At 70.8% G+C, this 56,057-nt stretch carries 54 protein-coding genes (2 of these 54 cut by a window edge); 8 read left to right on the top strand and 46 right to left on the bottom strand.

Features of this window, described 5'->3' with window-relative positions:
• A protein-coding gene (locus QRN40_RS10855; protein ID WP_285115640.1) for a metallophosphoesterase family protein crosses the window boundary here: on the bottom strand, positions 1–969 show its 5' portion. 219 nt of this gene lie to the left of the window's left edge; 969 of the gene's 1,188 nt are visible here — the first part of the coding sequence; it begins with the start codon at positions 967–969; its stop codon lies off the left edge, out of view.
• 214 nt (positions 970–1,183) lie between these two features.
• Between QRN40_RS10855 and QRN40_RS10850 the strand changes: the two genes are divergently transcribed.
• Together QRN40_RS10850 and QRN40_RS10845 are read left to right on the top strand one after the other, a co-directional pair.
• Positions 1,184–1,819, top strand: a complete 636-nt coding sequence (locus tag QRN40_RS10850; RefSeq protein ID WP_285115639.1) for a hypothetical protein — start codon at positions 1,184–1,186, stop codon at positions 1,817–1,819.
• A gap of 185 nt (positions 1,820–2,004) precedes the next feature.
• On the top strand, positions 2,005–3,120 hold the full coding sequence (locus QRN40_RS10845) for a hypothetical protein (protein WP_285115638.1): 1,116 nt from the start codon (positions 2,005–2,007) through the stop codon (positions 3,118–3,120).
• A 224-nt stretch (positions 3,121–3,344) separates the two neighbouring features.
• Here the strand turns inward: QRN40_RS10845 and QRN40_RS10840 are convergent, their stop codons facing one another.
• Positions 3,345–3,641, bottom strand: coding sequence for a DUF2277 domain-containing protein (locus QRN40_RS10840; RefSeq protein WP_285115636.1), 297 nt, complete (start codon positions 3,639–3,641; stop codon positions 3,345–3,347).
• Positions 3,642–3,739: 98 nt separating this feature from the next.
• Between QRN40_RS10840 and QRN40_RS10835 the strand changes: the two genes are divergently transcribed.
• Entirely contained in the window at positions 3,740–5,497 is a 1,758-nt protein-coding gene (locus QRN40_RS10835) for a glycoside hydrolase family 3 protein (RefSeq protein ID WP_285115634.1), read from the top strand.
• A gap of 28 nt (positions 5,498–5,525) precedes the next feature.
• On the opposite strand, the gene QRN40_RS10830 is transcribed toward QRN40_RS10835, so the two are convergent.
• The 6 genes from QRN40_RS10830 to QRN40_RS10805 are packed head-to-tail and all read right to left on the bottom strand — an operon-like array spanning position 5,526 to position 11,708.
• Entirely contained in the window at positions 5,526–6,704 is a 1,179-nt protein-coding gene (locus tag QRN40_RS10830; RefSeq protein ID WP_285117480.1) for an alpha/beta hydrolase family protein, read from the bottom strand.
• A gap of 28 nt (positions 6,705–6,732) precedes the next feature.
• The gene (locus QRN40_RS10825; protein ID WP_285115633.1) at positions 6,733–7,518 is read right to left on the bottom strand and encodes an SDR family NAD(P)-dependent oxidoreductase; all 786 of its coding nucleotides are present in this window, start codon (positions 7,516–7,518) and stop codon (positions 6,733–6,735) included.
• Positions 7,515–8,507 carry a fumarylacetoacetate hydrolase family protein gene (locus QRN40_RS10820; RefSeq protein WP_285115632.1) on the bottom strand — a complete coding sequence of 331 codons (993 nt, stop codon included), beginning with the start codon at positions 8,505–8,507 and terminating at the stop codon, positions 7,515–7,517. The genes QRN40_RS10825 and QRN40_RS10820 overlap by 4 nt, the downstream gene beginning before the upstream one ends.
• Positions 8,504–9,637, bottom strand: a complete 1,134-nt coding sequence (locus tag QRN40_RS10815) for an FAD-dependent monooxygenase (protein ID WP_285115630.1) — start codon at positions 9,635–9,637, stop codon at positions 8,504–8,506. Before QRN40_RS10815 ends, QRN40_RS10820 begins: the two co-directional genes overlap by 4 nt.
• 50 nt (positions 9,638–9,687) lie before the next feature.
• Entirely contained in the window at positions 9,688–10,686 is a 999-nt protein-coding gene (locus QRN40_RS10810) for a cyclase family protein (protein ID WP_285115629.1), read from the bottom strand.
• Positions 10,687–10,688: 2 nt separating this feature from the next.
• Entirely contained in the window at positions 10,689–11,708 is a 1,020-nt protein-coding gene (locus QRN40_RS10805; protein ID WP_285115628.1) for a VOC family protein, read from the bottom strand.
• 225 nt (positions 11,709–11,933) lie between these two features.
• Between QRN40_RS10805 and QRN40_RS10800 the strand changes: the two genes are divergently transcribed.
• The 3 genes from QRN40_RS10800 (at position 11,934) to QRN40_RS10790 (ending at position 14,505) form a co-directional block, all read left to right on the top strand.
• Complete coding sequence (locus QRN40_RS10800; RefSeq protein WP_285115627.1) at positions 11,934–13,196, top strand: ROK family protein; 1,263 nt, start codon at positions 11,934–11,936, stop codon at positions 13,194–13,196.
• Positions 13,193–13,939 carry a hypothetical protein gene (locus QRN40_RS10795; RefSeq protein ID WP_285115626.1) on the top strand — a complete coding sequence of 249 codons (747 nt, stop codon included), beginning with the start codon at positions 13,193–13,195 and terminating at the stop codon, positions 13,937–13,939. Before QRN40_RS10800 ends, QRN40_RS10795 begins: the two co-directional genes overlap by 4 nt.
• 122 nt (positions 13,940–14,061) lie before the next feature.
• Complete coding sequence (locus QRN40_RS10790) at positions 14,062–14,505, top strand: hypothetical protein (protein WP_285115624.1); 444 nt, start codon at positions 14,062–14,064, stop codon at positions 14,503–14,505.
• A gap of 29 nt (positions 14,506–14,534) precedes the next feature.
• Here QRN40_RS10790 and QRN40_RS10785 read toward each other — a convergent pair whose 3' ends face one another.
• The 16 genes from QRN40_RS10785 to QRN40_RS10710 all read right to left on the bottom strand — a co-directional run bounded on the left by QRN40_RS10785 (position 14,535) and on the right by QRN40_RS10710 (position 31,516).
• Complete coding sequence (locus tag QRN40_RS10785; protein ID WP_285115623.1) at positions 14,535–15,404, bottom strand: ThuA domain-containing protein; 870 nt, start codon at positions 15,402–15,404, stop codon at positions 14,535–14,537.
• The gene (locus QRN40_RS10780; protein ID WP_285115622.1) at positions 15,401–16,423 is read right to left on the bottom strand and encodes a sugar phosphate isomerase/epimerase family protein; all 1,023 of its coding nucleotides are present in this window, start codon (positions 16,421–16,423) and stop codon (positions 15,401–15,403) included. The genes QRN40_RS10785 and QRN40_RS10780 overlap by 4 nt, the downstream gene beginning before the upstream one ends.
• A 30-nt stretch (positions 16,424–16,453) precedes the next feature.
• Positions 16,454–17,611 carry a Gfo/Idh/MocA family protein gene (locus tag QRN40_RS10775; protein ID WP_285117479.1) on the bottom strand — a complete coding sequence of 386 codons (1,158 nt, stop codon included), beginning with the start codon at positions 17,609–17,611 and terminating at the stop codon, positions 16,454–16,456.
• Positions 17,612–17,646: 35 nt separating this feature from the next.
• Entirely contained in the window at positions 17,647–18,063 is a 417-nt protein-coding gene (locus tag QRN40_RS10770; RefSeq protein WP_285115621.1) for a C-glycoside deglycosidase beta subunit domain-containing protein, read from the bottom strand.
• Between the two features lie 8 nt (positions 18,064–18,071).
• Positions 18,072–18,857: a nuclear transport factor 2 family protein gene (locus QRN40_RS10765; RefSeq protein WP_285115620.1), complete on the bottom strand. Its 786-nt coding sequence runs from the start codon at positions 18,855–18,857 to the stop codon at positions 18,072–18,074.
• A gap of 15 nt (positions 18,858–18,872) precedes the next feature.
• Positions 18,873–19,910, bottom strand: coding sequence for a sugar phosphate isomerase/epimerase family protein (locus QRN40_RS10760; RefSeq protein WP_285115619.1), 1,038 nt, complete (start codon positions 19,908–19,910; stop codon positions 18,873–18,875).
• A complete protein-coding gene (locus QRN40_RS10755; RefSeq protein ID WP_285115618.1) occupies positions 19,907–21,025 on the bottom strand; it encodes a sugar phosphate isomerase/epimerase family protein in 1,119 nt (372 codons plus the stop codon). The genes QRN40_RS10760 and QRN40_RS10755 overlap by 4 nt, the downstream gene beginning before the upstream one ends.
• Positions 21,022–21,420 (bottom strand): C-glycoside deglycosidase beta subunit domain-containing protein, encoded by a 399-nt coding sequence (locus QRN40_RS10750; RefSeq protein WP_285115617.1) that lies wholly within the window; start codon positions 21,418–21,420, stop codon positions 21,022–21,024. The genes QRN40_RS10755 and QRN40_RS10750 overlap by 4 nt, the downstream gene beginning before the upstream one ends.
• A 68-nt stretch (positions 21,421–21,488) precedes the next feature.
• Positions 21,489–23,048, bottom strand: a complete 1,560-nt coding sequence (gene carA / locus QRN40_RS10745; protein WP_285115615.1) for a c-glycoside 3-oxidase CarA — start codon at positions 23,046–23,048, stop codon at positions 21,489–21,491.
• Positions 23,045–23,839 carry a TIM barrel protein gene (locus QRN40_RS10740; RefSeq protein ID WP_285115614.1) on the bottom strand — a complete coding sequence of 265 codons (795 nt, stop codon included), beginning with the start codon at positions 23,837–23,839 and terminating at the stop codon, positions 23,045–23,047. The genes carA and QRN40_RS10740 overlap by 4 nt, the downstream gene beginning before the upstream one ends.
• Positions 23,840–23,850: 11 nt before the next feature.
• Positions 23,851–24,222: a nuclear transport factor 2 family protein gene (locus QRN40_RS10735; RefSeq protein WP_285115612.1), complete on the bottom strand. Its 372-nt coding sequence runs from the start codon at positions 24,220–24,222 to the stop codon at positions 23,851–23,853.
• Complete coding sequence (locus tag QRN40_RS10730) at positions 24,219–26,840, bottom strand: glycosyl hydrolase family 2 protein (protein WP_285115611.1); 2,622 nt, start codon at positions 26,838–26,840, stop codon at positions 24,219–24,221. The genes QRN40_RS10735 and QRN40_RS10730 overlap by 4 nt, the downstream gene beginning before the upstream one ends.
• A complete protein-coding gene (locus QRN40_RS10725) occupies positions 26,837–28,363 on the bottom strand; it encodes a family 43 glycosylhydrolase (protein WP_285115610.1) in 1,527 nt (508 codons plus the stop codon). The genes QRN40_RS10730 and QRN40_RS10725 overlap by 4 nt, the downstream gene beginning before the upstream one ends.
• A 3-nt stretch (positions 28,364–28,366) precedes the next feature.
• Positions 28,367–29,209, bottom strand: a complete 843-nt coding sequence (locus tag QRN40_RS10720) for a carbohydrate ABC transporter permease (RefSeq protein WP_285115609.1) — start codon at positions 29,207–29,209, stop codon at positions 28,367–28,369.
• Between the two features lie 3 nt (positions 29,210–29,212).
• A complete protein-coding gene (locus tag QRN40_RS10715) occupies positions 29,213–30,160 on the bottom strand; it encodes a carbohydrate ABC transporter permease (protein ID WP_285115608.1) in 948 nt (315 codons plus the stop codon).
• A gap of 66 nt (positions 30,161–30,226) precedes the next feature.
• Positions 30,227–31,516 (bottom strand): ABC transporter substrate-binding protein, encoded by a 1,290-nt coding sequence (locus QRN40_RS10710; RefSeq protein WP_285115607.1) that lies wholly within the window; start codon positions 31,514–31,516, stop codon positions 30,227–30,229.
• Between the two features lie 235 nt (positions 31,517–31,751).
• On the opposite strand from QRN40_RS10710, the gene QRN40_RS10705 reads away from it, so the two are divergent.
• Positions 31,752–32,687 (top strand): LysR family transcriptional regulator, encoded by a 936-nt coding sequence (locus QRN40_RS10705; RefSeq protein WP_285115606.1) that lies wholly within the window; start codon positions 31,752–31,754, stop codon positions 32,685–32,687.
• A 1-nt stretch (position 32,688) separates the two neighbouring features.
• Here QRN40_RS10705 and QRN40_RS10700 read toward each other — a convergent pair whose 3' ends face one another.
• The 17 genes from QRN40_RS10700 to QRN40_RS10620 all read right to left on the bottom strand — a co-directional run bounded on the left by QRN40_RS10700 (position 32,689) and on the right by QRN40_RS10620 (position 49,900).
• Positions 32,689–33,606, bottom strand: a complete 918-nt coding sequence (locus tag QRN40_RS10700; protein ID WP_285115605.1) for an alpha/beta hydrolase — start codon at positions 33,604–33,606, stop codon at positions 32,689–32,691.
• Between the two features lie 9 nt (positions 33,607–33,615).
• A complete protein-coding gene (locus tag QRN40_RS10695) occupies positions 33,616–35,097 on the bottom strand; it encodes a C-glycoside deglycosidase beta subunit domain-containing protein (RefSeq protein ID WP_285115604.1) in 1,482 nt (493 codons plus the stop codon).
• Between the two features lie 2 nt (positions 35,098–35,099).
• Positions 35,100–36,020, bottom strand: a complete 921-nt coding sequence (locus tag QRN40_RS10690) for a sugar phosphate isomerase/epimerase family protein (protein ID WP_285115603.1) — start codon at positions 36,018–36,020, stop codon at positions 35,100–35,102.
• Positions 36,017–36,418 carry a C-glycoside deglycosidase beta subunit domain-containing protein gene (locus tag QRN40_RS10685; protein ID WP_285115602.1) on the bottom strand — a complete coding sequence of 134 codons (402 nt, stop codon included), beginning with the start codon at positions 36,416–36,418 and terminating at the stop codon, positions 36,017–36,019. The genes QRN40_RS10690 and QRN40_RS10685 overlap by 4 nt, the downstream gene beginning before the upstream one ends.
• A 30-nt stretch (positions 36,419–36,448) precedes the next feature.
• Positions 36,449–38,044 (bottom strand): GMC oxidoreductase, encoded by a 1,596-nt coding sequence (locus tag QRN40_RS10680; RefSeq protein WP_285115601.1) that lies wholly within the window; start codon positions 38,042–38,044, stop codon positions 36,449–36,451.
• 31 nt (positions 38,045–38,075) lie between these two features.
• Positions 38,076–39,566, bottom strand: coding sequence for an MDR family MFS transporter (locus QRN40_RS10675; RefSeq protein ID WP_285115600.1), 1,491 nt, complete (start codon positions 39,564–39,566; stop codon positions 38,076–38,078).
• A gap of 120 nt (positions 39,567–39,686) precedes the next feature.
• Positions 39,687–40,295, bottom strand: a complete 609-nt coding sequence (locus QRN40_RS10670) for a TetR/AcrR family transcriptional regulator (protein ID WP_285115599.1) — start codon at positions 40,293–40,295, stop codon at positions 39,687–39,689.
• Entirely contained in the window at positions 40,292–41,518 is a 1,227-nt protein-coding gene (locus QRN40_RS10665; RefSeq protein ID WP_285115598.1) for an FAD-dependent oxidoreductase, read from the bottom strand. Before QRN40_RS10665 ends, QRN40_RS10670 begins: the two co-directional genes overlap by 4 nt.
• Before the next feature lie 97 nt (positions 41,519–41,615).
• Positions 41,616–42,830, bottom strand: a complete 1,215-nt coding sequence (locus QRN40_RS10660; RefSeq protein WP_285115597.1) for an acetyl-CoA C-acetyltransferase — start codon at positions 42,828–42,830, stop codon at positions 41,616–41,618.
• Positions 42,823–43,473, bottom strand: a complete 651-nt coding sequence (locus QRN40_RS10655) for a CoA transferase subunit B (RefSeq protein ID WP_285115596.1) — start codon at positions 43,471–43,473, stop codon at positions 42,823–42,825. Before QRN40_RS10655 ends, QRN40_RS10660 begins: the two co-directional genes overlap by 8 nt.
• A 1-nt stretch (position 43,474) precedes the next feature.
• Entirely contained in the window at positions 43,475–44,257 is a 783-nt protein-coding gene (locus QRN40_RS10650) for a CoA transferase subunit A (RefSeq protein WP_285115595.1), read from the bottom strand.
• Positions 44,250–45,458 carry a bifunctional 3-oxoadipate enol-lactonase/4-carboxymuconolactone decarboxylase PcaDC gene (gene pcaDC / locus QRN40_RS10645; protein ID WP_285115594.1) on the bottom strand — a complete coding sequence of 403 codons (1,209 nt, stop codon included), beginning with the start codon at positions 45,456–45,458 and terminating at the stop codon, positions 44,250–44,252. Before pcaDC ends, QRN40_RS10650 begins: the two co-directional genes overlap by 8 nt.
• A complete protein-coding gene (locus QRN40_RS10640; RefSeq protein WP_285115593.1) occupies positions 45,455–46,570 on the bottom strand; it encodes a lyase family protein in 1,116 nt (371 codons plus the stop codon). Before QRN40_RS10640 ends, pcaDC begins: the two co-directional genes overlap by 4 nt.
• Positions 46,563–47,123 (bottom strand): protocatechuate 3,4-dioxygenase subunit alpha, encoded by a 561-nt coding sequence (pcaG, locus tag QRN40_RS10635; RefSeq protein ID WP_285115592.1) that lies wholly within the window; start codon positions 47,121–47,123, stop codon positions 46,563–46,565. Before pcaG ends, QRN40_RS10640 begins: the two co-directional genes overlap by 8 nt.
• Complete coding sequence (gene pcaH / locus QRN40_RS10630) at positions 47,116–47,877, bottom strand: protocatechuate 3,4-dioxygenase subunit beta (RefSeq protein ID WP_285115591.1); 762 nt, start codon at positions 47,875–47,877, stop codon at positions 47,116–47,118. The genes pcaG and pcaH overlap by 8 nt, the downstream gene beginning before the upstream one ends.
• A gap of 9 nt (positions 47,878–47,886) precedes the next feature.
• Entirely contained in the window at positions 47,887–49,050 is a 1,164-nt protein-coding gene (locus QRN40_RS10625) for a 4-hydroxybenzoate 3-monooxygenase (RefSeq protein WP_285115590.1), read from the bottom strand.
• A gap of 91 nt (positions 49,051–49,141) precedes the next feature.
• Positions 49,142–49,900, bottom strand: a complete 759-nt coding sequence (locus QRN40_RS10620; protein ID WP_285115589.1) for an IclR family transcriptional regulator — start codon at positions 49,898–49,900, stop codon at positions 49,142–49,144.
• A gap of 57 nt (positions 49,901–49,957) precedes the next feature.
• Between QRN40_RS10620 and QRN40_RS10615 the strand changes: the two genes are divergently transcribed.
• Entirely contained in the window at positions 49,958–50,434 is a 477-nt protein-coding gene (locus tag QRN40_RS10615; RefSeq protein WP_285115588.1) for an NUDIX domain-containing protein, read from the top strand.
• Between the two features lie 15 nt (positions 50,435–50,449).
• Here QRN40_RS10615 and QRN40_RS10610 read toward each other — a convergent pair whose 3' ends face one another.
• The 5 genes from QRN40_RS10610 to QRN40_RS10590 form a co-directional block, all read right to left on the bottom strand.
• Positions 50,450–50,740 carry a DUF4287 domain-containing protein gene (locus QRN40_RS10610; protein WP_285117478.1) on the bottom strand — a complete coding sequence of 97 codons (291 nt, stop codon included), beginning with the start codon at positions 50,738–50,740 and terminating at the stop codon, positions 50,450–50,452.
• Positions 50,741–50,806: 66 nt separating this feature from the next.
• Complete coding sequence (locus QRN40_RS10605) at positions 50,807–51,556, bottom strand: ABC transporter ATP-binding protein (protein ID WP_350224759.1); 750 nt, start codon at positions 51,554–51,556, stop codon at positions 50,807–50,809.
• Positions 51,543–52,460: an ABC transporter ATP-binding protein gene (locus QRN40_RS10600; protein ID WP_285115587.1), complete on the bottom strand. Its 918-nt coding sequence runs from the start codon at positions 52,458–52,460 to the stop codon at positions 51,543–51,545. Before QRN40_RS10600 ends, QRN40_RS10605 begins: the two co-directional genes overlap by 14 nt.
• Positions 52,457–55,156: an ABC transporter permease gene (locus tag QRN40_RS10595; protein ID WP_285115586.1), complete on the bottom strand. Its 2,700-nt coding sequence runs from the start codon at positions 55,154–55,156 to the stop codon at positions 52,457–52,459. The genes QRN40_RS10600 and QRN40_RS10595 overlap by 4 nt, the downstream gene beginning before the upstream one ends.
• Positions 55,153–56,057 carry the final stretch of an FtsX-like permease family protein gene (locus QRN40_RS10590; protein ID WP_285115585.1) on the bottom strand. It continues 2,158 nt past the right edge of the window, so only the last 905 of its 3,063 coding nucleotides appear in the window; its start codon lies off the right edge, out of view; it ends in the stop codon at positions 55,153–55,155. The genes QRN40_RS10595 and QRN40_RS10590 overlap by 4 nt, the downstream gene beginning before the upstream one ends.

The raw sequence follows: 56,057 nt of genomic DNA, 5'->3' as shown, positions 1-56,057 counted from the left end.
GCCGACGATGAACTCCGGGATGCCCTTCTTCGGGTCGTAGGCACCGGTCGGATCCATCGGCTTCAGCCGGGCGTAGGCGTGCTCGTGGCCGTTGAGGACGAGGGTCGCGTGGTTGGCGTAGAGCAGCTTCCACCACGCGTCGGCGACCTGACCCTCCTGGCCTCCCGCTCCGACGGCGGAAGCGGGGACGGTGGCGGTGGATGCGGTGGTCGAGCTGAAGGTCGGCTGGTGCCAGTACGCGATCGTGCACTGCTGCTGGTTGCTCTTCAGGTCCGCCGCCAGCCAGCGGGTCTCCTGGGCGAGCAGGCCGCCGTCGGTGGTGGAGCAGTCGTTCTGGAACGCGGGAGAGTTGCACTCGACGTTCAGCGAGACGATGTGCCAGTTGCCCAGGTCGTACGAGTACCAGCCCTGGGCGCCCTCGGTGTCGTCGCCCGCCTGGCCGGAGGTGTTGGGCGTTCCGGACTGGTCGTGACCGTTGAAGTACGCGAAGTAGCCGCTGCCGTTCTGGCCCGCCTCGTTGTCGCCCTTCTTCACATAGGGGTAGTACTCGTGATTGCCGGGGGCGGGACGCTCGAGGAACTTGAGGCCGCCCCACGCCTGCTCGAACGACGCCTCGAAGTCGCTCAGCTTGCCGACCTCGTACTGCTCGTCACCGAGCAGGGCGACCGCATCCGGCTTCATCGCCTCCGTCTGCTTCGCCGTGGCGAACTCGGCGTCGTACCCACCGAGGCTCGGGCTTCCGCACTTGAGCGAGCCCGGCGTCGACGCGTTCTCGTCGTCGTCGGGCTCGCAGGCGATGTCGCCGACCGCGGCGAGCGTGTAGGTCTCGGCGTCGTGGGCTGTGGGCGCCGAGTCGTACGGCCAGCCGTTGTCGATGGCCGGCGCGGCCACGGCAGCGGCCGCGCCGACGAGGGTCGTCGCGACGACGGCCCCCACGAGCAGCGAGATCTTGCGGGTTCGAGAGCGCATGCACCTGTCCTTTGTGCCGTGGGGCCGAACGTCCGAGCGGTCCCTGTGGCGAGAGCCTCGGAGGCGGGGGCGACGGTTCGGTGACGGCGCGGTGACCGTCCGGTGAACGGTCCCTGCGGAAGTGCGAAGGTTCGCCGCAGCGGTTTCGCGCGGCGGACGGCCTTCCCGAGCGGCGGTGCCGAGGAGCATTCTGGAGGCGTCGAGGGAGGACCGGATGAGCGCACAGGATGAACGGGCGGCACGGAAGACCAGGCGCGTGCTGACCGCGGTGGTCTCCTCCGCCGCCGCAGCGATCACGCTGGGGGGCGTCGCCGCCGGCCGCGGGGCGTCCGCGCCTGCGCGGCCCACAGCGGTCGGAGCGCTCGCCCGCGGCGCCGCGGCCGGTGTCGTCGGCACGCTGGCCTTCGACCTCTGGCTGTACCTGCAGTACCGGAGGGGTCGCGGGACCGAGCCGTTCCCTGACTGGGAGTTCTCGGCCGACGTGACCGGCTGGGACTCCGCCCCCGCCCCCGCCGAGGTCGGACGGCGCATCATCGAAGGCCTCTACGGGACCCCGCTGCCGGACTCGCGCGCCGCATCCATCAACAACATTGCCCACTGGGTCTACGGAATCTCGGGCGCGACGGCGTACGGAGTGCTGGCGGGGTCGCTGCGACGGCCGAGAACCGTGTACGGGCTCCTCCTCGGGGCGGGGATGTGGCTGTCCGGCTACATCATCCTGCCGCCGATGCACCTCTACAAGCCGATCACCGAGTACGACGCCAAGACGCTGGGCAAGGACCTCGCCGCTCACCTCGTCTACGGGACGACCGCCGCCGCCACGTTCAGCGCCCTCCGCCCCCGGCACTGAGCCGTCGAGCCGCCGAGCCGCCGAGCACAGGGAAACCGTCGCCGATTCCCGGGAATTGGTGACAATTTCCCTGTGCTCGGCGGCTGCGGCGGATCGGGGAGGCCCGGAAGATCGCGGGCGCGTCTAGCCTGAGGGCGTCAACGCCGGATCCCGACGCCGACGATCGGACGGATCGGAGCATCACCATGGGATGGAGTACCACAGACCTCACGACACGAGCGGGGGCGCCGCTCGCCGTCTACCAGCCGACTGCGTGGCTGTTCGCGCAGTTCACACGCCACGTCGTGTTCCAGGGCTTCACGTTCTCGGGCGGGGACGACGGCCAGCTGTACGAGCTGTACTGCAGCGAGGGCGACGACTGGCACGTCAAGAACCTGGTATCGGAGGCGGGCGGAGCGGAGGCCGCGACGACCGCGAACGGTTACATCTGGGCGCATCAGGGCTCGCAGCACGTCGTGTACCAGGGCCGCCAGTTCGACGGTCACGTGCACGAGCTCTGGTACACGGAGGACGACGGCTGGAACGCGAACGACCTCACCAATGCGGGGCACGCGCCGCTGACCCTGTCGCAGCCGTACGGCTACGAGACCTATTACGACGGCACCCAGCGGGTGGTCTACCACGCGCGCGGCGGCGGTCACATCCACGAACTCAGCAACTCCGGCAACGGGTGGCACGACCTCGATCTGACCGGGGCGACCGGAGCGCCGGCCTGTGCGCCGGGCGTGGCGGCGACCGGATACTCGTTCGAGGATCAGCGAACGGCCCACGTGCTCACGCGGACGGAGGCCGGCCACGTGATCGAGTTCTGGGCGGACGCCTCCGGCTGGCACTGGGGCGACCTGACCGCCGCGACCGGGGCGCCGGCGGCGAGCGACTCCGATCTCTTCCACGGCTACGTCTTCCGGGGCGACGGCACCCAGCACGTCGACTACGTGGGCGTCGACGGGCACATCCACGAGCTGTGGTGGCGCACCGACGGCTGGCATCACAACGACCTGACGGTCGCGGCGGACGCCCCGGCTCCGACGCGCACGGGAACCCCGGTCGGCTACGCCTTCGAGGCGGGGCTGTTCCAGCCCGTCGCCACCCAGCACGTGGTCTACACCGGCGCCGACGGCTTCGTGCACGAGCTGTGGTGGAGCACCGGCGCCTGGCACCACAACGACATCGCCGCCCGGGTCGGTGCGCCGCCGGCGTGGAGCGAGCCCGCCGCCTTCGTCGAGGTCGACCTGGGCACGCAGAACGTCTTCTACCTGAGCGACGCCCATCACATCGTCGAACTGCAGTGGAGGCCGTGAGGCCGGTTCAGCTCGCACTGCGCGGCACCGTCGGCTGCGCATCCGCGTGCCGCAGTGCGGACACTACCTCGGTCGTGTCTGGATGCTCGGCTCTTTCACCACGGTCCCGTGGCTTGGAACAAGCTGGCCCTCCCCACCCGAAGGGGAGGGCCACCGTGGGTGGATCGGGAAGGGGCGAGCTATCGTGGCCGCACCGCGGCGGCGACGCGCGACGACCCGAACCCTCAGACCGACGCGGTGCGGATCCGGACCTCGCGCTCCATCCGCTTCTCGTGGCGCTCGCGGCCCTTGACCGCTTCGAGCTCCCGGCTCTTGGGCGGAGCGTTGGTGACGAGCTGGTCGAGCATCCGGCGGGTGGCCTCGGCGATCTCGTCGATCGCCTGCTCGAAGGCGGCCGTGTTCGCCCGAGAAGGACGGGTCGAGCCGCTCACCTTGCGGACGAACTGGAGCGCGGCCTCGCGCACCTCGTCGTCGGTCGTCGGCGGCTCGAAGTTGTGGAGGCAGCGGATGTTGCGGCACATGCGCCGACGATAACCCCGGGGACGACCCGATCGCCAGAGACCGTTATGTCGGTTTTCAACATAAGATGGACCCGTCCGCGAGTCGAGGGAGACCATCCGTGACCACCGCCAGCACCAGCCGGGCCCGGGAGATCGTCGAGGGGATGACGCTGGATGAGCGGATCGGCCTGCTGCTGCATCCGATGATCATGGTGGGGGACAACCCGGACCCGGATGCGTCCGCCGGATTCGGCGGCCCGACCTTCCGGGAGCTGATCGTCGACCACGGCCTCCGCTTCTTCTGCCTGGGCCGCATCCCCTCCCCGGAGCGCACCGCCGCATTCCTGCGCGAGCTCCAGGGGATCTCGCGATCGAACGGATCGAGGCTCCCCGCCGTCTTCTCCACCGATCCGCGGCACGCGTTCCTGCAGAACGACGGCGCCGCCCATACGGCGGCCGGGCTCTCGCAGTGGCCGGAGAACCTGGGACTCGGCGCGATCGGGGATGCAGACCTGGTGCGCCGCTATGCGGAGACCGTCCGCCGCGACTACCGGGCGATGGGAATCCGGATGGCCCTGCATCCGCAGATCGACCTCGCCACCGAACCTCGATGGGCCCGCCAGGCGCAGAGCTTCGGGTCGGACCCCGAGACGACGTCGCGGCTGGTGGTCGCCTTCCTCGAAGGGCTCCAAGGACCACGGCTGGATGGAACGAGCGTCGCCGCCACCGTGAAGCACTTCCCGGGCGGCGGCCCGCAGCTCGACGGCGAGGATCCGCACTTCCCCTACGGCCGCGAACAGGTCTACCCGGCGGGACGGTTCGACGACCACCTCGCGCCGTTCCGTGCGGCCATCGCCGCCGGGGCCGCGGCGATCATGCCGTACTACGGGATGCCCGTGGGCTTGGTGATCGACGGCGAGCCGGTCGAACCGGTCGGGTTCTCGTTCAACCGGCGGATCATCACCGGGCTCCTGCGCGACGAGCTGGGCTTCGACGGCGTCGTGCTCACGGATTTCGGGCTCGTCACCGACATCGAGGTCGCCGGGAAGCCGTTCCCGGCGCGGGCGTGGGGGGTCGAGGAGCTGTCCCCGTTGGAACGGCTATGCCGACTGTTCGAAGCCGGGGTCGACCAGCTCGGCGGTGAGAGCGACACGCGGCTGATCCGGGAGGCGGTGGATTCAGGTCGGCTCGACCCGGGCCGTCTGGCGGAATCGGCACTTCGTCTCGTCCGGCTGATGGTCGAGTTGGAGCTGGTCGACGGCGACCTCGGCGGCGAGGATGCGCCCGGTGCCGACCGCCTCCCCCGGCCCGACGACGTCGCACTCGGCCGAGAGGCCCAGGCGCGAGCCGTCACCATCCTGACGAACCGCGCGAACGGCACGACAGCCGCGCCGTTCCTTCCTGTCCGTGGTGACGCGCGCGTGCACCTGGTCGGAGTGGCGGAGGCCGCACTCCCGCCGGGCTGGCGGGCGGCGGATGCCGAGGCGGCCGACTTCGCGGTCGTCCGGGTCGCATCCCCGTTCGAGTACCGCGACCACTTCTTCCTGGAGTCCGGGATGCAGCAGGGGTCCCTCGAATTCGGAGCGGACGAGATCGACCGGGTGCTCGCGCTCGCTCGCCGCCTGCCGGTCGTCCTCGTAGTCACGCTGAACCGCCCCGCGATCCTCACCCCGTTCGCCGGAGAGGTGGCCGCGCTCGTCGGCGAGTTCGGCGCCGCGGACGACGTGCTCCTCGCCGTGCTCGCCGGCCGGGCGGACGCGCAGGGAGCGCTTCCCTTCGACCTGCCGCGGGACATGGCCTCGGTGGCCGCGAGCGCTCCAGACGCGCCCGACGACACTCCGGACCCGCTCTTCCGCGCGGGCCACCCTCGCCGCTGAACCGCCGGGGCGAGGGCGCACCGGCGCCCTACTCCGCGCCCGCGCCCGCGCCCTCGCTCTCGGCCGCGAAGGTCTCGGCCACCCAGTCGGCGATGATGCCGGCGACGTACGGCATGTTGTCGATCGAGATGTGCTCGGTGCCGCCCTCCGGGTCGTCGAAGATGCGCAGCTCGCGACGCGGGCTGTTCACCGCCTGGTCGTAGGTCTCGTGCGCGTACTTCACGGGGATCTGCCGGTCGCCGGCGCCGTGCGTGATGAGCAGCGGCACCGTGATCTTCTCCGCGACGCCGTTCAGGTGCATCCCCGCGGTCTTCTCGATGAACGCCTCCATCGAGTCCACGCCCCACACCCAGAACACGTGGTCCCAGTAGTGCGGCACCGGGTTCTCTCCCTCGCGGTTGCGACGCGCCTCCTGGACCGCGGCCCAGTCGTGGTTGGCGCCCCAGGCGACCGCCAGCTTCAGCCGCTTCTCGAAGGCCGCCGCGCGAGGAGCGTAGTAGCCGCCCAGCGACCAGCCCACGATCCCGAGCTGCTCGGGATCCGCATCCAATTCGGCGGCGTGCTCCTCGATCCAGTCGATGATGGCCGCTGCCCACACCTCGGTGTCGTGGCGCGCGGTGAGGCCGCGCAGCCGGAGCGCCTCGCCTGAACCGGGCGTGTCGATCATCAGCGTGGAGATGCCGCGCTCGGCCAGCATCTTCGGGAAGCCGGAGTAGTACATCATCTCCTTCGTCGAATCGAGGCCGTTCCACTGGATGATCACGGGATGCGGCCCCTCGCCCGGTGCGCGGTAGAAGTACCCGGGCAGCGACGAACCCTCGTACGGGACCTCGACCCGGGTGAGCGGGATGCGGCTCAGTTCGACGTGCTTGAGCAGCAGGTCGATGGACTTCTGGTACGCCGCGTTGCGACCCTCCCACCGCGGCGACTGCAGCCGCTCCGACTGGGACGTGTAGAGCGACGCGCGGTAGTACGTCTCCCCCGCACCGATCCGGCGGCCGGCGGCCTCGTCGGCAGCCGCCTTGGCGACCAGACGGTCGGCGACGGCCGCCCACGAGGCGTACAGCTCTGCGGTCCCGGCGTCGTCGCCGTTCTGCGACGCGAGCAGCACCGGCTTGCACGCCCGGTCGACCTCGTCGATGTAGCCGCCGTTGTTGAGTGTCGCGACCACGGCGAGGCTCCACACGTAGTTGGTGGGGAAGTACATGAACACGGAACGGGCTCCTTCTCGTTGCTTACGTCGTCGCGGCGGCGATGCGGTCCGCGAGGTACTTGGCGCCGGCGGACGAGGTGAACCCTCCGTCGACGGGGATGTCGGCGCCCGACAGGTACGCAGACGCATCGGACAGCAGGAACACGGCGAGACCGGCCACATCGGAGGGCTCACCGAGCCGCTGGAGCGGCGTCAGTTCGAGCTGCGCCTCCCGCATCGCCGTCGGCGCGTTCGCGGTCATGCCGGTCTCGATGAAGCCGGGGTGGATGGTGTTCACGCGGATGCCGCGGGGGCCGAACTCGGTGGCGGCCACACGCGAGAGACCGCGCAGGCCCCACTTCGACGCGGTGTAGGCGGCGGTGTAGTGACCGGTCAGTCCCGCAACGGAGCCGACGTTCACGATCGAGGAGCCCTCGGCCATGAGCGGAGCGAGCGCGCGCATCCCGAGCATGGGGCCGGTCAGGTTGACGGCGAGCACACGATCCCAGTCGGCGCGCTCGGTCTGGGCGAGGCCGGCGCGGTGGGTGACGCCGGCGTTGTTGACGAGGCCGCGCAGGGGCGTTCCGGCCAGCGTCGTCGCGAGGTCCGCCGCGAGTTCCGCCCACGCGTCCTCGTCGGTGACGTCGAGCAGCCGGAAGGCGATGCGGTCGCCGAGGGGCTCGTCCGGGGCGGTCGCATCGGTCGCGACGACCTGCGCACCGCACGTGGCGAGCAGGCGCGCCTCGGCGGCGCCCTGGCCGCGAGCGGCGCCGGTCACGACGACGGTCGCGCCCTCCAGGCCGGCACCGAGGCTCGCAATGGGACTCACAGTGCGGCCTGCGCCTCTCGGCTGCGCGCACGCGTGCGCTGCCGGGCCGCGGCCGGCTCCGGGAGGGCCACGCTCGCCCCGACAGGACCCACCAGCTCGCCGATCCCCTCGACGACCATCCGCACCGCGTCGCCCTCGGCGAGTGGTCGGGGGTCCAACTCGCCGCGTCGTCCCCACAGCTCTGCCAGGCAGCCCCCGTTGCCGGTGGTCCCGGAGCCGAGCACGTCACCGGGCACGACCCGCGAGTTGCGGGACGCGTAGGCGACGAGTTCGGGGAACGGCCAGCCCATGTTCGACAGGAGATCGTGGCCCACCCGCTCGCCGTTGACGGAGACCTCCGCCTCAAGGGCGAGGAAGCCGTCGTCGTCGAGGTACGGGTCCAGTTCGTCGGCGGTGACGATCCACGGCCCGAGTGCCGTTCCGAAGTCCTTGCCCTTGGCCGGGCCGAGGCGCACCTTCATCTCGCGGGACTGCAGGTCGCGGGCCGACCAGTCGTTCATGATCGTGTAGCCGAAGATCACGCCGGCCGCGTCCTCGGGGCTCAGGTTCGCGCCGTCGGTGCCGGGCGCCGCGCCGATCACGGCGGCGACCTCCAGCTCGAAGTCGAGGCGCGCACTGGCGGGGGGCCGCAGCTGCTCGTCCGGCCCGAGCACCGTGTGCGGGTTGGTGAAGTAGAAGGTCGGCGCCTGGTACCACTCGGGCACCACCTCGCTCTTTCCGTCGACCGACGCGCTCACCCCTTCGACGTGCTCCTCGAAGGCGACGAAGTCACGGATGGATGCGGGGGCGAGGGGAGCCAGGAGGCGCACCTCCGACAGCGGCACGCCCGGCTCGTCCTGGACCCGGGCGAGGAGGGCCGGCGCTTCGGCCAGCCCGCGGGCCAGGACGTCGGCGACCGTGAGTCCGTCGGGGAACGGGACCACGCGATCCCCGATCACGAAGCCCTCGCGCAGGCCGGAATCCGCGGTGGTCCAGCGGGCGATCCTCATGCGGGCTCCGCCATCCGGTGCGAGATGCCGAAGATGAGCCCGGCGGCGTCGGCCTCCCGGTCGTGGTCGATCTGCCACTGACCGAGCTGCACGGACGCCTCGACGACGGCCTGCGCCCGCGGCAGTCGACGGCCGTGGAACTCGTCCCACAAGGAGTCGTCCACGACGTCCCTCTCGACCAGCAACTCGGTGAGGACGAGTGCGTCCTCCAGCGCCTGCGCGGCGCCCTGAGCGATCGTGGGCGGGCAGCTGTGCGCGGCGTCGCCGATGACCACCGCGCGCCCGCGGTTCCACGGGGCCGGGACCAGGTGCTGGGTGAACCAGGTGTAGTTCACGTGCGCGCCGTCCCGCAGGTCGGCGCGGATGTCCTCCCACGGGCCGCCGTACGCGGCCGACTCCTCCAGCATGATGTCGACCGCCTGCTCGTCGGTGATCTCGACGCGCTCGCGGGACGGCTCGACCAGGAAGGCGTACATCGTGTCCTCGCCGGTCGGCGTGTAGCCCGCGATGTACACCGGGCCGCCGTAGTAGAGCTCGCTGCGCTCGACCGATGCCGGGCGCGAGACGAACGCGCGCCAGATGCCCATCCCGGTCGGCTGCGGCTTCGTCTCGATGCCGATCAGGTCCCGCACGACGGAGTTGAGACCGTCCGCTCCGATCAGGAGGTCGTAGGTGCCGGCCGGTCCACCGTCCACGTCGAGTGAGACGCCGCCGTCCGTCTGCGACACCCCGGTCACCTTCGACCCGAAGCGCACCGTCGCACCCGCCGCCTCCGCATGCCGGAGGAGGATGCGCGCGAGGTCGGGCCGGTACATGCCGCCGGTCGCGGGGAAGTCCGGGCCACCCGTCTTCACCTCGGGCAGTTCGGCCACCACCGGCGCATCCGGTCCGGGAGCCCGGAGCGTCAGTCCTTCGAAGAAGTAGCCCGCCTCCCGCACGTCGTCCCAGACGCCCAGCGCGTCGAAGACCCGAAGCGCGTTGCCTTGCAGGGTGATGCCCGAGCCCAGGGCGCTCAGTTCGGCCTTCGATTCGAAGACGTCGACCTCGACGCCCGCCTTGGCGAGCTGGATGGCGGCGGCCAGACCGGCGACGCCGCTTCCGGCGATCGCGACCTTCTGTACGGCGGTCATGCAAGAACCTCTCTGTTCTCGGGATGCTCAGCCCCAGCGGATGGTGTCCGCTAGAGCAGCGCGATGGGGTTGATCGGCGACCCGACCGCTGCGGTGATCGGCAGCGGCGGGGCCGAGAGGAGGAAATCGTATCGGCCGAGCCTGGCGCATTCGACCGCCAGCTGCTCCAGGTCCCACATCTCGCCGATGGTGAGGCCCAGGTTCGGGATCGCGACCTGATGCAGGGGCTGGAACGCCGGCACGTCGAACTCGTTCGGGCGCACCTCGAAACCCCAGGTATCGGTCGCGATCGCAGCGATGCCGGTGTCGTGCAGCCAGCCGGCGGTGGTCAGGGAGAGGCCGGGCGCCGGACCGCCCGCGTACTCGCCCCAGCCGTCACGCCGGGCGCGGGCGAGCTGGCCGGTGCGCACGAGGACGATGTCACCCGCGCGCACCGAGCTGGTGGGGCCCTGCGCCTCCGCGCACGACCGCAGGTCGGCGGCGGTGATCGCGTAGCCGTCGGGCAGCTCACCGGTCTCCGGCTGCAGGTGCCGTCCGACGTCGAGCAGCACCCCGCGCGACACGATGACGGAGGCCGCGTGCTCGATCCCGGTGACCAGGTCGCCCTCGCTCGTCACCACCTCTCCCGCGCGCCGCCCGTTCCAGGCGGAGCCGTGGTCGAAGATGTGGCCGAGGCCGTCCCACTGCGTCGAGCACTGGAGCGGCATCGCGATCACGTCGTCGGCGCCGCCGAGCCCGTGCGGGAAGCCCTGATTGCCGCGCTCGGCGTCCGTCCCGGTGTCGAGCATGGTGTGCACCGGGTTGGTGCGCCGGCGCCAGCCCTTCTGCGGCCCGTTCATGTCGAACGACTGCGCCAGGGAGATCGTCAGCCCCTCACGGACCAGGGCGGCCGCCTCGGTGCGCTTCGCCTCATCGATGAGGTTGAGCGTGCCCAGCACGTCGTCGTCGCCCCAGCGTCCCCAGTTGCGGTACGCCTCGGCCCTCGCCCCGATCTCCGCCTCCGGATCCCGACGGTCCAGGTCGCCGGGATCCTCGCTCGGTGCGGCCATGATCAGCCGCGACCCTGCACGGCGTACGGGTTGAGCAGCGCTTCCTTGATCTCGTCAGGCACGCCCTCCTCGGTGGCGCTCGGTCCGTCGGCTGCGGGGAACGACTCGGTCATCGACATCGGCATGGCGCCGTTGCGGTAGAAGTTGCTCGAGCCGAGCGACGGCTTCCAGGTGTTGGGCTGCCAGTCGGGCACGTAGTTGCGGTAGCCGCCGGTGTTGAGCTCGATCCGCAGTGTGGAGGGCTCGCGGTAATAGAGGAACGTCTGCTCGCCGATCCCGTGGATGGAGGGACCGTACTCGATCGGCACGCCGTTCTCCATCAGGGTGTCGGCCGCGATGAGGAGCTCCTCGTAGGTGTCGACCCAGAAGGCGTAGTGGTTGACGCGGCCGGCACGGGTCGAGCCGTCGAGCACGACGCCGAGGTCGTGCGACTTCTCGTTGGTGGTCAGCACCGAGAAGATCGAGATCGGCGCCTCGTCGAGCACGGTCCGCGCCATGATCCGGAACCCGAGCACGTCGTTGTACCAGGCGGCGAAGGCGTCGACGTCGCTGGTCGCGATCGTGACGTGGTCGAGCTGGCGCGGGGCGCCGGCGACCTTGCTCCGCTTCTCCGGGCGGTCCGGGTAGATGGAGGCGACGTGGCCGGGAGCCTGGTGACGCGTGACGTCCCAGTGCAGGGTCATCGAGTGTCCCCACGGACCGGTGAAGCGGTACGCGCGGCCGATGGCGGGCACGTCGTCGAGCCATTCGCCCTCGACGCCCGCGGCCTCGATGCGCTTGGCGGCCTCCTCCAGCGCTTCGGCGCTGGAGGTCCGCCAGGCCATGGTCACGAGGGTCGGCTCGGTTCCGGGCGTGACGACGACGGAGTACGCGTAGTAGTCGCCCCAGCAGCGCAGGTAGACCGATCCATCGATGCGGTCGACGACGGTGAGTCCGACCTGTTCCTCGTAGAACTTCACAGATGCCTCGACATCGGGGGACGTGATCTCCACATACGACAGGTGGGAGAGAAGCTTGATCATCCTTGATCCTTTCCAGACGGGCGGAATGTGATTGCCCGGTCTCCACTATCGAGGGGGCCACCGCATCAGGGAACCGCGTATCGGCTATGCCGGGGATCAATGAGACTGATTTCCTAGGTCCACGCCGGACCGGCTTCCGTCGTAGTACGGCGCAAGCTCCGCTCGCCCACGCGCAAGTGCGCGGCGATTCCGCCGGATGCAGACGGAGTTGTGTCAGAATCAAGCATGGCCAGGGACTCCGCACTTCGCTTCGGCGCTCAGACCGACGAGGTCATGAGCCTGCTCCGTGTCGTCAACCTCGTCCGCACCGGCGAAGCGGGCACTCGGCCGGAGATCGGCCGGCTCACGGGGCTGGGGCGCGGCGTCGTCACGCAGCGCGTCGAGGCTGCGATCGAGATGGGCTTCCTGGAGGACGGCGACTACGGCCCCTCCTCCGGCGGGCGCGCACCACGGACGCTCCGCTTCCGCGCCGACCAGGCGACGATCGTCGTCTGCGCGCTCGGCGCCCTCCACATCCGCGTCGGTCTCGCCACCCTCGATGGCGAGGTCTTCGCCGAGGACCACCGCGCCTGGGACATCGGCCGGGGCCCGGCCGAGACCATCGAGACGGCGCTCGGGATGATCGACACCCTCATCGACGGCGACGACCGCCCGGTCTGGGCGGTCGCGGTCGGCGTTCCGGGCCCCGTCGACTTCGAGACCGGGTCGCCGGTCGCGCCGCCCATCATGCCTGGCTGGAACGGTTTCGACGTGCGCCGCCTCTTCGAGCAGCGATTCGACGCGCCGGTGTGGGTGGACAACGACGTCAACCTCCTCGCTCTCACCGAGCGCAGCCACCGCCGCGACGACAACGTCGACCTGATCTACTGCAAGGTCGGCAGCGGAATCGGCGCCGGTCTCGTCTCGCACGGCCGCATCCATCGGGGCGCGAACGGCGCGGCGGGTGACATCGGGCACGTGCGCGTGCGCGACTCGACCGCTCCCTGCCGCTGCGGCAAGGTCGGCTGCCTGGAGGCGGAGGCCTCCGGCTGGGCGATCGTGCGGGACGCCGAGCGTGCGCTGGCCGACGGAGCCGGGGGCGCCCTCGCCGCCCTGACCGGGCGCGGGGAGCCGGTCACCCCCGAGGCCGTGTCCATCGCCGCCATGGACGGCGACGCTCTGGCCATCTCGCTCGTCCAGCGCTCCGCGCGCATGATCGGCGAGTCCATCGCGGCACTGGTCAACATGTTCAACCCAGCGGTCATCGTGATCGGCGGAGCGGTGTCCTCGGCCGGGGAGATCTTCCTCGCAGAGGTCCGGCAGCGGGTGTACGAGCTGTCGCTGCCGCTGGCCACCAGGGACCTGTCGATCGTCCGTTCGATCGGCGATGAGCGCGAGCCGCTGCGAGGCGGCGCGGAGCTCGCGATCGAGGAACTCTTCGAGGCGACGTTCCCGCGCTGGTTCGCCGACGGGCGGCCGACGATCGAGGGGATCAAGACCCCGGCATGACGCTGCCGATCCTGGGCGATGACGCTCTGACCACCACCTCCGACGGTTTCACCGTGCGGGTGAGTCTGCCCTGGATCCGCTCCCTCCCCCTCTCGAGCCTGTCCGACCTGCGCGTGCAGGTCGACGGGGTGGACTGCGCGGTGAGCGCGCCCGCCGCAGACGGCTGGTGGTTCGTGCAGGATCGGCTCGCCCTCCGCGGCCACACCGTCCTGGCGCCGGGTGCGCACACGGTCGCGGTGTCGTTCCGACTGCTCATCCCGTACCTCCAGTCCGGACCCGACGCGCTGACGCTCCCGTTCCACGCCGAACGGCGAGTGGATGCCGGTCGCACCGACCGGTGGACGCTGGCGGCGAGCGCCTTCAACTGGACTCCGGACGTCATTCGGGCCGAACATCCCGCCACCGACATCGTGGTCGGCATCGTGAGCTCGGGCGTCTCCTCCGTCATCGAGCTCGAGCCGGGGCAGCTGTGGCGTTCGTTCCCGCAGACCTCCACGGCGGAGGCCTCCGCGCTGCGCGACAGGCTGGCCGAGGTCGGCGGTCGCGTCAGCATCGTCGGAGCCAGCCTCGACGACTGGCTCGGTCCGACCCGGCGACGTGACGAGGACGAGCGGCTGGCGTTCCTCCTCCCCCAGCTGCGGACGGCACACGACGTCGGTGCGGAGGGCGTGAGACTGCCGATCGGCCAGGCCGGACCGCAGCTCCTGGGCCGGTTGCAACCGTCCTGCACGACCTGGAGCTGACGCTGTACGAAGAGCTGCAGGGCCAGCAGGCACCGGACGCCCCCGCCGTCGCAGCCGCGATAGACGACATCGCCGCGCTGGACGACCCGCGGATCCGGCTCCTGGTCGACACCAGCATGTTCATGCCGGCTCTCCCGATCAGCTACCTCGACACGCTGGGCCCGAGCCTCCCGGCGGAGCTGCTCCGGCGGCTGTCGGAGGGGTGGCTCGATCCGGACACGCTGGAAGCGGTGGTCACCCACCTCCGGTCTGGCTCTGTGCCCGCCGAAGTCCACGCGCTCTACATGGATCTGCTCGTGAGATTCGGTCGCTCACCGGTCAGCGTCCTGCGCGACATCCTCCCGCTGGTCGGGGCCTTCCATCTCAAGTTCTGGGACCTGGATGACGACGGTCACCGCGTCTCGCAGCCGCTGCGGGAGCTCGGCGCGATCCTGCGGGCGTGGGACTTCGCGGGGACGCTCTGCAGTGAGTGGGGCGGCCACGGATGGCTGGATGACGATCCGGCCGACATGACGCGCGAACACCTCGCGCTGGCGCGCTCCGCCTTCGCAGAGTCGGAAGACTAGGCGAAGGCGGAGGCGGACTCCGGAGCCGGTCAGCCCTCGCGGTTGTAGTAGGGCCAGGGAAGGAAGCGCCGCTCGCCCCGCCGGTCGGGGCCGGTCAGCGAGACGCTGCCGGTGGCGGCCCATTCGACGCCGCGCGGGAACATCCGGATGAACTCGATGCGCCGGAAGGTGTCGATGTCGTGCCCGACGGTGATGGTGAACGAGCGGCCTGCGCCGTACTCGTTGATCCACGCGATGGGCTGATCCGTGTTCATCCCGGGGAGCGCAGCGACGCCCTCCGCCGGGATGGCGACCGGGTAGTGCGACATGGGCCAGATCGGCGCCCTCTCGTACGATTCGAGGTCGTCGAACGTCGTGAGCAGTACCTGGGCGCCGTCGAGGATCTCCACACCGGTGAGGATGTCGTCGCCGGTGACCGTCCACCGCCCGCTGATGCCCTCGGTGATGGGATGCCGCGGCTCGACCGTGTCCAGCTGGGCCTCGCCCCAGGGCCGCGGCCGTAGACCGCCCGCGACCGTCAGCCGGGAGCCGCGCATGACGTTGTAGTCGTCGGGGTAGCCCCAGTCATCCTCCTGCGCCGCTGACCCGTGGAACCAGACGATCCCCTTGCCGTCGTCGTGGACGAACCTCAGGAGGGCCGCGTCGGTTTCCGGCCCGAAGCCGACGGCCTTCTCGTGGTAGCCGTCGCGTCCCTCGAAGACGACGATCACGACGTCGTACTTGTCGATGACCGCCGCCCCGAGGCCGCGCGGGTCCTCGACCACGCGCACCCGGAACCGCCCGGTGTCCTCCAGCAGCGTCGTGATCCACTGGTTGTGGAGCCGGAAGCTGCGGTTCTCGTTGTCGTGCTCGCGGGTCATGTGCCCGGAGAGGATGAGGACGTCGAGGATGTCGCTCATCGGGCCACGTCCCCGTCCTGCTTAGTGGAGAAGGCGGCGTCGAACGCGGCCTCCGGCGGGGTGATCGCGTTGAGCTTCCGCACGAACGCGATGGCCTCGGGCGCGCCCTGGAGCCGGTCCATCCCCGCGTCCTCCCACTCCACCGAGGTCGGGCCCGTGTAGCCGATCGCGTTGAGCGCGCGGAACAGCGGCTCCCACGGCACCTCGCCGTGCGCGGTCGACACGAACGTCCAGCCGCGCCGCGGGTTCGCCCAGGGGAGGTGGGAGCCGAGCACGCCGTTGCGCCCGTCGAGGTTCGTGATCGACTCCTTCACGTGCACGTGGAAGATGTGGTCCGCGAAGTCGAGCACGAACGCCACCGGGTCGAGCTGCTGCCACATGAAGTGCGAGGGGTCGAAGTTGATCCCGAAGCTCTCCCGGTGCCCGATCGCCTCCAGCGTCGCCTTCGCTGTCCAGTAGTCGTAGGCGATCTCGGACGGATGCACTTCGAGCGCGAATCGCACTCCGACCTCCTCGAACACATCGAGGATGGGATGGAAACGGTCGGCGAAGTCCTGGTACCCGGCGGCGATCCACTCGTCCGACGCCGGCGGGAACATCGCGACGGCCTTCCAGATCGACGATCCGGTGAAGCCCGTCACCGTCCGCACGCCGAGGGCCGCGGCCATCCGCGCCGTGAGTTCTAGCTCTTCGGCGGCGCGCTTACGTACGCCCTCGGGGTCGCCGTCTCCCCAGACCCGGTCGTTGAGGATGTCGCGATGGCGCTGATCGATCGGGTCGTCGCACACCGCCTGGCCGGCGAGGTGGTTGGAGATCGTCCACACCTTCAGGCCGTTGCGCTCCAGGATGTCGCGGCGGGACTGGACATAGTCCGCGTCGTCCCAGCGGGAGACGTCGAGGTGGTCGCCCCAGCAGGCGATCTCGAGGCCGTCGTAGCCCCACTCGCCGGCGAGCCTGGCCACCTCCTCGAAGGGCAGGTCGGCCCACTGGCCGGTGAAGAGTGTGATCGGTCGGGTCATGCGTTGTCTCCTCGAGCGGATGCGGACGGATCAGACGTGCGCGCGGAAGCCCGTGCGCACCCAGGCGGAACCGGTGGCGGCGCTCTCCTCGACCGCGCCGAGCACGCGCTGGACGGCGAGGCCTTCCGCGAACGTCGGGTGCGGCTGCGATCCGTCGGCGATCGCGGACACCAGGTCGAACGCCTGGTGGACGAAAGCGTGCTCGTACCCGAGCGTGTGGCCCGGCGGCCACCAGGCGGCGACGTAGGGATGCTGCGCCTCGGTGACCAGGATCTTCGTGAATCCCTGGCGGTCCGCCGGGGCCGTGCGGTCGTAGAACTGGAGGCTGTTCAGGTCTTCCAGGTCGAAGGCGAGCGCCCCTTCGGAACCGGACACCTCCAGCGTCAGGGCGTTCTTGCGCCCGGTCGCGAAGCGGGTCGCCTCGAACGAGACGAGCGCGCCGCCGGAGAGCCGTCCGGTGAACAGCGCCGCGTCGTCGACGGTCACCTCGCCGAAGCCGTCCGCGGCGACGCCCGACAGCCCGGTGCCGGAGCCGAGCAGAGGACGCCGGCGCACGATCGTCTCGACCGTGCCGGAGACGGCTTCGACGTCCTGACCGGTGACGAACCGGGTCATGTCGACGATGTGCGCGCCGATGTCGCCGAGAGCACCGGAGCCGGCGTGCTCCTTCTGGAGCCGCCACGCGAGCGGCTGGAGCGGATCCACCAGCCAGTCCTGGCGGTAGGCCGCGCGCACCTGCTGCACCGTCCCCACCGCTCCCTGCGCGATGAGATCGCGGAGCAGCGTCACGGCCGGGACGCGACGGTACGTGAAGCCGACCATGGCGACGACGCCGCGCTTCTCCGCGCGGGTGGCGGCGGCCAGCATCTCCTCGGCCTCCGCGACCGTATTGGCGAGCGGCTTCTCGCAGAGCACGTGCTTGCCGGCATCGAGCGCGGCGATGGCGATCTCCGCGTGCGAGTCGCCGGGCGTGACGATGTCCACGATGTCGATGTCGTCGCGCGCGATCACCGCGCGCCAGTCGGTCGCCGACTCCGCCCATCCCCAGTGCTCGGCGGCCTCGGCCACGGCGTCGGGATTGCGGCCGACGACGACGGTCAGCTCGACGGGACGCGGGAGCGAGAAGACGGCGGGTGCCTGCCGCCAGCCCACCGAGTGGGCGGCGCCCATGAACCCGTAGCCGATCATCGCCACGCGGAGCGGCCGGCCGGCGGCGCCACCGGTCACGCCAGCACCAGCTCCCGCTCGACCGGGACGCGGTTGGTCACGTAACGGCCGGGGCCTCCGTCGGCACCCGGCATGATCTGCATGTACAGCAGGCGCATGGTGAGCACGACCTCCACGGTCAGCTTCTCGCCCGCCTCCGGCGCGTGGCCCAGCGGGATGACGACGTCGGGGCGGTCCGCGACGAACCACAGCGTCTCGGACTGCTCGGGCAGCTCCTCGATGCGGTAGCTCCTGCCACCGAGCTCGAAGCGCAGGTCCTCGCGCGGAATCGGCACGCCGTCGACGGTCGCCGCCACGTCGTCGACCGCGGACAGCCACAGGCTGCGGTACCAGGGCAGCTGCACCGAGACGGCGATGCCGTCGGCGGTGCGCCGCACGTCCTTCTCGGCGAAGAGCGAATTGTGGGTGGCCATGGCTGCTCCTACTCGAAGGTGTCGACGAACGTGTCGTACGGCGCGGGAGGCTCGGGCTCGAGCTTCTGCACGGTCGACGGGCTGTACGGATGGTTCTCACTCGGCACGGGCTCGTCGGCGGGCGGCATGAAGACGGGCTTGCCGTCGTCGCCGAAGTACATGAGGTCGAGGTCGAACGCCGCCTGGTTCTTCTCGCCGAAGCTGACCCAGTTCTCCTCGAACGGCGCCCGGGCGAGCTCGTAGCAGCGGAACTTCCAGATCTTCCACTCGCCGTCCTGGCGGAGGAAGTCGATCGCATATTTGCACCAGACCCAGTGCGCCCAGACCTTCTTGCCCTGCACTTCGCCGGGCGAGTACATGAAGTCGGGGCTGTCCTTGGCCACCTCGGGGTCGGTCAGCCCCGACTCGGTGCCCGCCATCATCCACACGCCCTTGGCCGTCTCACCGTCCGCGGCCACCTCGATCACCGGGGTGGTGGTGGAGTGCAGGATGAGCTTCCCGACCGGCGCCGGACGGCCCTGGTGGTAGCGGATCACGCTGTCGTAGTCGGTGTACTGGCCGGCGTTCGTGTACCGGGCGCGGATGCCCTCGGTACCGCGCCTCACCCACAGCGGGATGATCCGCTCGTCCTGGAAGGCGTTGTGGAGGTACATGTAGCGGTTGAAGAGATTCTCGATCTCGCCGCGGTCGGCGGCGCGGCGGGCGAGGCTCTGCGCGGCGGCGACCTCGTCGCGCAGGCGCGCGACCTCGGCGGCGAGCTCCGAGAGGGTCCCCTCGGCGACGGTGTCGGACATGGTCGTGCTCCTCGGTCAGGCCGGGACGCCGGCGACGGCGTCTTCGATGGTGCGGCGCATCAGGGCGTGCTGCTTCTTCACGAGGTCGATGGGGTCCGCCTCTCCGAGGTCGGAGAAGGCGTGCCCCTCCCACTCGCTGGAGAGGAAGCCCCGGTAGCCGCCCTGGACGAACTGCCGCACGATGCGCGGGATGTCCATGGCCGGCTCCTGGCCGTCCGCGTCGATGTCGTAAAACTTCGCGTGCACGTGGAAGATCTGCGGCATGATGTCGAGCCACTCCTCCGGGGGGACGAGCCCGTGCATGTTGAACGCCAGCCGGGTGAACGGCCCGAACCGCGCCGGGTCGACGCCTTCGCCGGTGAGATAGTCCTCGAACTTCTGGTTGCGCACGTGCATGGGGGTCGGTTCGTGCCAGATCTCGTCCATGACGGCGAAGTGCTTCTCGTCGAGGCCCATCTTCGCCAGCTGCGCCAGCAGCGTCGGCGACAGGCTGTGCATGGTCGAGGAGAAGTCGGCGGTGAAGCCGAGCCGGTCGCTGCCGAGCTCGTCGTACAGCTCGCGGATGCCGAGCACCTTCGGATCGTTCGGGCCCTGCGGCGCGTGGATCTCGTAGCCGAGACGCTGGTCGTACTTCTCTGCGAGCGGCAGGAGGCTGCGCAGCAGCTCCCGTCCGGCCGAGCGGATGACCACTCGCTTGAACCCGAGGGTGTGCGCGGTCTGGAGCTGCCGGGCGAGGAAGTCGTGCTCCTCGTCGGGCGTCATGTCGCGGTCCTTTCGGCGTCCCATGTCGAGGTTGGTGCCGACGGCGCTCGGCTCGAGGCCGTGCTTCTCCAGCGTGTCGAACCACAGCGTGACGAACTCGGAGTCGACGTCCGGGTAGGTGCGCAGCAGCTGGGCGATGTTGAACTCCACGCCCGGCCCGATGCCGTTCTCGGCGACGGCCGCGATGAGCGTCTCGGGCGTGTAGAGCCCGGCCGCGAACTCGCTGGTCATCGAGTAGAGGGTCGTGCCCAGCTCGATGCCGGTGCCCGCGATGCCGTCGCTGTCGCTCATGCGCTCACGCCTTCCGTGCTCGGCAGCCACTGCGCGAGCTGGCGGCGCGCCTCGGCGGAGTCGGTGATCATGCGGCTGCCCGCATCCTGAGCGGCCGACCGCTGCACCGCCTGCTCGTCGCGGATGATCTCGAAGGGCGACTGCCAGTAGTTCCAGTGCCAGCCCTCGTACTCGCTCGAGATGGCACCGTTGTAGCCGTTGCGCACCAGCAGCGCGATGAGGTCGCGGACCGGCACGGACGGCTCTTCGTGGTTCTCGTCGATACCGAAGAACTTGCCGTGCACGTGCTTGATCCACGGCATGATCTCCAGCCAGTCGTCGACGCGCGCCGGGCCGAACAGGCCGGTGCCGTTGATGGCGAAGTCGATGCCGAGGTCGGGACGGCCGTTCTGGGCGGCGAGGCCGATGAAGCGGCCGAAGCGCTGGCCGTGGTCGGCCTGGTCCGCGGGCGGACCCGCCTGGTAGAACTCGTTCCAGAGCTCGACGACCTGGCCGAGCAGTTCGTCCGTTGCGCCACGGCGGCGGTACGCCTCCAGCAGCGACGGCGCGAAGCCGACCGTGGTGGCGCCCCAGTCGGCGGTGAAGCCGAGGAACGGCGACCCGACCTCCTCGTACCGGTCGCGCAGCGCCAGGATGCGCGGGTGCGAGGCGTACTGGTCGGCGTGCACCTCGAGCGCCAGGGTCACGCCGTAGCGCTCGGCGATCGGCGCGAGCGCGGCCATCGAGTCGGGGGTGATGGAGATCTGCACGCGTGCGATCGGGAAGCCGAGCTTCGCCGCCGCCTCGATCTGGAGGCGCATGTACTCGATCAGTTCGTCCTGGTCGAGCAGCCGGTCGCGGTGGATGCCGATGTCGGCGTTGATCGCCAGGGACGTCTGCACCAGCCCGACCTCGGCGACGAGGTCGCGGAACCAGCCGGCGAAGGAGTCGTCGATCGCGGGGAAGCCGCGGAAGCTGGAGAACCCGATGATCTCGAGCCCCGGGCCGTAGCTCTCCGCGGCGACCTTGCGGATCAGGCCTTCCAGGTCGTATTCGCGGCCGTGGAACGCCCGCGTGAAGCTGTAGAGGGTCACGCCCTGGATCGGGGATCCGAGGCCGGAGGCCGCTGCGCTCATGCCGTCACCGCCTTCATGGTCTTGGTGTCGTGCTCTTCGATATGGAGCACCTCGTCGTCGCCGATGATGATGTAGGGGATGTAGACCGTGAGGTCGACGGCGACGTCGTGCTCACCGCCGTCCGGCGCGACCGGCACCTCGCCGGAGAGCACGGCAGAGTCGAGCGGGAACCACCACTCCTCGGTGTCATCGGCCATCTCCTCGAAGGTGCGGACGCGGCCGTTGAGCTCCCAGCGGAGCGATTCCGCCGGCGCGGGCACGCCGTCGATGGTGAGCGACGCGCCTGCGATGCAGGACGCCGGCAGCGCGCGGTACCAGGGGATGCGCACTTCGACCGCGGCACGCGTGCCGGTGGTCGTGAGCGTGCCCTGCTCGATGATGCGATCCGGGATCACGAAGTCCTCCTCGACTACTTTTTCCGTCTTTCAACAGACTAACGTCGTTTTCTTACATAAGGCAAGGGTCAGTGCGCGGCGAGATCGCTCGCGATGCGCTTCGCACCCTTCACGGCGAGCGCGACCGAGGTCAGCGTCGGGTTGCACGCGGTGGCGGTCGGGATGACGCCGTTGCCCGCGACGAAAACGCCGGGCGCGGCCCACACCTCGCTGTCCGGGCTGCACACGCTGCGCCCGTCGTCGGTCTCGCCCATCCGCACGCTGCCCTGATAGTGCAGGGAGGCGCCGAGCGGCATGGTGAACGGCCGGTCCCCGATCGGCTCGCCGACCACCTTCGCGAGTTCCACGATCTCGGCCTGGGCGCGTTCGAGCACGGCGCGATCGCGGTCGGTGAGCCGGTAGTGGATGCGCAGCGCCGGCATCCCATACCAGTCCTGCTCGTCGTCGCTGAAGGCGACGCGGTCGTCCCACTGCAGATCCTTGGCGCAGAACAGGCCGAGGCCCACGATCGAGCCGGGCACGACGGGGTCGTCGTCCGCGAGCGGGATCGGCGAGGCATCCAGCTGCATCACCTGGCCGTGGAACGGCACCTCGTCGGTGAACGGCACCCAGGTGACGCCGCTCTGCTCGCTGATCGCGCCGTCGACGATCTCGTCGACACCGACATCCCCTTCCGCCGTGCTTCCGGACGCTCCGGCGGGCGCGACGCTCTCGGCGTCCCGGATGCGCGTGGCGTACACGGTCTGCGTCTGGTCGTTCAGCATCCGGCCCAGGGCGTCCGGGCGGATGCCCGACGCCCAGAGCACCTGCGGCGTGCGCAGGGCGTCCGCGGCGACGACCACGAACCACGCTCGGACCGTGTGGAGCTCACCCGTCCGCCGGTCGCGCACCTCCACCCCGGAGGCCCGGCCTCCGTCGAGCAGCACGCGTGTCACCAGCGACTCGTCGTACAGGGTGAAGTTGGGGTTCGCGCGGGTGGCATCGCCGAAGACGACGTCCGATCCCGACCAGACCAGTCGCCCGTCGTCGCGGCGGTGCACCGCGAGCGGCATCCGCTGGACCCGCTGGGCGGGCGGCCGCCCGTCGTCGAGGGCGGCGGCGAGCCGCTCCCGCACGAGCGCGGTGAACGGCGCCGAGTCGAACGCGTCGGTCGTGACGCCGAGCAGCCGGTCGCCCTCGTCGAGCAGGTCGTCGAGGTCGGGGAGGAAGGCGATGCGCTCGCTGCCGCCGGGCCGTGGGCAGGCCCCGGTCCAGTGGGCGCCCATCCCGCCGACGTTGCTGGAGAACGCGGCGACGGGCATGCCGTCCTCGCCCGGCTCCTGGAAGCCCTCCTCCAGCAGGTAGGTGCCGGGTCGCGCCCGCCGCTGCCCGGACGTGACGGCGCCCGGCGAGCTGACGGTGTCCGCGCCCGCGCCCGGGCCCTCGGAGCGCTCCTGAGCGATGGAACGGGCGGCGGGATCCTCGATGTTCTTCACGTGCGCGCCCGGCGGGTCCGACACGGTCGGCCCGACCTCGAACAGTGCGACGACGGCGTCGGGCGCCTCCTCGCTGAGGATCCGCGCGTACGTGGCGCCGGCGGGACCGCTCCCCACGATGACGACGTCGACGGACTCCGGATAGCGGCTCATGCCGTCGCCGCCAGGTCGCGGATGAGGGCGACGGACGCCGCGGACTCCTGCGTCGGGTAGTACTCGAGCCCGATCGGGCCGTCGTAACCGGACGCCCGGAGGATGCCGAGTCTCTCCTCCCAGTCGAGCTCGCCCGAGCCCGGCTCACCGCGGCCGGGGGCGTCGGCGAGCTGCACGTAGGCGATCAACGATCCCGCGTTGCGGAGCTCGGCGGCCATGTCCTCGCTCTCGACGGCCGAGTGGTAGATGTCGTAGAGCACGCCGAAGTACGGGGAGTCGACTCCGCGCGCGACGTAGACCGCCTCCGCGGTGCGGTCGAGCAGCGAACCCGGGTGATCGACGCGGACGTTGACCGGTTCCAGCGCGAGCGTGATGCCGGAGCCGTCGATCTGGTCGATGGCTTTCCGGTAGATCTCGACCAGCTTGTCGAGCTGGACCTGGCGCTTCCAGCCGCCGAAGCCCGTGCCGCTGCCGACGACGATGCGCGGGCAACCGAGGTCCTGCGCGATGGCGACGCCCTCGTCGAGCTTGCGGTAGAACTCCGAGTGGTCCCACGGCGGGATCATGAACTGCGTGCGCGGCTCGGCGAGCTGGGCGGTGAGGATCGTCCCGGTCTCCTCCAGTGCCGCCTTGAGCGCAGGGAGGTCCTTCGGCGTGGCCGGGGCGTCGACCCCGGTCGGTCCCCACATCTCCACCGCGGTGAAGCCCGCGGCCGCGGCGGCGCGCACGCGGTCGTGGTAATCACCGGCCTCCGTGAAGAGCAGTTCGATGTTGGGTGCGAGCTGGTACATGGTTCTCCTGTTCAGAACATCGGGTGGTCGTGGACGGGATGCGCGGGCACGGCCTGAAGCACATCCCAGTGCTCGACGATCCGGCCGTCGTGGAAGCGGTAGATGTCGGCGACGGCCGCATCCGGGCGTCCGGGCCCGGACGCTTTGACGTGCACCATGGCCAGGTCGCCGTCGACGAGGATGCGCTGGATCTCGAAGCGCGCCTCCGGGTCGCCGTCGAACTTCGGGGTGAGGGCCTCGACCGCGACGGCCGGACCGTCCGCGAGGTTCGGGTTGTGCTGCCGGTAGTCGTCGGCGACGAGGAACGCGAAGGCGTCGGCGACGCGCTTCTGCGTGTAGAAGAGATCGCAGAACCGCTCGAAGGCGGCACGGTTGCCGGTCATGCGCGGTCCTCCCGGGTGAGCGGGGCGATCGTGACTGGTCCGAGCAGTCCGCTGGGGTCCTGCTGCGCGAAGGCGGAGAAGAAGTCGGGCTGCGCCTTCGCGAGCGTGTTGGTCACGTCGACCTCCAGGAGGTTCGTCGGGGCGAGCACGCCCTCCGGGACCTCGAAGACGTACGGCGGCGCGATCCGGCTGCCGAGGTCGACACCGTTCAGGCGGACGGTCGCGAGCTCGAACACCTCGCCGAGGTCGAGGGCGTGCGGAAGGCCCGTCCCGGGTGCGTCGAACGACGTGGAGTAACGGGCGGTCCCGCTGAACCGAGGGAGCAGATCCGGTGCGCTCAGCGGGCGGAGGTCGTCGAGCTCACGCCACTCCTCGAAGGGCGCGCCCGCAGCGGCGGTCGCGACCGACCAGGTCGAGGCGAGGACGACCGCGTCGCCGCGCTCGGCGGCCGGCGCGACCGGCAGCCCGTCCCAGGCGTCGCGCGTGCCCACGATGAGCACCGCCGCGGCACCCGGCGCGAGGTCCAGAGCGACCCGGGTTCCCTGCGCGTCGCCGGTGCTGGGCACTGCCGTCAGCGTCCCGGTGAACGCGTCGAACGCGACCACGGATCCGGCCCGCGGGATCGCCGCTTCGGCGCGGACGGCATCCCGCACCGACTCGTTGACCAGCATGACGATGTCCGCCTTGTCCGCTGCGCGGCGGAGCACGCGCAGCGACGGATGCGGACGGTCCAGCTGCACGGCGCGCTCGGTCATCCCGGAGACGGAGTCGACGAGCCGCTTCTGCGACACCTGGCGGAACCGGATGCGCAGGGCGTCGGCGTCGCTCCCACCGGCGATCTCGGGCACCGAGCCCACGAAGACGACCGGAACGCCGGCGTCGTCGAGACGGAGGAGCTGCTGCGCCACGTGCTCCGGCAGGAATGCGCTGCCCGGGACGATCAGCGCGTCGTACGTCTCGGCGCCGAGCGTCAGCTTCGAGCGATCGAGGACCGCCGAGGGCAGTGCGTCGGCCGGGACTATGTCGGCGTCCAGTTGCGCCTCCATCAGCAGCCGCAGCGGCCGCTCCGACGGCATCGCCTCCCCGAGCCACTCCGCCTCCGCGTGATAGAGCACGGCGAACGGCGCGACGTGCGAACCGCTCTGGAGCAGGTGGCTCAGCCGGTTCGTGTACCCGCTCAGCAGCCGCTGGTACGGGTACTGCGGGTTCTGGCCGTGGGCGTAGAAGTGCGGAGGGCAGTCCGGATCCGGGAACGGCGCCGGGGAGAACGCGTGCGGCACCACATGGGTCACACCGCGCACCAGGAGGTGGTCGGTGAGCCAGGTGAACAGCCGCAGGCCCGCGTACCAGCCGTAGGCGCCGATCGTCTCGCACATCGACCGGCCCTGCTTGAGCGGGTCGATGTGCGCCGCGGAGGACGCGAGCTTCGCCAGCCCGAAGTGGAAGAACTCCCCCTCCGCCGCACCCGACAGATTGCCGAACGGGCCGCGTGCGAAGCCCGGGACGACCTGCCCGCCGATGATGTCGATGCCGGCGAGGTCCTGCCCGGCCATGGCGCGGAAGTAGTGCCCCGCTCCGGGGCCGAGGCGGGCGTGAGCGCCGTTGTCCTCGATGACGTGGCCGATGTACTCCACGCCGTGGGCGCGGCACCAGTCGCCGAGCCGCCCGCTGAAGTTCTGCGAGTACAGGGCGCTCACCGCATCCATGAAGGCGTAGCGCACGGCGCGCTCGCGACCGCCCGCCGGCGACCAGAGCAGCGGGAGGAGCGCCGACGCATCCTCCCCGAGCCGCTCGGACAGCCGCTCGGCGAGCGCGTCGTTCCACGGCAACGGCACGGCTCCGCCGAGGCGCGAACCGAAGTCGAACGTGTCCGGGTCGTTGTAGAGCCCCGGCTCATCGCTGAAGAACCCTGCGATGGTCTCGCCGAACTCGTCGGCGTACCGGTCGTGGATGCGCTCGTAGACGGAGTCGATGAGCAATCGGGTCGAGGCCGGGTTGAGGTAGTCGATGTGGTTCGCATGCCGTTCGCTCCCGCCCCCCTCGACCACGGAGAGGAAGAAGACGCGCCACCAGCCGTCGGGGATGTCCCAGTGCAGGATCCCGTCGTCGATGCGGTCGGTCAGATCCACCGGGTCGCCGGTGAGCTCGTCCGAGTCCTCGGCACGCGGATAGGCGAGCACCCGGAGGAGGGCGCCCGGCTCCTGCGCGGACTCCGGTCCCCAGAACTTCCGCCGCTCGACGATGAACGAGGCGCCGCGCGCGGGGCCGACGGCGTCCGTGTGCCGCTCGGTGAGGAAGTGCCGGCGGAGTCCGGCCGGCGCCGATTCCACCGCACCGCCGGCGTGACCGGTCGGGAACGTGTCGTCGTCGAAGAACCACACCTTCATCCCGCGTCGGCGGGCGATCTCGAGCACCGCATCCACATCGCGCCACCAGCCGTCGCCGAGGAAGTCGGGATGCGGTCGGGCTTCGAGGATCACCGCGCCGATCCCGGCGTCGCCAATGCGTTCCATCTCCTCGCGCACGACCTCGAGGGGCGCACCCTTCTGCCAGAACAGGGGCATGATCGCGTTCGGGACGGTACCCGTGACGGCGTCGCGCAGCCGGTCGAGGGTCATGGCGCGACCTCGACGGGTGTCCCACCCTGCAACGGGCGGTACCGGAAGTCCCGGAACACGACCTCGCCGTCGCCCGCCGCGAACAGCGCGGGACGCAGGCTCTTCAGGTCGTTCATGGTCGCCGAGTGAGCACCGGCGGTGTCGTACCGGACGCCGTGACGCGTCCACGGCTCGCCCGGGCGCCGGTGCCAGCCGGTCACGATGTGGTGGTCGTTGCGGAGGCGGAGCTGGACGGTCGCGCCGGGTTCGGCCGGCTCGCGCCAATGCGTCCGGATGCCGCCCGCGTACGAGGGCAGCGCCGCGCCGTCCCACCCCATGCCGAAGAACATGCGGTCGTCGAAGTAGAGCAGGAGCCCGCCGGTCGCGCCCTCGCGGACCTCGACCTCCACCTCGATCTCGTAGGCCTCGTCCATCGCCCAGGCGGTGAGCGGCGACGAGTCGGCCGGCGACGTGCCCGCCGCGCGGAGCACGAGGCCGTCGCCGAACTCCGCGCGGCTCGCCTCCTCCGGCCCGGGGTTGTCGAACACCCAGCGCTCCCCCCAGGCGGGAGACGAGAAGTCGTCGGTCGGGGCCGGGACGGCGACCGGCCCGGACGCTCCGGCCGGCTTCCGCAACGGAACCCCGATATCGGATGCGGCCGCCACCGGCCATCCGTCGTCCGTCCACTCGATCGGCTCGAGCAGCCCCTGCCGCCCGAGCGTGCGGTAGCCGTTGGCGTAGCCGTGCGACACCATCCACCACGTCCCGTCCGGCGCGTCGAGGATGGTCGCGTGTCCGCGCGACCACCACGTCTCGTCGGCGGACCAGGTGCGCGCGATCGGGTTGCCGGGGGCGTTCTCCCACGGGCCGTGGACCGAGCGCGAGCGCGCGACGATCACCATGTGACCGGTCGCGGGTCCGCCGGTGCCGCCGACGGCGCTCACCAGGTAGAACCACTCCCCTCGACGGAAGAGCTTCGGCCCCTCCAGCGCGTACGCCTCGGTGACCCACTCCTCGGGATACCGCCAGCCGTCGTAGACCCGCTCGAGGTCCGTGACCGCCCGGAGTCCGTCCCGGCTCAGCCGGCAGCTGCGGATGCCGTTGACGAACAGGTAGCGCTCGCCGTCCTCCCCCACGACGTGGCCCGGGTCGATGGCGCCGGAGACGCCGGTGTAGACCGGTTCGCTCCACGGGCCTTCCGGGCTGTCCGCGTGGATCACCCAGATCTGCGGCTCGTCGATCGCATCCGACCAGGCGCTCGGGATGAACGGGATGTACAGGTAGTACCGGCCGTCATGCTCGATGAAGTCCGGCGCGAAGACCGTGGTCAGCGGATGCTGCAGCGCGCAGGTGACGAAGGTCCAGTTGACGAGGTCCGGCGAACGCCAGATGGTCAGCCCGGGCGACGCATCGAACGACGAGTACGTCAGGTAGTACTGCTCGCCGACCCGCAGCACGGCCGGATCGGGCCGGTCGCCGGGCAGGACGGGGTTGAGGAAGGTCCCGTCCCCGAGGTCGGGGGCGGACCGCGGTGCGTCGGCCATGCGTCAGCCTTTGAGTCCGCCGGCGTAGCCCTGGATGAACTTCTTCTGGGCGAAGGCGTAGAACGCGAGGATCGGGATCATCGAGACGATGACGACCGCGAAGATCAGGTTCCACTGCGAGACCAGCGAGCCGACGTAGCTGTACATGACGACCGGGAGCGTCTGGTACGGCGTCCCGTTCAGGAAGATCAGCGAGGTGAAGAAGTCGTTCCAGACGATCAGTCCGGCGAGGATGGCCACTGTCCCGGTCGCGGGCGACATCAGTGGGAAGACCACACGCCAGAACACCTGGTACCGGTTCGCGCCGTCGATGACGGCCGCCTCCTCGTACTCCTGGCTGAGGTTCCGGAAGAAGTTGGCGTAGAGGAAGACCGACAGCGGCAGCAGCATCCCGGTGTAGATCAGGATCATGCCCCACGGGTTGCCAACGAGCCCGACGTTGCGGGCACCGATGTAGAGCGGAAGGGTTCCGAGCTGCGTCGGCAGGATGATGGCCGTGAGGAACAGGTAGTAGGAGCGCCGGCTCCACTTGCTGGTGGAGCGCGCGATCCCGTAGGCGGCGACCGATCCGAGCGCGACGAGCAGGAAGATGCTGCCCGACGTGATGACGAGGCTCGAGGCGAGACCGGCCCAGATGTTGCCCGACGAGCTGGAGGCCGGCGAGAGCAGCTGGACGAAGTTGTCGAACGTCGGACTCGTCGGCGGGGCGACGGCCGCCGAGCTCAGGATGTCGGGGAGGGTCTTGAACGACCCCACCAGCAGGATCCAGAACGGCAGCAGCATGATCGCCGCGGCGAGCAGGGTGATGATCTCGATCGTGAGGGTCTTCTTCGTGTAGCGGAACACGGTTCACGCCTCCTTGGCCGAGCGATCGCGGGTCGCCCACTGCTGGGCGATGGAGAAGAGCAGGATGAGCAGGCTCAGGATGAGGGCGAGCGCCGCCCCGAAGCCGAACTCCTGGTAGGTGAACGCCTGCTGGTAGATCTCCAGCGCGAGCGTCTGCGTGGCTCCCGCCGGGCCGCCTCCGGTCAGCGCGACCACCTGGTCGAAGACCCGGAGGCCCTGGATGAGCGTCAGCGTGGTGGCGATGGCGACGGACGGCTGGATCATCGGCAGCACCACGAACCGGAAGCGCCGGAACGGGCTCGCGCCGTCGAGCGCGGCCGCCTCCTCCATCTCGATGGGGACGGTGGCGAGTCCGGCCAGGTAGATCACCATGACGAAGCCGATGTTCTGCCAGACCAGCACGACGAGCACGCACCAGATCGCGAGCGTCGGGTCGGCGAGCCAGTTCTGCTTGGGGACGCCGACCGCGGTGAGCGCCTGGTTGAGCGGTCCGTTGTAGTCGAAGATGAACTTCCAGATGTACGAGACGGCGATCGGGCTGACGACCACCGGCATGAAGATCAGCGTCCGCAGGACGTAGCGCGACTTGAGCGTGCGGTTGAGCGCCAGGGCGAACAGCAGCCCGAGGATGTTCGTGAGGACCAGGAAGCCGAAGGCGAGGAACAGGGTGTTCCAGAGCGAGCCGATGAGCTCAGGGGTCTTGAAGATCTTGACGAAGTTCTGGAGGCCGACGAAGTCGAACGGACCGAGGCCCGACCAGTTCGTGAAGGCGAAGAAGCCGCCCGCGATCGTGGTCGCGTAGATCACGACGATCATCAGCACGAGTGCGGGGAGGGCCCACCACCAGCTGCCGAGCCGTACGTGGTACGACTTCCGGGCCGGTGCGCGCCGGGGCGCCTGCACGTGGGTCTGCGTTTCGGTCATCGTCCGCACCTCTGACTGCGTCGTCATCGATTCGTTCCTTTCAACGGGGTTCGGGCGGCCTGCCCGGGGAAGCAGGCCGCCCGGGTCACCGGATCAACCCCAGTCGGTGTCCATCTGCTGCAGCACCTGCTTGACGGTCATCTGACCGGTCAGGATGCCCTGCACGCCGTTGCCGAGATCGGTGTAGATCTTGGCGTTCGGCCATTCGGTCGGCGCGTAGCCGCGGGTGTCGTTCTTCGCGATCTGGTCCTTGATCGACTCGTACTGCGGAAGCAGCGTCGAGTTGCTCTTGACGTTCACCGGGATGGTGCCGACCAGCTTGGAGTACTCCTGCTGGCCCTTGTCCGAGACGATGTACTTCAGGAAGTCGGTGGCGAGTTTGGGGCTCTTGGTCTTGGCACTCGCGGTGACGCCCTGGTCGGAGCTCAGCGACAGGTAGGTCTTGGTGCCGTCCGGCGCGCCGACCGGCAGGGTGATCAACTTCACGTGACCGCCGGCGGCTTGCATGATCTGCTGGGCCGCGGCGCTCGGGGCGAAGAAGCCGAGGATCTTGCCCGAGGAGGCGCCGTTGGTCAGCGCGTCGAAGCCGGCGCTGGTCGCGCCGTCCTGGAAGCATCCGCCGTCGTACATCTTCTTGATCGACTCCAGGGCGGTGGTCCAGCCCTTGGTTCCGGCGAAGGTGACCTTGTTCTGGGCGCGCTTCTGGTTCCAGTCCTTGTCCGGGCCGTAGACGGTCGAGGTGGCGACGGCGACGGCGAGGATGCCGTTGTTCTGGAACGTGGACCCGGCGAGACCGTAGACGGTCTTGCCCGCGGAGCGCGCCTTGCCGCACTGGGCGATGATGTCGTCGAGGCTCGTCGTGGCGTCGATGTTCACGCCGATCGACTTCGCCAGCTCGTCGTTGTAGATCACGCCGTTCAGCTGGGTCCCGAGCGGGACGCCGTAGACCTTGCCGTTGTACGTCCAGAGGCTCTTGGCCGAGTCGGGGATGTCCGCCTTGATCGCGGCGTCGTCGAGCGGGAGCACGAGTCCGGACTTCGCCCACGGGAGGACGGAGTTGGACTGGCCGGTGCCGCCCTCGGCGTAGAACGTGTCGGGAGCGTTGCCGCCCTGCACGCGGGTGGCGATGGTGGTCGGGTAGCTCTGGACGGGGAGGTTCTGGGGAGTGACCGTGACGCCCTTGTTCTCGGCCTCGAACGACTTGGCGAGGCCGGTGTAAGCCGCCTTGTCCTGGTCGTTCGTCGCGCCGAAGGCGAAGGTGATGGTCTGGGGCTCCTTGCCGGTGGACCCGCTGCTGGAGCAACCAGCCAGCAGGAGGCCCGCGGCAGCAGGGATGGCGAGCCAGGCGAGCCGTGTTGTGCGGCTCCTGCGTGAGTGCTTCATCGGATTGACCTCTTCTAAGACTTCGTTGTCGATGAGGGCGGCGGCTGTGTCGTCGGCCCTCTGGGGGCGTTTTCGAGTTTCGCAGCGCTAAAGCAGATAAACAACGGTAGTTCTGCTTATCCCCGACATAAGCTCGGTCGATACGCGATCGATACGGCCCGCCGGTGCCCGCCACGGCGAGCCTGGATATAGTGAGCCCGCAGAGCCGCTCCGATGAAGGAAGGATCACACCGTCGTGACCGATTATCCGCTGATGTCGCGGCTCGACCTGAACCTGCTGATCGCGCTCGACGCCCTCCTCACCGAACGCAGCGTGACCCGCGCCGCGGAGCGCCTACGGCTCAGCCAGCCGGCCCTCAGCGCGTCGCTCTCGCGGCTGCGCATCCACTTCGGCGACCCCATCCTCGCGCGCCGCGGCAACACCTACGAGCTGACGCCGCTGGCCCTGCGGCTGGCCGACCACACGACGATCGCCCTCGAGGCCGCGCGGCGCGTGTTCGACAGCCAGGCCGCCTGGGACCCGGCGGAGTCCGTGCGCCAGTTCTCGATCTTCGGCTCCGACTACGGCTTCACCACCATCGGCCGCGTCGTCTCCGAGCTGGCGGCGGCGCAGGCGCCGGGCGTCCATTTCCGGTTCATGCTGCACAACCCGACCGTGGTCGAAGACGCCTCGAACCGGCTCCGTTCCGTCGACGGGATGGTCATCCCGCACGGCTTCCTGACCGAGCTGCCGTTCGCCGACCTGTGGCAGGACGACTGGGTCGCGATCGTCTCGGAGACCAACGAGGACGTCGGCGATTCGCTCTCCCGGGAGGAGATGTCGAAGCTCCCCTGGGTGATGAACTACCAGTCCCGGTCGGCGTTCACCTCGGCCGAGCGCCAGGTCCAGCAGCTCGGGATCGAGCCGAACGTCGAGGTCGTGGTGGAGAGCTTCATGGCGATCCCGCACTTCATCGCGGGCACCCGCCGGGTCGGCATCATCCACTCGGCGCTCGCCCCGCTCGCGAAGCGCGCCGCTGCGGTGCGCGTGGTCGAACTGCCCTTCGCGCCGACCCCCATCGTCAACGCACTGTGGTGGCATCCCGTGCACACGCACGACCCCGAGCACGCCTGGATGCGCTCGCTGTTCGAGGACGCCGGGCGGATCATCGCCGCCGGCGAGCACACCTGAGCTAGCGCGGGAGGTCCCCCATCCAGGCCGCGATGGCCTCCAGCGTGCGGACGGCGCCGGGATGCGACGGCTCGTCGATGTGCGCGTGGTCGGCGTCCGGCTCCACGTGCAGGGTCGCGTCGCGCCCGGCACCCGCGAGGCGCCGGGCGAACGCTTCGCCCGAGGGTCGGAGGCGATCCTGCTCGCAGACGACCACGAGGGTCGGCGGGAAGGCCCCGACGGAGCCCAGGCCGGGGAACGCGTGGGGGTCCTGCAGCGCAGCCGCCGAGCCGGCGAAGTTCAGCGACAGCCGGACGAACGGCGAATCGGGGTCCGGCGCGCTGCCGGGGTGCGCGCCGTCTGGGTCGAGGGCCGGGTACACCAGCACGACACCGGCGGGCAGCGTCCTCCCCGCATCCCGGAGCCGCGTCACCGCCCCCGCCGCGAGGTTCCCGCCGGCGCTCGCGCCGCCGAGCAGCAGCGCGTCCGGCTCGACCCCGAGCAGTTCGGGGCTGCGTCCCGCCGCGAAGCGCCAGGCGGCGAGCACGTCGTCGGACGGAGCCGGGAAGTGCACGTCGCCGAGGCACTTGACGTAGTCGACGGCGAGCACGGGGATGCCCCGGGAGGCGAGCTCCAGGGCGACCCAGTTCGACTCGGGCATGTCGAGGTATCCGCCGATGAAGGCGCCGCCGTGCACCCACACCAGCGCAGCGCCTGTGTGCTCCACCGTGTCGTCGCGATAGAGCCGCGCCGGCTGCGGGCCGCTCGGCGCATCCACGACGAGGTCGCGCGTCCGCACGTGCGCGAGGCGCGGGAACCGTCTGCGCAGCGACGCCGTGTCGATGTCCGGCCTCGGGTCGGCCGGCTCGCCGTGCTCACGCAGCCAGGCGAGCGCGTCGGCGAGCGGGAGCGTCCGGAGGTCGGGCTGGGTGTCCGTCATGCCGCGCCCTCACCGCCCGGCCGGCTGAAGCGCCCGCATGCTCGCGCGGATGAGGTCGTGCTGCTTGCGCACGAGGACGAGCGGGTCGACCTCGCCGAGCTCCGCGAAGGCGTGGCCCTCCCACTCGCTCGACCAGTAGCCGCGGTAGCCGCCCTCGACGAAGACCCGCACGAGCTCCGGGTAGTCGATCGCCGGCTCCTGGCCGTTCTCGTCGATGTCGTAGAACTTCGCGTGCACGTGCAGGATCTGCGGCATGATGTCCGACCACTCGCGCGGGTCGACGTGCCCGTGCATGTTGAAGGCGAGGTGGGCGAACGCGCCGAGGCGTCCCGGATCGAAGCCCCGGCTGTTCAGGTAGCCGATGAACTCCTCCTGGCGGGCGCGCATCGGAGCATCCGTCGCCCAGATCTCCTGCAGACGCTGCACCTCCTCGTCGCCGAGTCCCGCCCGGCGCACGGCGCGGAGCAGCGTCGGCGACATGCTGTGCATGGTGGACGAGAAGTCGGCGACGAAGCCGAGCAGCGGCGAGTCCAGCTCGTCGTAGAGGTCGCGCACCTTGACGATCTCGGGCGAGTTGGGCCCCAGCGGAGCATGGATCTCGTAGGCGAGCTTCAGCTCCAGGTCTTCGGCCACGGGAAGCAGGCGCCGCAGCAGCTCCGGCTTGGCCGACTGGATGCGCACCAACGGGAAGCCGAGCTTCTTCGCCCCGCGGAACAGCAGCTCGCTGACCTCGAACTCCTCATCCGGGGTCATGTCACGGTCGCGCCGCTTGCCCATGTCCAGGTTCGCGCCGAACGAGCTGGCGTCGAAGCCGTGCCGGTCGAATGCCTCCCGCCAGGTCGCCACGAACTCGTCGGACACGACCGGGTAGGTCGGCAGCACCTGCGAGGCGACGATCTCGATGCCCGGTCCGATGCCGAGCTCTGCGACCCGGTCGAGCAGGCCGTCGAAGTCGAACCATCCCGCCCGGAACTCCGCGCTGGCCGAGTACAGGGTGAGTCCCAGCTCGAACGGATCCTCGTCGGTCGCCTCGGGCGGCGGCGCGAAGGCGCTCTCGAAGACGGGAGGGGTCGCGTCGCGGTCGGTCGCGGTCAGCGTCAGCCGCTGGTGGACCACGTTCGGCACGTACACTCCGGGACCGCCGTCCTGCCCCGGCACGATCTGCATGTACGGGAGCCGCAGCTCGCCGTGCAGCTCGACTTCGTGCGTCTCGCCGAGCCCGACCGCCGGCTCCCGTCGCACGATGAGCAGCGGATGCGACTGCAGGTACCAGAGCACGTCGCTCTGCCGCGGGAGGTCCGCGATGGCGTAGCGCACGCCATCCAACTCGAAGGCGAGGTCCTCCTCCGACACCTCCACCCCGTCGAGCGTGAGCTGCAGCGTCGTCACCGACGACAGCCAGAGGCTGCGGTACCAGGGGATGGTGAGGGCGAGCGCAAGGCCCTCCGGGTGGACGCGCAGGCTCGCGTCGTCGATGAGTCCGTTGGGCATGGTCAGTTCCTGTCTGGGAGCGCCGCGCTTTCGGCGGCGATGGTGCGGATGAGGGCGTGCTGCCGGCGCAGCTGGTCGGGTGCACGGTACGGCTCGTGGTGGCCTTCGTACTCGCTCGACAGCCAGCCCGTGTAGCCGGCGTCGACGACGACGTCGATGATGTCCCGCCAGGGGATGTAGTGGTCGACGAGGTCGTCGTCCACCTCGTAGAACTTGGCCTGGAAGTAGACGGTGTGCGCCATGACGTCGGCGAGGTCGGACACCGGGACGAACGGGACCACCGGGGGTCGTGCCGAGCCGTCGCCCATGCGGAAGGAGGCGCTGCCGCCCCTGCGCGGGTACGGGGACAGCTCGAAGACGCCGGTGTCGATCAGCAGCCCGAAGTGCTCGGAACCCGTGCGGTCCTTGAACTCCAGGTACTCCTCCACGACGGCCGACTTGATGACGGTCGGCCAGTGGATCTCCGGGCAGATCACGATGTCGAGGTCGGCGGCGAGCTGCAGGTTGCGCTCGACCGCCTCCTGCCAGATCGGGTCGACCCGCAGGTCCTCCGAGATCACGCCGATCTTGGGGCGTACGAACGAGAAGCCGAGGGTGGAGGCGAGTCGCAGGTCGAGTTCGAGCTGCTGTGCGCCCTCGTCCGCGGTCATCCCCCGCCCGGGGAAGCGGCGGGTGTCGATCCACGAGCCGTAGAGGGTCGGCGTCAGGCCCAGCCGCTCGTTGCGCGCGAACCAGGCGTCGATCCACGCGGTCGACGGGTTCGGGTAGTCCTCGATGTGACCCTCGCCGAGGATCTCGAGGCCGGTGGCGCCGAGGTCTGCGACGTCGGCGATGCACTCCTCGACCGTCATCGTCACGCCGATGTCGTCGGTGTAGCTGTACAGGGAGACGCCGAGGCCGAAGGGGAGCTCGTTCGCGGTCATTCGACGATCACCGCCTTCCGCGACGCGGTCCAGATGGACGGTTGCAGTTCTTCGGGGATGTACGACATCCGCAGCCGGAGCTCCAGCGTGACGTCGTGGATGCCGCGCGCCAGGCCGCCCTCGTGCGGAACGGTGAGCACCGCGGCGTGGCCGAGCGGCCAGCGCGCGTCGGGGGATTCGCCGAGTTCGGCGAGGGAGAACTCGCCCGCGGGGAGCGTCCAGCGGATGCGCTCGCCGTCGAACTGTTCGCCGTCGACCGTCACGGTCGGCTTCTCGATCAGGTTCGCCCAGAGTCCCCGGTAGTACGGGCTCCGGACGCGCAGCTGGAACCCCGTGCGCGCGTCCTTCGGCCCGACGTTGCGGAATCCCGCCGTCTGTATCAGTTGCTCTTCGAGCATCCCGTCCTCTTTCTCTCGTCCTCGTGTACGTCAGTTGCGCGCTTCGGCCCCGACGGCCGCCGCCAGCCGCTCGGCGGCCGCCCGCGCTCCGCGGACGGCGATCGCGACGCTCATCAGCGTGGGGTTCATCGCCGTGGCGGTGGGGATCAGCGCGTTGCCGCCCACGACGAGGTTCTCGTAGCCCCACACCCGCGACGCGGGATCGGCGACCGAGGTGCCGTCGTCCGCGGCGCCCATGCGCATGGTGCCCTGGTAGTGGAGGCTGGACCCGTTCGGCAGCAGCCGCGGCTCGGCCACGAACGAGCCGAGCGCGTTGCCCGCGCGCCGCAGCCGCTCGGTCGCCTCGGCGATCTCGCGCTCCTCGCTGTCGGTCAGCGCGTAGGTGATCGTCATGTTCGGGAACCCGCGGTAGTCGGGCTCGGCGTCGTCGAACGTCACGGCGTCGTCCCAGCGAGGCTGCTTGCGCATCCCGTAGCCCATGTTGACGTACCCCCAGCGGTTGCCCGCGGCCGGGTGGTCGGGGTCGAGCTGGAACGGCGGGTTCTCGGCGTACATCACCTGGAGCGAGAACGGGTGGGCGGGCTCCGAGAACGGGATGCGGTTGACGGCGGCGACCGGATCGGCCGGGTTGACAGCGCGGCGCGCGAGCTCCCGGTCGAGCTCCTGCTCGGTCGCAAACCGGCTCATTGCCTGCGCGTCCAGCGCGACGGTCGAGATGACGACGGGGTGCTCGGTCAGGTAGTGACCGAGCGCGTGCGGCCGGATCCCGGACGCCCAGAGAAGCTGAGGAGAGCGGAAGGCGTCAGCGGCGACCACCACCAGGTCGGCGTCGACCGAGTAGACCTCGTGGCTGCGGAGGTCCTCGACGGTGACGCCGGTCACGACGCCGTCCGTGTGGTCGACGCGGCGGACGAGGGACAGGTCGCGCAGCTCGAACCGGTCGGCGAGCGCGCTCTCCGGGTCGAGCAGCGGCCCGAGCACCACATCCGCGCCGGCCCAGCGCATGGTGCCGTCCGGCTGCGGGTCACCCGAGACGGGAAGGGTGCTCGGGCCGTAGCCTTCGGGCAGCTCGCCGGCGAACTCCTCGGCCAGCAACGACCGGATGGCGCCCCCGATCTCGGAGTCGGCGAACGCGGCGGTCTGCACGTGCAGCAGGCGGGACGCCTCGGCGACCAGCTCCTCCCACTCGGCGTCTGGGATGAACGGGATGCGCTCGCTGAACGACGGGCTCGGCGTCGCGCAGGTCCAGTGCGCGCCCATCCCGCCCACGTTCGTCGAGGCGGCGGCCGCGGGGAACCCGACCGTGTGCGCAGCGCCGGGGCCGCCGAAGTCGAGCAGGTGCGTGCCGCCGCGCGCGGTGAACATCCCCTCGACCACCACGGACCCCGGGATGCCGAGCGACTCGCGGAACGCGCCCGCCTGCGGCCCCTGGGAGCGCTCGCGGGCACGCTCCTTCTCGTCCGGGTCCGGGATGTTGCGCACGTTCTCGCCGGCGATGGCCGTCAGCTGCGGGCCGGCCTCGAACATGACGACGCGCGCGTCCGGCAGCGCTTCGAGCAGGATGCGGGCGTACGCGGATCCGATCGGTCCGCTGCCGACGACGGCGATGGTCGGTGCTGGGGTCATGGTGCTCTGCTCCTGTGGGATGGTCGTGGGTTCAGGCGGGGACGGACTCGGTCGCGTCGCGCAGCGGGCCGGGATCGTCGGACAGCCGGATGTTCGGCAGCAGGATCGACGCGACCACCCCGACGAGGTAGGTCGCGGCGAGCCCGAAGAAGATGGGGACGAACACGCTCTGATAGACGTCGGCGACCTGTCGCTGGATCGCGACGTCCTGGGCGTGGACGATCGCGGGCGTGAGCGTCGCCGCGTCGAGGCCGCCCGGCAGAAGCATCGCGACGCTGGTGCCGATGATCCCGCCGATCAGGGCGGTGGCGACGGTCGCGCCGACCTGGCGAACGAGGTTGACGGTCGCCGTCATGGTGCCCGTCTCCTCGCGCGGGACGGCGCTCTGCACGACGGCGACGATGAGGCTCATGAAGGCACCCGTCCCCAGGCCGACGACCGCCATCGCCACGGTGGGCGCCCAGAGCGGCGCGCCGGCGGGCAGCAGGGCCATGACTCCGAGCCCAGCCGCACCGAGCATCGTGCCGACGAGGGGGTAGATCCGGTAGTGCCCGGTCCGGCTGACGAGCCATCCGGTCGCCAGGTTGCTCACCAGCATCCCGAACACGGTCGCGATGGGGACGAGCCCGGAGACGGTGGCGCTCGTGCGGTAGGCCATCTGGAAGTAGGTGGGGAGGTACGACGTGATCGAGAACAGACCGATGCCGACGATGGCCGAGATGGCGGTGCCCGCGGCGACAGTGCGGTCGGTGAAGTGGGACAGCTGCACGAGCGGTTCGTCGACCCGGAGCTCGATGACGAAGAACGCGACGATGGCGACGGCCGCGACGGCGAAGGCGGAGATCGTCCCGCCCGCCAGTGCCGGATCCCCGACCCAGGTCACGGCGAGCACGAGCGCGACGAGCCCGATGGTCAGCGCTACCGCACCCGCGATGTCGAATCGTCCACGCCGGCCTGGGGCGATGTGCGGCACCGCCACGACGGCGAGCGCGAGCGCGACGATGCCGACGGGGGCGTTGATCCAGAACACCCAGGGCCACCCCCAGGTGTCGGTGATGATCCCGCCGAGCACCGGGCCGATCAGGATGGCGATGGGGAAGGCCGCTCCGATGATCGCGAGGTACTTGGGCCGCTGCCGCGGGGTCGTGGTCTCGGCGATGATCGTCTGCGACATCAGCTGGAGGCCGGCCGAGCTCATCCCCTGGATCACGCGGGCGACGATCAGCCAGACGATCCCGCCCGCGAAGCCGCAGGCGACCGACGCGAGGATGAAGACCGTCACCGAGCTGAGGAACACGGCGCGGGGGCCGATCCGGTCGCCGAGCTTGCCGAGCACCGGCAGCAGGACCGTGCTCGCCAGCATGTAGCCGACGACGATCCAGCTCATGTGCTCGAGCGCACCGAGCTGGCCGGCGACCGTGGCAATTGCCGTGCTCACGACGGTGTTGTCGAGGGCGCCGAGGAAGGAGACGACCAGGAGGGAGGTGACGAGGAGTCGGAACCGGAGAGGCGAGAGTGGCATACGCGAGGCCGAACGATCGGCGATCGACGCGACGGTTTGTGCCCTCCCCGCGGCTTTACGGAGAGGAACGGGCGCGAGCCCCGACGTCATGGTCATTCTACGACATGCTTTCGTCGTTTTTCAACCTAAGCGCACATCTTGAGCCAGAAGGGCGGTCGCCAGTCGGTGAAGTCGCGCCTGGTAGTCCTCGAACGATTCCTCCTCCACGAGGAAGTGCTCGCCGTACATCGTGCGCAGCACGCACTCCGAGTAGAGGACGCGGACGATCTCGTCTCCGCTGGGGCTGTCGAGAGCGGCGGCGAGCCGCGCGACCATGCGGCGGGACTCCCGTGCGCCCGCTTCAAGAAGCTCCGGGTCGTCCACCGAGTGCGAGATGACCGCCCGCAGGAAGGGGGCGTGATCCCGGAAGAGGCACGTGATGACGCCGACCGCCCGCGCGGCGGCGTCGTCAGCACCCGCGACACCGGCCCCCGCGTCGACGAGCCGATCCTCCGTCGCGCGCATGCGGTCGAGGCCCAGCTGGTAGACCGCCGCGAAGAGCCCGGCACGCCCATCCACCCGCGCGTAGATCGACGGAGCGGAGACGCCGGAGCGACGACAGACCTCTGCGATGGTCAGCGCCTCCCATCCGCCCGCTTCGAATAGACCCGACGCGGTCAGCAGCACCCGTTCCCACGTGTCCCGGCTCCTGGCTTGGAGCGGCGCCCGCTCGGCGAACCCGGACGTCATCTCAGGGCCGGCGAGGTGATGCCGGCACCCATCTCGTCGAGTTGTGCGATGATCTCGCCCGGGCTCCTCTCACCCACCTGCTTCTGGAGGAGCGGGGTGTGATCCAGCAGGAAGTCCCGAACCGGCCGCAACGGGCGGGGAGCGTGGTGGAACGCCTGACCCAGCGCGTACGCCTGCTGCACCTGAGCCGTCGTGTGCGGGATGCGCGGGGTCTCGTACCGCACGAGCGCAGCCTCGACCGCCCGGCGGTCCGCGAGATCGACACCGTGCAGCGCCTGTCCGAGGAAGTAGCCGTCGCAGATGGACATCCCCGCCCCGTACGCCGCGTACGGCGAGGTCGCATGCGCCGCATCGCCCGCGAGGGTGACGCGCCCTTTCGACCACTGCGTGAGCGGCTTGCGGTCGCGGATGGGCCACCGCTGCTCGTGCTCCGCGGGCGTGAGCCGCACCAGTTCCTCCAGGGCGCCCCCGAAGCGCCCGGCGAGCGCGAGCGCGTGCGCGTGGAGATCGGCCGGAGGCTCACGGCTCGGGTCCCAGGCCTCCAGCACCCACCACTGGAAGCCTTCCTCCGCGCCGCGCCGGATCGACGTGTAGCTTCCCTGGACCTCGCGGTCGTGCGTCAGCACCGCCTCGCCCTTCTCCGCTGACGGAACCGGCTCGAAGGTGTAGCCCCCGATGATGTGCAACCGGTGGTCGCGTTTCTCGCTCGCGCCCCACAGCTGGGCGCGCACCATCGAGTCGATACCGTCCGCGCCGACGAGGACCGGCGTCTCGATGGTCGAGCCGTCGGCGAGCCCGAGTAGCACGACATCCTGACCGCCGTCGTGGATGCTGACGACCTCCTGGTGGGTGCGCAGCATCCCGTCGGGCAGGGCGGCGAGCATCCGCTCGTACAGGTCGGGCCGGAGCATCCCGATGAAGCCGCCGCCGAATTCGGCGGTCACGGATTCCGGGATGCGGATGTCCGCTCGGACATGTCCACCCGCGCTTCGGAACGTCGTGTGGCAGGGCGCGCCGAGATCGGTCGTGTCCACACCCATGGCTCGCAGCGCCTTGATGGGCGGCGGCCACAGATTCAGGATGTTCCCCGCGGGCCGTGCCTCGCGGTAGCGCTCCAGGATGATCACGGGATGCCCGGCGGTATGCAGCGAGAGCGCACTGGCCATGCCGGCCGGCCCCCCGCCGAGCACCACGATCGGGTTGGCGTCTTCACGGTCGTCCATGTCCTACTCCCCTTCGAGTTGGGACGAGAGTAAGCGAGCCGGAGAGTAATGTAAAGGCATTACAATTCTGGAGCTGCGGCGCGATCGCGCCCGCTGATCACACCCGCTCGAACACTGCCGCGAGGGCCTGACCACCGCCGATGCACATCGTCTCCACGGCGAGGGTTCCGTCGACGGCCGGGAGCTCGTGGGCGAGCGTGGCGAGCATCCGCAGGCCGGTCGCGCCGATGGGATGCCCGATCGAGATACCGCTGCCGCGCGGGTTGAGCCGTGGGTCCTCCGCGTCGATGCCCCAGTCCGCGAGGCACGCGAGCACCTGCACGGCGAAGGCCTCGTTGAGCTCGATGATGTCGAGGTCGGACCATCCGAGGCCCGCACGCTCGAGGGCGCGGTTCGCCGCGGGGACCGGCGCGACCCCGAACACGCGCGGGTCGTTCCCGGCGACCGCCCAGGAGCGCAGCCGCAGGAGGGGGGTCAGCCCAAGAGCGGCGGCGCGCCCCGGCGTCGTGACGATGGCTGCCGCAGCAGCGTCGTTCTGGCCGCTGGAGTTGCCGGCGGTGACGGTGGCCTCCGCGTCGTCCCGTCCGAGGATGGGACGCAGCGCCGCCAGCGCGTCGAGCGTGGTGTCGGCGCGGGGATGCTCATCGCGGTCCACGACGACGTCGCCACGACGGCCGGGCACAGTCACCGGCACGAGCTCGGCGTCGAACGCACCGGACTCCTGCGCGGCGACCGCACGCTGGTGCGAGCGCAGGGCGAGCGCATCCTGGGCCTCGCGGGAGATGCCGTACTCGCGCCGCAGCGTCTCGGCGGTCCCGACATTGCCCTCGGGAGTCGGGAACTCCCGTCCGCCGACCGTCTCCCGCCCGCGCGCGAGCGCGTCGTGCAGCAGGAGGCCGCCCGGCGGGAGACCGCGCCGCCCCTGCTCTGTATAGAGAGGAGCGTTCGACATCGATTCGGCGCCGAGGGCGATCAGCACATCGCTCGCGCCGGTCTGCACCTCCATCGCGGCGTTGATGACGGCCTGCAGCCCGGAGCCGCAGCGCCGGTCGAGCTGGTACCCGGTGGTCGTCACCGGGAAGCCGGCGTTCAGCGCCGCGACACGGCCGAAGGCGGGCGCCTCCATCGTCGGGTAGCCCTGCGAACCGATCACGCCCTCCACCGCCGCCGGATCGATGCGTGTGCGTTCGAGCAGCGCACGCAGGACGGTCTCGGCGAGCGCGAGCGCGGGCACCGGGGCGAGCGCTCCGCCCATCCGGCCGACCGGGGTCCGCAGCGGCGAGCAGATGACGACCTCGCGCAGCTCAGGCATCGATCTTCTCCAGCGCGATCGTCAAAGGCGCCCCTGTCGCGTCGAGCACCTGTTCCTCGGTCACTCCAGGGGCGAGTTCGCGCAGCACGAGCCCGTCGTTGGTGACGTCGATCACCGCGAGGTCGGTGATGATCCGGTCGACGCAGGCGCGCCCGGTCAGGGGGAGGGTGCACTGCTCGACGAGCTTGGGTGTCCCGTCCTTCGCGACGTGCTCCATGACCACGATGACCCGCTCGGCGCCGTTGACCAGGTCCATGGCCCCGCCCATCCCCTTCACCATCTTGCCGGGCACCGCCCAGTTGGCGATGTCGCCCGCAGCCGAGACCTGCATGGCTCCGAGGACGGCGGTGGCGATCCGGCCGCCGCGGATCATCCCGAAGCTCGTCGCCGAGTCGAAGTAGCTCGCGCCGGGGAGAACGGTGACGGTCTCCTTGCCCGCGTTGATGAGCTTGGGGTCCTCCTCGCCCTCCCACGGATACGGGCCCACGCCGAGGACGCCGTTCTCGGAGTGCAGCACGACGTGCACCCCCTCCGGCAGATGGTTCGGGATGAGCGTGGGCAGCCCGATCCCCAGGTTGACGTAGGAGCCGTCCTCCAGTTCGAGGGCGGCTCGGGCGGCCAGCTCATCACGGGTTCGCGGCATCTCAGGCTCCCTCGGGGCGCGGTCGGACGGTGGTCTTCTCGATCGGCAGATCGGCGGACTGCTCGGGCGTCAACGCGACCACCCGATCCACGTAGATGCCGGGCAGGTGGATGTCGTCCGGGCCGAGCACGCCCGGCTCGACCAGCTCATCCACCTCCGCGATCGTGATCCGGCCGGCCATCCCAGCGAGCGGGTTGAAGTTGCGGGTCGATTTCTCGAACCGCAGGTTGCCGTGCCGGTCACCGACCGCCGCGCGCACCAACCCGAAGTCGGTGCGGATCGCCGTCTCCAGCACGTACTCCCGGGTCGGACCGAACACGTCGAACGGGCGCAGCTCCTTCGGGGCGCTGGCCTCCGCGACCGACCCGTCGGGTGCGTAGCGGATCGGCATGCCGCCGTCGGACACCGCCGTCCCCGCGCCGGTCGCCGTGAAGAACGCCGGGATGCCGACACCACCCGCACGCAGCCGCTCGGCCAGCGTGCCCTGCGGCGTGAGTTCTACCTCCACCTCGCCGCCGAGGTACTGCCGGGCGAACTCCTTGTTCTCCCCGATGTAGCTCGCGATCACCCGGCGGATGCGGCCCGCGGCCAGCAACTCCCCCAGCCCCCAGCCGTCCACACCGCAGTTGTTGCTCACGACCTCCAACCCACCGACGCCTGACGCCAGCAGCGCCCGGATGCTCACGATCGGCACGCCGGACAGGCCGAAACCGCCCACCGCGAGCGATGCGCCATCCGGAATGTCCGCAACGGCCTCGGCGGCGGACGCATACGTCTTATCCATTCGACTCCTCCGTGGGATCGGATTCCGCGAAGACCTCGCGGGCGATGGCCATCGCACTGTTGGCCGCGGGCAGTCCCGCGTACAGCGCCGTGTGGTGGACCACTTCCGCGATCTCCTCCCTGGTCAGTCCGTTGCGCAGCGCCGCGCGCACGTGCATGCGGAGCTCGTTGCCGTGACCGCCGGTGATCAGGCTCGCCAGCGTCGCGATCGAGCGCTGCTGCCGCGTCAGCTGGGGGCGTCCCCACACCTCGCCCCAGGCGTACCGGGTGATGAAGTCCTGGAACGCCGCCGTCTCGGCGGTGATCGCCGCCGTCGCGCGGTCGACGTGTGCATCGCCCAGGACCGCGCGGCGGATGCGCATCCCGTCGTCGCGTACCCCGTCGCGCCCGTCGTCCCGCATCCCGCCGCCGTCCGGCACCAGCAGTTCGGCGAGCAGGTCGGCGGTCGCCGCGGGGTCCTCCAGCGGGATGAGGTGCGCGGCGTCCGCGAGTTCGACGAAGCGCGCGTGCGGGATGCCGTCGGCGAGTTCGCGCATCAGCGCGGGAGTGGTCACCGCGTCGTGCGCGCCGGCGACGATGAGCGCCGGAGCGCTCACCTGCGGGAGGTCTGCGCGGCGGTCGAAGGCGGCGAGCGCCTCGCAGCACAGGGCGTACGACTCGTCGTCCACGTCGAGGAGGGTCCGCAGCGCGTGCCCGCCGGGACCGTCGGGGTGTGCGTCGAGGTAGCCGGGGGCGAACCAGCGCTGTGCGCTGCCGGCCACGACGGATGCGGTGCCCGAGGCGCGCACCTGCGCGGCGCGCTCCGCCCATCCCTCCGGCGTCCCGATCGCCGCGCCGGAGCAGAACATGGCCAGGCTCAGCACCCGGTCGGGTGACGTCAGCGCGAGTTCCAGGGCGACCGCCCCGCCGAGGGAGTCCCCGGCCAGGTGGAACGCGCCGCCGCCGACCTCGTCGACGACCTGCCGCACGCCCGCGGCCAGGTCGCCGACGGTGAACCCGTCCCGCGCGGCCGGCGAGGGGCCGTGGCCCGGCAGGTCGACGCGCAGGATGCGGGGACGGCCCGGTGCGTCCGCGAAGCGCGCGACGACGCCGTCCCAGAGTTCGGCGGTCGTGCCGAGCGACGGCAGGAGGACGAGCAGCGGCGCCGCAGCGGCCGTCGGCGAGGCCGGGGTCACCGCGCCGCGCAGCCGGACCGCGCTCATCGGACGCCCTCCCCGGCTGCTCGCTCGAACCGCGCGACAGCGGAATCGACGGCGGCTCCCCCGCGAGGGCTGCTCGCGGGATCGGTCGCGGTCCGGCGCACCTGCACCACGAGGTCCTCCGCGGCATGGGCGAGCAGACCCGCGCTCTCGACGGCCAGACGGAGGCTCTCGCGCCACGGCTGCCACTCGGCGTGCCACTCCCCCGCCGGCCGGGCGTCGTAGCTGAGCGCGGTGGCCTGCAGCACCGCCGCCGGCCCACTCGCACGCAGGCCGTTGGCGACCAGCAGGACCGCGTCGACCGGGTTGCTCTTGTGCGGCATCGCGGACGACCCGCCGCCGTGAAGGGGTGTGACCACCTCGTCGCGCGCGAGCAGGCCGAGGTCGCGGCCGATCCGTCCGCCCGCCGCGCACACGCTCAGGGCGGCGCGCGCGACGGCCAGCACGGCCGAACGGTCGGTGTGCCACGCACGGCCCGGGTCCGCGAGCCCGAGCGCGTCGGCCAGCCGCCTGCGGAGCCCGACGACGGCGTCCGGGTCGCCGGACAGCCGCGCGAACGCGTCGCCGTCGCCGACGGCGCCGCCGAGTTGCAGCGGGAAACTCGCGGTATCGAGCAGCTCGAGCGTCGACGACAGCACGTCGAGCCACCCGCCGAACACCGTGCCGAGCGTCGTCGTCTCGGCCTCCTGGGTGAGGGTGCGGACCGCGAACGGAGTGCCCCGGTGCTCGCGGGCGAGGGTGGAGAACCGGCGGCCGGCGGCGACCAGGGCCGCCCGCGATGCGGCCAGGGCATCCCGCGACACCAGCATCAGCGCGGAGTCCATGACGTCCTGGCTGGTCATCCCCTGATGCACCAGCGTGCCGCCCTGCTCGCGCAGAGCCTGCACGAGTCCCACGATGGGGACGCCGGCCCGCCGGGACTCCCGGAGGAGCGCATCCCGGTCGAGGAGTCCCGAATCGAGGCTGGAGGTCGTCTCGACGCCCAGCAGGCCGCTCCAGGCGGCGAGGTGCGCACGCTCGACCTCGACCATCGCCCGCAGGATGCGGTCATCGGAGACCGCCGAAGCGGCTTCGCCCGCCGGCTCGAGCAGTCCCCAGTCGAAGGCGTCAGCCACGTCCATCCCCCACGAAGTCGAAGAAGACCGTCTCCCCGTCGCCCTGCAGCCGGATGTCGAACCGGTAGCTGCGGGGGCCGTCCTGCTCGACCAGCAGCGTCGAGCGCCGGTCCTCGGGGATGGTCGCCAGGAACGGGTCCGCCTCCGAGAAGTACGCCCGCGTGAACAGGTGGTGCAGCAACCCGCGGGCGAACACGGTGACGAGCAGGTAGGGCGCGCGTCCCTCGGCGGTCGCTCCCGGGAGCACTGTCGTGAAGGTGTAGCGACCGGCGCGATCGACCGCCGCGCGGCCGAAGCCGGTGACCGTGTAGCCGTCGCGCTGCAGACTCCCCCGCGCGGCGATCGGGGTGCCCGCCGCATCCGGCCCCCAGATCTCGAGGATGGCGTCCGGCACCGGAACGCCGGCACCGTCGAAGACCGCGCCGTGCAGCCGGATGGCGTCGGGATCGGCGCGCGATGTCACCTCCGCGTCGCCGTCGTACGGGAGGGCGTAGCCGAAGAATGGCCCCACCGTCTGGGACGGCGTCTGCAAGAACTGCCCCTGGTCAGGCATGCTCACCCTCCTCCGGCTCCATCCAGGTGGCCCGCCCGCCGGTGAGCACGATGTCCCACCGGTAGCCCATGGCCCACTCGGGCACGCTGATGTCGTGATCGTACGCGGCGATCAACCGCTGCCGCGCCGCCGGATCGGCGATGGACTGGTAGATCGGATCCACCGCGAACAGCGGGTCGCTCGGGAAGTACATCTGCGTGATCAGCCGCTGGGTGAACGCCGAGCCGAACACAGAGAAGTGGATGTGCGCCGGGCGCCAGGCGTTGCGGTGGTTCTTCCACGGGTACGGGCCGGGCTTGATCGTGACGAAGCGGTAGGAGCCGTCGTCGCCGGTGATCGCCCGGCCGACCCCGGTGAAGTTCGGGTCGAGCGGGGCGGGATGCTGGTCGCGCTTGTGCACGTAACGGCCGGAGGAGTTCGCCTGCCAGACCTCGATCAGCTGGCGGCGCACGGGGCGGCCCTCGCCATCCAGCACCCGGCCTTCGACGATGATCCGCTCGCCGAGGGGCTCGCCGCTGTGCTGGATCGTGAGGTCGGACTCCTCGGGTGCGACGTCCGAATGCCCGAACGCGGGCGACACGAGTTCGATCTCCTCCGGGTCCGCGCGTACCAGTTGATGCGTCGGATACCGGAGCGCCGAGCTGCGGTACGGGAGGAAGTCGCGCGCCGGATGGGCGGGCAGCGGGCCGGCGGCCACGGCGGCCGCGTGCGCTTCGGCGATCTCGCGGCTGATCTGCTCCTGGGTCGTCGTCATTATTCCTCCTCAGAAGGGAAGGCCCGCGTACTGCTCGGCGAGCGCCGCCTGAGCGTGACGGGAACCGGTCGTGTACTCCAGCTGCCCCACCTGGCTGCGGTACCGGAAGGCGCGGGACGACGCGTCCGGGAGCTCGTGGTGGACGTGCAGCATCTCGGTCATCCACTGCGAGAACTGCTGCACCTTCCACTGCCGGGCCAGCGCGGACGCGCTGTAGCGGGTCAGCGGCGACTCGTCCCCTCTGTACCGGGCGGCGAGGGAACGCCCGAGAAGGGCGACATCCGCGATGGCCGAGTTGAGGCCCTTCGCACCGGTCGGGGGGACGATGTGACCGGCATCCCCGACGAGGAACAGCCGTCCGTGCTCGAGGGTGGACGCGACGAAGCTGCGCATCGGCGTGATCGACTTCTCGGTGATCGGGCCTTCGTGCAGCGTCCAGCCGTCCACTCCGAGCCTGGTCTGGAGCCCCTCCCAGATGCGGTCGTCCGGCCACTCCTCGATCGACTCGCCGGGGTCGACCTGCAGGTACAGGCGGGACACCTCGGGGGACCGCATCGAGTGCATCGCGAACCCGTCCGGATGCAGCGCGTAGATCAGGTCGTCGGTCGAGGGCGGGACATCGGCGAGGATGCCGAGCCACGCGAACGGATAGCCGCGCTCCAGCGCCGTCACTCCCGGGATGGCCGGGCGGCAGACGCCGTGATACCCGTCGGCCCCGACGACGAAATCGCCGTCGATCCGTTCGCCCTCCGCCGTCGTGACGTACGGCGCATCCGTGTCGATGTCGTGCGGGGCGACGCCGTCCACCTCGAAGCGGACGTCGGACCCGAGCCGGTCGTGCTCGGCGAGCAGGTGCTTCACCAGCGCCTGCTGCCCGTAGACCGTGACCGTGCGTCCCACCAGGTCGACGAAGTCCAGGTGGCGGCGTTGCCCCTCGAACTGCAGGTAGATGCCGTGGTGGGTCAGCCCGCGGGCCGACAGATCGGCGTCGAGTCCGAGTTCGCGGAGGATGTCGACCGATCCCTGCTCGAGCACGCCGGCGCGGATGCGACCGAGCACGTACTCCCTGCTCTTCTGCTCCAGGATGACGAAGTCGATGCCGGCCCGGTGCAGGATGTGGCCCAGGAGCAGCCCCGCGGGACCCGCTCCGATGATGGCGACCTGGGTGCGCATGCTCTGCCTCTCACGACGTCGGGAAGGTAGGGACATCGTCGCGCTTGCCGCGTCGCCGCGGTCCACGTTTTCCACTGAGTGGAAGGTGGAGTCAGCGGGAGGCGGTCCCGAACGCTCCGGAGATGCCGCGCGCGGCCATCCGGACACCCAGCGCGAACTGCGGCTCGGCCCGGCGCTCCGCCCGCGCGATGATCGACACGGCCGCTATGACGTCGCCGCCCGCGTCCCGGATGGGCGCCGCGACGGAGAAGGCGCCCCGCGTCATCTCCTCGACCGACACCGAGAGCCCGACGGCGCGGATGGAGGCGAGCCGCTCGCGCAGCTCCCGCTCCCCGGTGAGCGTGTTCGGCAGGAACTTGCGCGGCTTCGCCGCGAGGACCGCCTCCAGCGTCTCGGGGGGCGAGTACGCGAGCAGCACCAGCCCGACCCCGGTCGCATGCAGCGGCAGCACCGAGCCGACGTCGCTGATCACCGGCACCGCACCCGGCCCGGACAGCCGCTCCAGGTACACCGCACCGAGACCGTCGCGGACGGCGAGGTGGACGTGCTCACCCGTCGCCTCCAGCAGGTCCTCGAGGTAGGGCAGCGCCACCTCCCGCAGCCGTCGAGCCGTGGGTTGCCGGACCCCGAGCTTCCACAGCTTGATCCCGACCCGGTAGCGGCCGTCCTCCCCGCGCACCAGCCCGCCCCACTCCACCCACTCGGCCAGCAGCCGATGGGTCGTCGACAGCGGCAGCCGGGCACGGCGGGCGACCTCGCTCAGTGTCAGTCCGTCGCCGCCCTCGAACGCATCCGCGATCGCAAACACGCGGGAGGCCACGCCCCGCTCGTCCGCCGCGCCGCCTGCCATGGGACCAGACTAGGGCGGCTCGCGGTCACGGACGCCGCCGGGACGTAGGCTGCAGCCATGCCGATGTCCGACTACGTACAGTCGATCCGCGACCGGATCGGAACCGATTTCCTCCTCCTGCCGGGGGTCACCGCGGTCATCAGGGACGGCGACCGGTTCCTGTTGGGGCGGCACGCGCACTCCGGTCTGTGGAGCTTCATCGGCGGCGGGATCGAGCCAGGAGAAGAGCCGCAGGACGCGCTCGAGCGCGAAGTCCTCGAGGAGACCGGCGCCCGGATCCGCGTCGGGCGCATCATCGGCGCCTACGGTGGCGAACCTCAGATGGTGCAGTATCCGAACGGCGATCGGGTCGGCTATGTCAGCGTCGCGTACGAGTGCGAACTCCTCAGCGCGGCAGCGCCGGACCTGGATGAACTCCTCGAGCTGGCGTGGTTCGACCTGGAGGCGATCGCTGACCTCCCTCACCGCGACTGGATCGACCGGGTCATCTCCGACGCCGAGCGGCTCATCGCAGAGACGGACCAGCGGCCCTGACGCCGGAGGCCGCGGTCACACCGACGGCTTCGTGGCCTTCCCGTCGAGCCACAGCGCGTCGGACTCGTCGCGGTGCACGCCGTCTGTTCCGACGAACTTCGCGTCGATCTTGGGGCCGTTCTTAATGACGTGCACCATCGCCATCCCGTGCCCGCGGCCGAGGTCGTAGTCGTCCTTCAGCCAGGTCAGGATGTCGCCGGCCTTGGTGGCCGGACCGAATCCCCGGGCGTCCGCTTCGGCGATGAGCTCGCGCGGGGTCTTACCGGTCTTGTCCTCGATGGTGTCGAGGTACGCCTGAAACGACATCGCTCCCCAGTTCTGATCGCGCAGCACCCAGTATGGAGGCACGGCCGCGGCGAGCGGAATCCCCGTTCAGAGCGCGTGCCGTCCACGGCGGCGCGACTCGCCGCCCAGTCGGCCGTCGTGCAGTTCGAGCACGCGGTCGGCCCGCGCCATCAGCAGCGGGTCGTGCGTCGTGACCAGCGCGGCGATCCCGGAGCGGTGCACGAGGTCGACGATGAGGTCCATGATCGCGCGGCCGGTCATGCTGTCGAGCTGGCCGGTGGGCTCGTCGGCGAACAGGATGCGCGGGCGCGCCGCCAGAGCCCGTGCGATGCCCACGCGCTGCTGCTGACCACCGGACAGCTCGGTCGGACGCTGCCGTGCGTGCCCGGCGAGGCCGACGGCCTCCAGAAACTCGGCGACGCGCGCGTCCCGTTCTGCGGGGGCGACGCCGAGCAGGCGGAGCGGCAGTTCGACGTTCTCGGCGGCGGAGAGCACCGGCACCAGTCCGAACGACTGGAAGACGAAGCCGGTGCTGCGGCGCCGCAGGTCGACCAACTGTGCTTCGGATGCCGAGGCCAGGTCCACGCCGTCGAGGACGACCCGGCCGTCCGTCGGACGGTCCAGCCCGCTCAGCACGGTCAGCAGGGTGGTCTTGCCCGAGCCGGAGGGGCCCTTCACGACCACGAGCTCGCCGGGGCGGACGGTCACATCCACGTCGGAGATCGCCGCGACCTGTCCAGCAGCGGTCTCGAAGGTGCGGGTCACAGTTTCGGCGACGAGGAGCGGGGCCTCCGCGTCTTCCGCCCCGGTCCCGTGCCGGAGATCAGCCATCGTCACCGTCGGACTCCTTCCGATCGCCGTCGCCGTGCGGCCACACACCGACGTGGTCCTGCTCCAGTGCGAGACGGACGCGCTCGTGCATCCCGAGCGTCGTCAGGTATTCCTGCGGCAGCTGCAACCGCCCGACGCGGTCGAGCACGGCGAACTCCTCGGCAACGGTGTGCTCGTCGCCGAGCTCGTTGACGCCGGTTCGGCGGAGCACCTCGGTCGCGGTGCGCCCGTCGCGGATCTGCACCGTGCGGGCCACGTGCTCGGACACCGTGGGGTCGTGCGTGACGATCAGCGTCGTCACGCCCAGCTCGCGATTGACCCCGCGCATCGCCTCCAGGACCTCGGCGCTCGTGGCCTCGTCCAGTTCTCCGGTGGGTTCGTCGGCGAGGAGTACCCGGGGCTCGTTCGACAGTGCAACCGCGATCGCCACACGCTGCTGCTCACCGCCGGACATCTCGGTCGGGAGGCGGTCGGCGCAGTGCGCGACCTCGAGCAGCTCGAGGAGCTCTGCGGAACGCCGGTCGCGGTCGCCGGTGCGGGCGACGGACATGGCGAGCGCCAGGTTCTCGCGGGCGGTGAGGTAGCCGAGGAGGTTGCGCGAGGTCTGCTGCCACACGAAGCCGACGGTGCGGCGGCGGTAGTCCACCCGCTCACGGTTGCCGAGCGTGAGGAGGTCGCGTCCAGCCACTGTGACGGACCCGGCGGTCGGCTTGTCGAGCCCGGAGAGGATGCCCAGGAGCGTCGACTTGCCCGAACCGGATGCGCCGACGATCGCGACCAGCTCACCCGAGTCCACCCGCAGCGTGAGCCCCTGCAGTGCCTGGACCTCGACCCCGTCCGCGGTGAAGATGCGCACCAGGTCGGCGCAGCGGATGGCCGCGTCGGGGGTGTCCGGTGTCACGGTTGTCATTCTCCTCCTCCGGTTCTCAGGACGGCCGCCGCGGAGCGGTGCCGCGCGCCCGCCAGGGCGACAGCGGTCGCCACCGCGGCCACTACGGCGAAGCCGGCGAGCGCCGCAGCAGCGAGCAGCGGATCCTGTACCACGGCCGGTTGCACCGGGCTGCCCGTGAAACCGCGCAGGTCGAGCGGGTCGAGCACGATCGCCGGCAGGATCAGCCCCACGACGGCGCCCGCGAGCAGGCCGATGACGAGCACCGGCCCCAGCTCCCAGGCGAGCACGCCCGCGGTCTGCCTCGGGCTGTAGCCGATGGTGCGAAGCGTCGCCACCAAGCGCACCCTCGTAGCCGTGTTGAGGACGAGCGTGAGCAGCAATGCTGCCACGCACAGCAGCAGCGTCAGACCGATCGAGAGCGTCGCGATCAGTTCCGTGCCCGAGACCAGCGGCGATGCGCGCAGCCTCGCCTGCTCGCTGATCGCGTCGGCCACCAGGGCGCCGCCGCCTCCGATGCGCTGCAGTTCCGCGTGGACGCGCGCGGCGTCCGCGCCGGGCGCGAGCTTCACCAGCACGGTCTGCGGCCGCCCGATGATGTCGCTCGACGCGGGGAGCGCGGTCCGGTCGATGAACACCCATTCGCCGTCGCGGACGTAGACGCCGGGCACGAAGTCCAGCTCCTTCACGCCGAGGTGGATGTTCGTCCCGCCCGTCACCACGAGCGCGCTGGTGACCGGGATCTGGCTGGACCAGCCGCCGAGCGCCGCGCCCGTGCGCCCGGGGATCGAGCCGGTCAACGCGGTGGACAGCCGCGCCTGCTGGGGAAGTCCGGACTGCACGGCGTCAAGACTGCGCGGGTCGACGAGGTACCCGGAGACGTCGGACGACACGCCGCCCGCGGAGAGGCGCACGCCACCGGCCCATTCCACCGTCGCCGTGTGCTCCACCCCGGGGAGACGCTGAACAGCATCCACCTGTCCCTGGCTCAGCGCGCCCGACGCGGTCACCGACAGGTCGGCGCCGACCCGGATGCGCGCCCCCTCGGCGAGTCCGGCGCTCGCGGTCGCGAGCATGCTGACCGAGAACAGCGCGATGCTCACGCCGGCGACCAGGGTGAAGACCGGCCACAACAGCCCGGAGCCGGAGCGGCGCGCGGCCGATGCCCCGAGGAAGGCCACCGGACCGCGCCCTCGGCGGAGAGCGGAGGCGATCCAGCCGATCGGGTAGCCGGCAACCCGCACCACCACGACGCAGGCGGCGAGCGCGACGAGTACGGGCGTCAGCGCCGTCAGCGGGTCGACACCGAGACCTGCTCCGGGAGACGCGAGTCCGCGCCGGGTCAGGAAGACCACGCCGGCGACGGCGAGCCCGATGACGACCACCTCGGCCACCCACGTCCAGCGGTTCCGGCCGACGCGCGCATTCCCGGGACTCAGCGGACCCGTCGCCAGCAGGAGCGCCACCGGGGGCAGCAGGACGCAGGCCGCCGCCAGCACCAGCGGCGCGACCAGCGGCACGGCGGCGGGTGTCAGCAGCAGCGCGGCGAGCAGTCCCAGCGCGGCCGCCGGGAGCGAGACGAGCAGGCCCTGGGCGACGAGCTCGGCGCGCAGCCGTCCCGGCGATGCGCCGCGGGCCGCCATCAGGGCCAGGGCCGGTCGTCGACGGTCCAGCGCGAGCCGAGCGCCCTGGGCCGACACGGCGAGGGCGATGACGAGAGGCCCGCTGACGAGGATGGCGAACAGGGTCTGGGCGGGCTGAGCGCGCGCAACGAAGTCGTCGATGGGCTGCTGCAGGACCGTGGCGAAGCTGAGGGGGAAGCCGGTTCCTCCCGCGCTGACCGTCGGGGGTGAGGCGAGGAACGCGCCGAGTGCGCTGCGCACGGATTGCACGTTCTCGGCGGAGAAGTGATCGGGGATCACCGGGAACCAGACGGAGGCGACGGTCTGATCGAACCCCCGCGCGAGGGCGCGCCAGGTTTCGGGTGCCACCCAGGCGACGCCGCCGTATTCCTTGCCGCTGTCGCCACCGTCGACGAAATGCCCGCGCGCACGTTGCGCATCCAGGTCCCAGAAGTCCGCCGCAGGGTCCTTCGGCTGGATGGTCCCGACCAGGCGCAGCGACAGGGCCGTCTCGGGCGACGCAGTGGTGCGCCGCACCTGCCCGACCTTCCAGCCCAGCACCGACGCCGCTCTTGCCGTGACGACCACCGGGACCGGCTCCGTCCCGGAGGCAGCTGAAGCGGGCGCGGGCCAGCTTCCTGTCAGGAGCCGGGCGGACTGCCGGAGGTCGCGATAGCCCTCGAGCGTGATCACGTAGCGACTGTTGCGGGCCGCTCCCGCAGGGCCTGAGGTCGGAAGTTCGGTGGTTCGCGCTGCGGTGTCGCCCGGCCCGGTGACGGCGCGGAGCGGCTCCCTCATTCCGTCGCGCACGCCGGACGCGATCCCCGGAAGACCGTCCCACAGGCGTGCCGCGTCGATCGCCGGCCCATTGAAGAAGCCGGTGCGGATGCCGGCGCTCAGGTCGCGTCCGCCCGCCCCGGATTCCTGGAGTCCGTGGCGCAGTTCGCCACCCAGCACCTCGCTGGTCACCCTCGGCCAGCCGGCGAGAGCCGTCGTGGTCACGAGGGCGACCAGCGCGAGCAGCAGGAGTCCGCCACCGAACGCGCGGATGGATCGCAGGAACAGCCGGGCGTCCGACACACCACCGCCGCTCACCGGGTCTCCTCCCGGTACGCAGTGTCCGACGCCTGGCGACGGACCGCTCCCCCGTACGCCCACGCCGCCACGGCCAGCGCGGCCGCGAGCGCTGCGAGGCCCGCCGCCAGCCCCACGGGATCGACGCGGCCCTGCACGGAGAGAGTGGACGGTGCCGTCACGACGGACAGCCGCGCGAGGGTGTTGCCGACCAGGAGCACGACCGCCACTCCGCCCGCGAGGCCGAAGAGGGCCGCCGCCAGGGCGACGCCGATCACCTCGAGACGCCGGGACCACGCCTGCTGATCGCCGGAGAGCCCGACGGCGCGCAGCACGACGACTTCGCCCCGACGGCGCCGCAGCGACGACGAGATCGCTGCCGCGACTGCGGCGATCGCGAGGATCCCGCATCCCACCGCGCCGAGCCAGGTGCTGAGGACGGCACCGCTCAGGAACCGCGACACGAACCGGCCGGACGCGGTCGTTACGGCGGCGTCGGGACCGGCGACGGCGGTCAGGTCGTGCGCGACCGCGGCGACGTCGTCGCCCGTCGCCCACACGGACGACGTGCGAGCCACCGAGGGCGTGGTCCGGAGCAGCTGAGCGGTGACGGCCGGGTAGTCGGCCAGGACCGCGCGTTCGGCGGGGGTCCCCGGCACCGCGGCGACGATCTGCGCCACGGTTCCGGTGAGGTCGCCGACGGGGCTGTCGACGTCGATCCGCTGGCCCACCCGCAGGGCGTCCTCATCGGCGAGCGCGCGCGTGACCGCGAAGCGCAGGGGCGGCTGGGCGCCGGCGACGAACCGGACGGAGGCGCTGCCGTCGAGCGACGCGGCGACGGCGCGGCCGGGGGACGCCGCACGGAACGGGGAGGCGGATCCGAAGGCGGCGGGAGCGAGCGTCCAGGGCGTCTTCGCGACGA

The sequence above is a fragment of the Leifsonia sp. fls2-241-R2A-40a genome (genome assembly GCF_030209575.1).
Classification (GTDB): domain Bacteria; phylum Actinomycetota; class Actinomycetes; order Actinomycetales; family Microbacteriaceae; genus Leifsonia.
The sequence above is the reverse complement of the archived record's forward strand: the minus strand, read 5'-3'. Positions and strand labels throughout refer to the sequence as shown.

Excerpts from the sequence above, each read along its gene's own strand:
- QRN40_RS10850 (WP_285115639.1), top strand. The coding sequence starts at position 1,184 with ATGAGCGCACAGGATGAACGGGCGGCACGGAAGACCAGGCGCGTGCTG.
- QRN40_RS10845 (WP_285115638.1), top strand. The coding sequence starts at position 2,005 with ATGGGATGGAGTACCACAGACCTCACGACACGAGCGGGGGCGCCGCTC.
- QRN40_RS10840 (WP_285115636.1), bottom strand. The coding sequence starts at position 3,641 with ATGTGCCGCAACATCCGCTGCCTCCACAACTTCGAGCCGCCGACGACC.
- QRN40_RS10830 (WP_285117480.1), bottom strand. The coding sequence starts at position 6,704 with ATGTACTTCCCCACCAACTACGTGTGGAGCCTCGCCGTGGTCGCGACA.
- QRN40_RS10820 (WP_285115632.1), bottom strand. The coding sequence starts at position 8,507 with ATGAGGATCGCCCGCTGGACCACCGCGGATTCCGGCCTGCGCGAGGGC.
- QRN40_RS10815 (WP_285115630.1), bottom strand. The coding sequence starts at position 9,637 with ATGACCGCCGTACAGAAGGTCGCGATCGCCGGAAGCGGCGTCGCCGGT.
- QRN40_RS10810 (WP_285115629.1), bottom strand. The coding sequence starts at position 10,686 with ATGGCCGCACCGAGCGAGGATCCCGGCGACCTGGACCGTCGGGATCCG.
- QRN40_RS10805 (WP_285115628.1), bottom strand. The coding sequence starts at position 11,708 with ATGATCAAGCTTCTCTCCCACCTGTCGTATGTGGAGATCACGTCCCCC.
- QRN40_RS10800 (WP_285115627.1), top strand. The coding sequence starts at position 11,934 with ATGGCCAGGGACTCCGCACTTCGCTTCGGCGCTCAGACCGACGAGGTC.
- QRN40_RS10795 (WP_285115626.1), top strand. The coding sequence starts at position 13,193 with ATGACGCTGCCGATCCTGGGCGATGACGCTCTGACCACCACCTCCGAC.
- QRN40_RS10790 (WP_285115624.1), top strand. The coding sequence starts at position 14,062 with ATGCCGGCTCTCCCGATCAGCTACCTCGACACGCTGGGCCCGAGCCTC.
- QRN40_RS10785 (WP_285115623.1), bottom strand. The coding sequence starts at position 15,404 with ATGAGCGACATCCTCGACGTCCTCATCCTCTCCGGGCACATGACCCGC.
- QRN40_RS10780 (WP_285115622.1), bottom strand. The coding sequence starts at position 16,423 with ATGACCCGACCGATCACACTCTTCACCGGCCAGTGGGCCGACCTGCCC.
- QRN40_RS10775 (WP_285117479.1), bottom strand. The coding sequence starts at position 17,611 with ATGATCGGCTACGGGTTCATGGGCGCCGCCCACTCGGTGGGCTGGCGG.
- QRN40_RS10770 (WP_285115621.1), bottom strand. The coding sequence starts at position 18,063 with ATGGCCACCCACAATTCGCTCTTCGCCGAGAAGGACGTGCGGCGCACC.
- QRN40_RS10765 (WP_285115620.1), bottom strand. The coding sequence starts at position 18,857 with ATGTCCGACACCGTCGCCGAGGGGACCCTCTCGGAGCTCGCCGCCGAG.
- QRN40_RS10760 (WP_285115619.1), bottom strand. The coding sequence starts at position 19,910 with ATGAGCGACAGCGACGGCATCGCGGGCACCGGCATCGAGCTGGGCACG.
- QRN40_RS10755 (WP_285115618.1), bottom strand. The coding sequence starts at position 21,025 with ATGAGCGCAGCGGCCTCCGGCCTCGGATCCCCGATCCAGGGCGTGACC.
- carA (WP_285115615.1), bottom strand. The coding sequence starts at position 23,048 with ATGAGCCGCTATCCGGAGTCCGTCGACGTCGTCATCGTGGGGAGCGGT.
- QRN40_RS10740 (WP_285115614.1), bottom strand. The coding sequence starts at position 23,839 with ATGTACCAGCTCGCACCCAACATCGAACTGCTCTTCACGGAGGCCGGT.
- QRN40_RS10735 (WP_285115612.1), bottom strand. The coding sequence starts at position 24,222 with ATGACCGGCAACCGTGCCGCCTTCGAGCGGTTCTGCGATCTCTTCTAC.
- QRN40_RS10730 (WP_285115611.1), bottom strand. The coding sequence starts at position 26,840 with ATGACCCTCGACCGGCTGCGCGACGCCGTCACGGGTACCGTCCCGAAC.
- QRN40_RS10725 (WP_285115610.1), bottom strand. The coding sequence starts at position 28,363 with ATGGCCGACGCACCGCGGTCCGCCCCCGACCTCGGGGACGGGACCTTC.
- QRN40_RS10715 (WP_285115608.1), bottom strand. The coding sequence starts at position 30,160 with ATGACGACGCAGTCAGAGGTGCGGACGATGACCGAAACGCAGACCCAC.
- QRN40_RS10710 (WP_285115607.1), bottom strand. The coding sequence starts at position 31,516 with ATGAAGCACTCACGCAGGAGCCGCACAACACGGCTCGCCTGGCTCGCC.
- QRN40_RS10700 (WP_285115605.1), bottom strand. The coding sequence starts at position 33,606 with ATGACGGACACCCAGCCCGACCTCCGGACGCTCCCGCTCGCCGACGCG.
- QRN40_RS10695 (WP_285115604.1), bottom strand. The coding sequence starts at position 35,097 with ATGCCCAACGGACTCATCGACGACGCGAGCCTGCGCGTCCACCCGGAG.
- QRN40_RS10690 (WP_285115603.1), bottom strand. The coding sequence starts at position 36,020 with ATGACCGCGAACGAGCTCCCCTTCGGCCTCGGCGTCTCCCTGTACAGC.
- QRN40_RS10685 (WP_285115602.1), bottom strand. The coding sequence starts at position 36,418 with ATGCTCGAAGAGCAACTGATACAGACGGCGGGATTCCGCAACGTCGGG.
- QRN40_RS10680 (WP_285115601.1), bottom strand. The coding sequence starts at position 38,044 with ATGACCCCAGCACCGACCATCGCCGTCGTCGGCAGCGGACCGATCGGA.
- QRN40_RS10675 (WP_285115600.1), bottom strand. The coding sequence starts at position 39,566 with ATGCCACTCTCGCCTCTCCGGTTCCGACTCCTCGTCACCTCCCTCCTG.
- QRN40_RS10670 (WP_285115599.1), bottom strand. The coding sequence starts at position 40,295 with ATGACGTCCGGGTTCGCCGAGCGGGCGCCGCTCCAAGCCAGGAGCCGG.
- QRN40_RS10665 (WP_285115598.1), bottom strand. The coding sequence starts at position 41,518 with ATGGACGACCGTGAAGACGCCAACCCGATCGTGGTGCTCGGCGGGGGG.
- QRN40_RS10660 (WP_285115597.1), bottom strand. The coding sequence starts at position 42,830 with ATGCCTGAGCTGCGCGAGGTCGTCATCTGCTCGCCGCTGCGGACCCCG.
- QRN40_RS10655 (WP_285115596.1), bottom strand. The coding sequence starts at position 43,473 with ATGCCGCGAACCCGTGATGAGCTGGCCGCCCGAGCCGCCCTCGAACTG.
- QRN40_RS10650 (WP_285115595.1), bottom strand. The coding sequence starts at position 44,257 with ATGGATAAGACGTATGCGTCCGCCGCCGAGGCCGTTGCGGACATTCCG.
- pcaDC (WP_285115594.1), bottom strand. The coding sequence starts at position 45,458 with ATGAGCGCGGTCCGGCTGCGCGGCGCGGTGACCCCGGCCTCGCCGACG.
- pcaG (WP_285115592.1), bottom strand. The coding sequence starts at position 47,123 with ATGCCTGACCAGGGGCAGTTCTTGCAGACGCCGTCCCAGACGGTGGGG.
- pcaH (WP_285115591.1), bottom strand. The coding sequence starts at position 47,877 with ATGACGACGACCCAGGAGCAGATCAGCCGCGAGATCGCCGAAGCGCAC.
- QRN40_RS10625 (WP_285115590.1), bottom strand. The coding sequence starts at position 49,050 with ATGCGCACCCAGGTCGCCATCATCGGAGCGGGTCCCGCGGGGCTGCTC.
- QRN40_RS10620 (WP_285115589.1), bottom strand. The coding sequence starts at position 49,900 with ATGGCAGGCGGCGCGGCGGACGAGCGGGGCGTGGCCTCCCGCGTGTTT.
- QRN40_RS10615 (WP_285115588.1), top strand. The coding sequence starts at position 49,958 with ATGCCGATGTCCGACTACGTACAGTCGATCCGCGACCGGATCGGAACC.
- QRN40_RS10610 (WP_285117478.1), bottom strand. The coding sequence starts at position 50,740 with ATGTCGTTTCAGGCGTACCTCGACACCATCGAGGACAAGACCGGTAAG.
- QRN40_RS10600 (WP_285115587.1), bottom strand. The coding sequence starts at position 52,460 with ATGACAACCGTGACACCGGACACCCCCGACGCGGCCATCCGCTGCGCC.